At 46.9% G+C, this 57,671-nt stretch carries 47 protein-coding genes (2 of these 47 only partly in view); 27 read left to right on the forward strand and 20 right to left on the reverse strand.

All coding sequences use genetic code 11. The annotated features are described in order from the left end of the window. The 6 genes from H6H02_RS01485 to lysS form a co-directional block, all read left to right on the forward strand. A protein-coding gene (locus H6H02_RS01485) for a PAS domain S-box protein (protein WP_190814223.1) crosses the window boundary here: on the forward strand, positions 1 to 1,680 show its 3' portion. Its footprint begins 228 nt before the window's first position; only the last 1,680 of its 1,908 coding nucleotides appear in the window; its start codon lies beyond the left edge, outside the window; its stop codon occupies positions 1,678 to 1,680. 353 nt (positions 1,681 to 2,033) lie between these two features. Further along, positions 2,034 to 5,348 carry an EAL domain-containing protein gene (locus H6H02_RS01490; protein WP_190813932.1) on the forward strand — a complete coding sequence of 1,105 codons (3,315 nt, stop codon included), beginning with the start codon at positions 2,034 to 2,036 and terminating at the stop codon, positions 5,346 to 5,348. 222 nt (positions 5,349 to 5,570) lie between these two features. Then, the gene (locus H6H02_RS01495) at positions 5,571 to 6,191 is read left to right on the forward strand and encodes a cytochrome b N-terminal domain-containing protein (protein WP_190813934.1); all 621 of its coding nucleotides are present in this window, start codon (positions 5,571 to 5,573) and stop codon (positions 6,189 to 6,191) included. 36 nt (positions 6,192 to 6,227) lie between these two features. Further along, on the forward strand, positions 6,228 to 7,709 hold the full coding sequence (locus tag H6H02_RS01500; protein WP_190813936.1) for an FAD-dependent monooxygenase: 1,482 nt from the start codon (positions 6,228 to 6,230) through the stop codon (positions 7,707 to 7,709). 61 nt (positions 7,710 to 7,770) lie between these two features. Continuing rightward, positions 7,771 to 8,643 carry an alpha/beta hydrolase gene (locus H6H02_RS01505; RefSeq protein ID WP_190813938.1) on the forward strand — a complete coding sequence of 291 codons (873 nt, stop codon included), beginning with the start codon at positions 7,771 to 7,773 and terminating at the stop codon, positions 8,641 to 8,643. 304 nt (positions 8,644 to 8,947) lie between these two features. Then, the gene (lysS, locus tag H6H02_RS01510) at positions 8,948 to 10,468 is read left to right on the forward strand and encodes a lysine--tRNA ligase (RefSeq protein ID WP_190813940.1); all 1,521 of its coding nucleotides are present in this window, start codon (positions 8,948 to 8,950) and stop codon (positions 10,466 to 10,468) included. Positions 10,469 to 10,600: 132 nt separating this feature from the next. Here lysS and H6H02_RS01515 read toward each other — a convergent pair whose 3' ends face one another. Continuing rightward, entirely contained in the window at positions 10,601 to 11,203 is a 603-nt protein-coding gene (locus H6H02_RS01515) for a glyoxalase-like domain protein (RefSeq protein ID WP_190413462.1), read from the reverse strand. Positions 11,204 to 11,715: 512 nt separating this feature from the next. On the opposite strand from H6H02_RS01515, the gene H6H02_RS01520 reads away from it, so the two are divergent. After that, positions 11,716 to 12,390 (forward strand): sigma-70 family RNA polymerase sigma factor, encoded by a 675-nt coding sequence (locus H6H02_RS01520; protein WP_347342554.1) that lies wholly within the window; start codon positions 11,716 to 11,718, stop codon positions 12,388 to 12,390. Continuing rightward, on the forward strand, positions 12,380 to 13,480 hold the full coding sequence (locus H6H02_RS01525) for a tetratricopeptide repeat protein (RefSeq protein ID WP_190813942.1): 1,101 nt from the start codon (positions 12,380 to 12,382) through the stop codon (positions 13,478 to 13,480). Before H6H02_RS01520 ends, H6H02_RS01525 begins: the two co-directional genes overlap by 11 nt. A 78-nt stretch (positions 13,481 to 13,558) precedes the next feature. Here the strand turns inward: H6H02_RS01525 and H6H02_RS01530 are convergent, their stop codons facing one another. The 5 genes from H6H02_RS01530 to H6H02_RS01550 all read right to left on the reverse strand — a co-directional run bounded on the left by H6H02_RS01530 (position 13,559) and on the right by H6H02_RS01550 (position 21,258). Continuing rightward, the gene (locus H6H02_RS01530; protein WP_190813944.1) at positions 13,559 to 14,389 is read right to left on the reverse strand and encodes a hypothetical protein; all 831 of its coding nucleotides are present in this window, start codon (positions 14,387 to 14,389) and stop codon (positions 13,559 to 13,561) included. Positions 14,390 to 14,546: 157 nt separating this feature from the next. Next, positions 14,547 to 15,401: a DUF2267 domain-containing protein gene (locus H6H02_RS01535; RefSeq protein WP_190813946.1), complete on the reverse strand. Its 855-nt coding sequence runs from the start codon at positions 15,399 to 15,401 to the stop codon at positions 14,547 to 14,549. Between the two features lie 280 nt (positions 15,402 to 15,681). Then, entirely contained in the window at positions 15,682 to 17,160 is a 1,479-nt protein-coding gene (locus H6H02_RS01540; RefSeq protein WP_190813948.1) for a HAMP domain-containing sensor histidine kinase, read from the reverse strand. Positions 17,161 to 17,185: 25 nt separating this feature from the next. Continuing rightward, positions 17,186 to 17,845 (reverse strand): Uma2 family endonuclease, encoded by a 660-nt coding sequence (locus H6H02_RS01545; RefSeq protein WP_190813949.1) that lies wholly within the window; start codon positions 17,843 to 17,845, stop codon positions 17,186 to 17,188. A 185-nt stretch (positions 17,846 to 18,030) separates the two neighbouring features. Then, a complete protein-coding gene (locus H6H02_RS01550; RefSeq protein ID WP_190813951.1) occupies positions 18,031 to 21,258 on the reverse strand; it encodes a glycoside hydrolase family 15 protein in 3,228 nt (1,075 codons plus the stop codon). 160 nt (positions 21,259 to 21,418) lie between these two features. Here H6H02_RS01550 and H6H02_RS01555 point away from each other — a divergent pair, with 160 nt between their 5' ends. After that, positions 21,419 to 21,574 (forward strand): chlorophyll a/b-binding protein, encoded by a 156-nt coding sequence (locus tag H6H02_RS01555; RefSeq protein ID WP_190814225.1) that lies wholly within the window; start codon positions 21,419 to 21,421, stop codon positions 21,572 to 21,574. Between the two features lie 147 nt (positions 21,575 to 21,721). Here the strand turns inward: H6H02_RS01555 and rpoD are convergent, their stop codons facing one another. After that, the gene (gene rpoD, locus H6H02_RS01560) at positions 21,722 to 22,924 is read right to left on the reverse strand and encodes an RNA polymerase sigma factor RpoD (RefSeq protein WP_190413446.1); all 1,203 of its coding nucleotides are present in this window, start codon (positions 22,922 to 22,924) and stop codon (positions 21,722 to 21,724) included. A 658-nt stretch (positions 22,925 to 23,582) separates the two neighbouring features. After that, on the reverse strand, positions 23,583 to 24,269 hold the full coding sequence (locus tag H6H02_RS01565) for a polysaccharide deacetylase family protein (RefSeq protein ID WP_190813953.1): 687 nt from the start codon (positions 24,267 to 24,269) through the stop codon (positions 23,583 to 23,585). A gap of 86 nt (positions 24,270 to 24,355) precedes the next feature. Here H6H02_RS01565 and H6H02_RS01570 point away from each other — a divergent pair, with 86 nt between their 5' ends. After that, on the forward strand, positions 24,356 to 24,847 hold the full coding sequence (locus tag H6H02_RS01570) for a hypothetical protein (RefSeq protein WP_190814227.1): 492 nt from the start codon (positions 24,356 to 24,358) through the stop codon (positions 24,845 to 24,847). 71 nt (positions 24,848 to 24,918) lie between these two features. Here the strand turns inward: H6H02_RS01570 and H6H02_RS01575 are convergent, their stop codons facing one another. Together H6H02_RS01575 and H6H02_RS01580 are read right to left on the reverse strand one after the other, a co-directional pair. After that, the gene (locus H6H02_RS01575; RefSeq protein ID WP_190813955.1) at positions 24,919 to 25,698 is read right to left on the reverse strand and encodes a hypothetical protein; all 780 of its coding nucleotides are present in this window, start codon (positions 25,696 to 25,698) and stop codon (positions 24,919 to 24,921) included. A gap of 145 nt (positions 25,699 to 25,843) precedes the next feature. Next, positions 25,844 to 26,551 (reverse strand): hypothetical protein, encoded by a 708-nt coding sequence (locus H6H02_RS01580; RefSeq protein WP_242040499.1) that lies wholly within the window; start codon positions 26,549 to 26,551, stop codon positions 25,844 to 25,846. Between the two features lie 680 nt (positions 26,552 to 27,231). On the opposite strand from H6H02_RS01580, the gene H6H02_RS01585 reads away from it, so the two are divergent. Next, positions 27,232 to 28,131 carry an alpha/beta hydrolase gene (locus H6H02_RS01585; RefSeq protein WP_190813957.1) on the forward strand — a complete coding sequence of 300 codons (900 nt, stop codon included), beginning with the start codon at positions 27,232 to 27,234 and terminating at the stop codon, positions 28,129 to 28,131. Between the two features lie 65 nt (positions 28,132 to 28,196). Here the strand turns inward: H6H02_RS01585 and H6H02_RS01590 are convergent, their stop codons facing one another. Beyond that, complete coding sequence (locus H6H02_RS01590) at positions 28,197 to 28,724, reverse strand: DUF4330 domain-containing protein (RefSeq protein WP_190813959.1); 528 nt, start codon at positions 28,722 to 28,724, stop codon at positions 28,197 to 28,199. A gap of 175 nt (positions 28,725 to 28,899) precedes the next feature. Next, the gene (locus H6H02_RS01595; protein ID WP_190413431.1) at positions 28,900 to 29,097 is read right to left on the reverse strand and encodes a hypothetical protein; all 198 of its coding nucleotides are present in this window, start codon (positions 29,095 to 29,097) and stop codon (positions 28,900 to 28,902) included. A gap of 455 nt (positions 29,098 to 29,552) precedes the next feature. Here H6H02_RS01595 and H6H02_RS01600 point away from each other — a divergent pair, with 455 nt between their 5' ends. After that, positions 29,553 to 30,404 carry a M48 family metallopeptidase gene (locus H6H02_RS01600; protein WP_190813961.1) on the forward strand — a complete coding sequence of 284 codons (852 nt, stop codon included), beginning with the start codon at positions 29,553 to 29,555 and terminating at the stop codon, positions 30,402 to 30,404. On the opposite strand, the gene H6H02_RS01605 is transcribed toward H6H02_RS01600, so the two are convergent. After that, positions 30,401 to 31,162 (reverse strand): metallophosphoesterase, encoded by a 762-nt coding sequence (locus H6H02_RS01605; protein ID WP_190813963.1) that lies wholly within the window; start codon positions 31,160 to 31,162, stop codon positions 30,401 to 30,403. The genes H6H02_RS01600 and H6H02_RS01605 overlap by 4 nt on opposite strands. A 681-nt stretch (positions 31,163 to 31,843) precedes the next feature. Between H6H02_RS01605 and miaE the strand changes: the two genes are divergently transcribed. The 3 genes from miaE to H6H02_RS01620 all read left to right on the forward strand — a co-directional run bounded on the left by miaE (position 31,844) and on the right by H6H02_RS01620 (position 36,487). Beyond that, positions 31,844 to 32,443: a tRNA isopentenyl-2-thiomethyl-A-37 hydroxylase MiaE gene (miaE, locus tag H6H02_RS01610; RefSeq protein WP_190814231.1), complete on the forward strand. Its 600-nt coding sequence runs from the start codon at positions 31,844 to 31,846 to the stop codon at positions 32,441 to 32,443. 13 nt (positions 32,444 to 32,456) lie between these two features. Beyond that, the gene (locus tag H6H02_RS01615; RefSeq protein WP_190813965.1) at positions 32,457 to 32,936 is read left to right on the forward strand and encodes a GNAT family N-acetyltransferase; all 480 of its coding nucleotides are present in this window, start codon (positions 32,457 to 32,459) and stop codon (positions 32,934 to 32,936) included. 1,040 nt (positions 32,937 to 33,976) lie between these two features. Further along, complete coding sequence (locus tag H6H02_RS01620; RefSeq protein ID WP_190813967.1) at positions 33,977 to 36,487, forward strand: diguanylate cyclase; 2,511 nt, start codon at positions 33,977 to 33,979, stop codon at positions 36,485 to 36,487. Here the strand turns inward: H6H02_RS01620 and H6H02_RS01625 are convergent. The 3 genes from H6H02_RS01625 to H6H02_RS01635 all read right to left on the reverse strand — a co-directional run bounded on the left by H6H02_RS01625 (position 36,484) and on the right by H6H02_RS01635 (position 39,101). Continuing rightward, positions 36,484 to 37,224: a DUF1995 family protein gene (locus H6H02_RS01625; RefSeq protein ID WP_190813969.1), complete on the reverse strand. Its 741-nt coding sequence runs from the start codon at positions 37,222 to 37,224 to the stop codon at positions 36,484 to 36,486. The genes H6H02_RS01620 and H6H02_RS01625 overlap by 4 nt on opposite strands. Positions 37,225 to 37,466: 242 nt before the next feature. Then, the gene (locus H6H02_RS01630) at positions 37,467 to 38,657 is read right to left on the reverse strand and encodes a cysteine desulfurase family protein (protein ID WP_190813971.1); all 1,191 of its coding nucleotides are present in this window, start codon (positions 38,655 to 38,657) and stop codon (positions 37,467 to 37,469) included. 66 nt (positions 38,658 to 38,723) lie between these two features. After that, complete coding sequence (locus H6H02_RS01635) at positions 38,724 to 39,101, reverse strand: hypothetical protein (protein ID WP_190813974.1); 378 nt, start codon at positions 39,099 to 39,101, stop codon at positions 38,724 to 38,726. A 342-nt stretch (positions 39,102 to 39,443) separates the two neighbouring features. Between H6H02_RS01635 and H6H02_RS01640 the strand changes: the two genes are divergently transcribed. Further along, the gene (locus H6H02_RS01640; protein ID WP_347342555.1) at positions 39,444 to 41,138 is read left to right on the forward strand and encodes a DUF655 domain-containing protein; all 1,695 of its coding nucleotides are present in this window, start codon (positions 39,444 to 39,446) and stop codon (positions 41,136 to 41,138) included. Positions 41,139 to 41,244: 106 nt separating this feature from the next. Further along, positions 41,245 to 42,876, forward strand: coding sequence for a cyclic peptide export ABC transporter (locus H6H02_RS01645; protein WP_190813976.1), 1,632 nt, complete (start codon positions 41,245 to 41,247; stop codon positions 42,874 to 42,876). 183 nt (positions 42,877 to 43,059) lie between these two features. Here H6H02_RS01645 and H6H02_RS01650 read toward each other — a convergent pair whose 3' ends face one another. Together H6H02_RS01650 and H6H02_RS26565 are read right to left on the reverse strand one after the other, a co-directional pair. Then, a complete protein-coding gene (locus H6H02_RS01650) occupies positions 43,060 to 44,103 on the reverse strand; it encodes a hypothetical protein (RefSeq protein WP_199328915.1) in 1,044 nt (347 codons plus the stop codon). A gap of 65 nt (positions 44,104 to 44,168) precedes the next feature. Next, positions 44,169 to 44,471 (reverse strand): hypothetical protein, encoded by a 303-nt coding sequence (locus tag H6H02_RS26565; protein ID WP_199328916.1) that lies wholly within the window; start codon positions 44,469 to 44,471, stop codon positions 44,169 to 44,171. Between the two features lie 449 nt (positions 44,472 to 44,920). Here H6H02_RS26565 and H6H02_RS01655 point away from each other — a divergent pair, with 449 nt between their 5' ends. From H6H02_RS01655 to H6H02_RS01700, 10 genes are all read left to right on the forward strand, one after another. Further along, positions 44,921 to 46,060 carry an aromatic ring-hydroxylating dioxygenase subunit alpha gene (locus H6H02_RS01655; RefSeq protein WP_190813978.1) on the forward strand — a complete coding sequence of 380 codons (1,140 nt, stop codon included), beginning with the start codon at positions 44,921 to 44,923 and terminating at the stop codon, positions 46,058 to 46,060. Beyond that, entirely contained in the window at positions 46,057 to 46,905 is an 849-nt protein-coding gene (locus H6H02_RS01660) for an SDR family oxidoreductase (RefSeq protein WP_190813980.1), read from the forward strand. Before H6H02_RS01655 ends, H6H02_RS01660 begins: the two co-directional genes overlap by 4 nt. Further along, positions 46,902 to 47,819 (forward strand): ferritin-like domain-containing protein, encoded by a 918-nt coding sequence (locus tag H6H02_RS01665; RefSeq protein WP_190813982.1) that lies wholly within the window; start codon positions 46,902 to 46,904, stop codon positions 47,817 to 47,819. Before H6H02_RS01660 ends, H6H02_RS01665 begins: the two co-directional genes overlap by 4 nt. Further along, positions 47,816 to 49,051 (forward strand): P-aminobenzoate N-oxygenase AurF, encoded by a 1,236-nt coding sequence (locus tag H6H02_RS01670; RefSeq protein WP_199328917.1) that lies wholly within the window; start codon positions 47,816 to 47,818, stop codon positions 49,049 to 49,051. The genes H6H02_RS01665 and H6H02_RS01670 overlap by 4 nt, the downstream gene beginning before the upstream one ends. Before the next feature lie 114 nt (positions 49,052 to 49,165). Next, on the forward strand, positions 49,166 to 50,164 hold the full coding sequence (locus tag H6H02_RS01675) for an aromatic ring-hydroxylating dioxygenase subunit alpha (protein ID WP_190814237.1): 999 nt from the start codon (positions 49,166 to 49,168) through the stop codon (positions 50,162 to 50,164). A gap of 169 nt (positions 50,165 to 50,333) precedes the next feature. Next, positions 50,334 to 50,633, forward strand: a complete 300-nt coding sequence (locus H6H02_RS01680) for a 2Fe-2S iron-sulfur cluster-binding protein (protein ID WP_190813984.1) — start codon at positions 50,334 to 50,336, stop codon at positions 50,631 to 50,633. 48 nt (positions 50,634 to 50,681) lie between these two features. After that, on the forward strand, positions 50,682 to 51,704 hold the full coding sequence (locus tag H6H02_RS27830) for a Rieske 2Fe-2S domain-containing protein (protein WP_190813986.1): 1,023 nt from the start codon (positions 50,682 to 50,684) through the stop codon (positions 51,702 to 51,704). Between the two features lie 334 nt (positions 51,705 to 52,038). After that, entirely contained in the window at positions 52,039 to 52,770 is a 732-nt protein-coding gene (locus tag H6H02_RS01690) for a sterol desaturase family protein (RefSeq protein ID WP_190813988.1), read from the forward strand. Positions 52,771 to 52,829: 59 nt separating this feature from the next. After that, positions 52,830 to 53,438 (forward strand): acyl transferase, encoded by a 609-nt coding sequence (locus H6H02_RS01695; RefSeq protein WP_190813990.1) that lies wholly within the window; start codon positions 52,830 to 52,832, stop codon positions 53,436 to 53,438. A 106-nt stretch (positions 53,439 to 53,544) separates the two neighbouring features. After that, positions 53,545 to 55,089 (forward strand): GH3 auxin-responsive promoter family protein, encoded by a 1,545-nt coding sequence (locus tag H6H02_RS01700; RefSeq protein ID WP_190814239.1) that lies wholly within the window; start codon positions 53,545 to 53,547, stop codon positions 55,087 to 55,089. Positions 55,090 to 55,148: 59 nt separating this feature from the next. Here H6H02_RS01700 and H6H02_RS01705 read toward each other — a convergent pair whose 3' ends face one another. Next, positions 55,149 to 57,131, reverse strand: coding sequence for a diguanylate cyclase (locus H6H02_RS01705; protein ID WP_190813993.1), 1,983 nt, complete (start codon positions 57,129 to 57,131; stop codon positions 55,149 to 55,151). A gap of 15 nt (positions 57,132 to 57,146) precedes the next feature. Further along, a protein-coding gene (locus H6H02_RS01710; RefSeq protein ID WP_190813995.1) for an adenylate/guanylate cyclase domain-containing protein crosses the window boundary here: on the reverse strand, positions 57,147 to 57,671 show its end. Its footprint extends 1,464 nt past the window's final position; the window shows 525 of its 1,989 coding nt (coding positions 1,465-1,989); its start codon lies beyond the right edge, outside the window — the gene reads right to left on this strand; it ends in the stop codon at positions 57,147 to 57,149.

Here is a 57,671-nt window from a genome sequence, read left to right on the forward strand (position 1 = left end):
ACGCATCTAGCAGAGGTGGTGACGCTGTGGCATCCGTATTATTGGCTATCAGGATTCTTGAAAGCTTTTACGGCTGGGGTTTCTGTGTATACAGCGTTGGTACTAATGCCCTTGATTCCTCAAGCACTTGCATTTCCTAGTCCAGCGCTATTAGAAATTGCCAACAATACACTAGAAAAGGAAGTTGCCGAGCGCCAAGCCACTGAAGAAAAACTACGAAAACTCACATTAGAGTTAGAAAGACGAGTTGAAGAAAGGACTGCGGCGCTACAATCTGCCAACATCTTGTTACAACAGGAAATTGTCGAACGCCAGCAGACAGAAGCGGCGTTACGGGAAAGCGAGGCGCAATATCGTCGCATTGTTGAAACCACGACTGAGGGAATCTGGGTTCTCGACACCGCAGGTAATACATCTTTTGCGAACAATCAGATGGCCCAAATGCTAGGCTATACCGTCCCTGAGATGCTAGGTCAGACTTTATTTGCATTCATGGATGAGGAAGCTCAGGCGATCGCGATCGCTCACATGGAACGTCGCCGCCAAGGAATTAAAGAACAGCACGACTTTAAATTCAGCCGTAAAGATGGCGCTAACTTGTGGGCGATTGTTGCGACCAATCCTATCTTCGATCAATCAGGGCAATACATCGGTGTCTTAGGAATGATTACCGACATTACCGAACGTAAAACCGCCGAGGAAGCCTTACGACAATCAGAAGCGCAATTGAGACAACAAACAAACCAGCTAGAACAAGCTTTTCGAGAACTTCAACAAACCCAAGCAAAGCTCGTTCAGAGCGAAAAAATGTCCAGTTTGGGGCAGTTAGTCGCTGGAATTGCTCACGAAATTAATAACCCAGTTAACTTCATCTACGGCAATCTCACCCACACCAACGACTATACTCAGGAACTGCTCAATCTCCTCTCCCTCTACGAGAAACACTATCCTAATCCGGTTCCTGAAATTCAAGCCCTTCTAGAGATGAGCGATTTCCAATTTATGAAGAACGACCTCCCAAAGCTGCTGGCATCGATCAAGGTGGGGGCAGAACGCATCCGTCAAATTGTATTGTCGCTGCGAAACTTCTCTCGACTGGATGAAGCGGAAATGAAAAGCGTTGATATTCATGAGGGAATTGAAAACACTTTGCTGATTTTGCAGCATCGCTTGAAGCAAGTTGGAGGCACTTCAGGCGTTCAGCTGCTTAAAGAGTATGGCGAGTTGCCACAAATCGAGTGCTATCCAGGTCAGCTCAACCAAGTATTTATGAATATTCTCACTAATGCAATTGATGCCCTTGAAGAGGCAATTGGGAATGGGTCATGGGTCATGAATGATGAGAAACAAAGGACTCATGAACAATTACCGACTATTCGGATTCGCACTCAAATGCTAAACAGTAATCAGCTCGCAATATACATTGCAGATAACGGTTCTGGCATCAGCAAAGAGGTACAGCAACGAGTGTTCGATCCGTTCTTCACCACAAAAAGCATCGGCAAAGGCACAGGGTTGGGCTTATCAATCAGTTATCAGATTGTGGAAAAACACGGTGGTCAATTAAAATGTATTTCTTCAGCCGGACTCGGGGCAGAGTTTGCAATCGAAATTCCTATCCATCAGACCCGTCGGCAGCCTACTTTAGTGAAGGAATCTACCCTGTTTTTGGCTCCTTAAAAAAATTGATGAATTGAGAAAATAGCCGGTAACGATCTCCTGGAAGCTAGAAAATACAGTATTTACAGAATTGATAAATTTTATAGCTTATCCAGATATAAAAAAATAAATAATGACTATTGTTTTGTTAGTTAAAGCTCTAATTTAGTTGGGTCTATAAATAATCTTTCTAACCCTGTATAAAGAACTATTTACTATGTCTGCAAACTAATAATATTAAAAATTTATTAAGGTGATTTGTGACCAAAAAAGTAAATTTTTGTGACTTAGATCCCTAAAGAATCAATATAAATTAAGGTAAAAGTAAAATTACCCATATAAATATAGCTAGCCTAGATGCGGAAAAACAGAATATGGTAAATCTGAACCGGATAGGTATATTTGAAGCTATATCTCAAAGAATAACTAAAGCTGGTGCCAGAAAAAATGTCGCTAGCATCCAATCTGGAGAAGTACCTTGGGTGAAAGCGCCTATGCCTAGCCATGAAGCAGCAAGGCTAAAAGCCCTCCAGCAGTATGAGATTCTTGATACTGCTCCCGAACAGGCTTTCGACGATCTAGTCTCTGTGGCGGCACATATTTGCGGAACACCAATTGCGCTGATTAGCCTCGTCGATCAGCATCGGCAGTGGTTCAAGTCGAAAATCGGTGTGGAAGTATCAGAAACACCGCGAGATATTGCCTTTTGCTCCCATGCGATTCTGCAAACCGATCTGTTTGTCGTCTCAGATGCAACAGCCGACGAACGGTTTGCAACGAACCCTCTAGTCACGACTGACCCTAATATCCGCTTTTATGCAGGTGCGCCTCTAATTACACCTGCGGGTTATGCCTTAGGAACGCTGTGCACGATTGACTTTGTGCCGCGTCAACTCACGCCTGAGCAGCAAGAAGCCCTTTTAGCACTGGGTCGTCAGGTCGTCGCGCAACTTGAACTCAGACGTAATTTAGTCAATATGCAACAAGCGATCGCTGAGCGCTTGCAAGCAGAAAGCCTCTTAGGTAGTCAGAAGTGTGTACTGGAAATGATTGCCAGAGGAGACGGTCTTACTAGTGTCCTCAACGTTATATGTTGCAATATTGAGAAGCATTCTAGTAATATGCTCTGTTCAATTCTTTTGGTGGATGAGAACAGAAAAAATCTGCGCTACGGTGCCGCGCCTAGCCTTCCTGAAAGCTATAATCGTGCTCTTGATGGAATACCAATTGCACCGAGTGTTGGCTCTTGCGGGACAGCTGCCTATTGGAAGGAACCCGTAATTGTCTCAGATATTGCCATCGATCCGTTATGGAAAGATTACCGCGAGTTAGCGTTGAGCAACGAATTGCGAGCTTGTTGGTCTACACCGATTTTGAATTCGGATGGCAAGGTGTTGGGTACTTTTGCCATGTACGACTCCCAGCCCTGCACCCCTAATTCTTATGATTACCAACTAGTTGAAATAGCAACAAACTTGGCAGGAATTGCCATCGAGCGCCTACAGACAGAAACCGCACTTCAGAAAGCACACGAAGAGCTAGAATTCCGGGTTTGGGAACGAACGCAAGAGCTACAAAAGGCGAATCAGACATTGCAAGCCGAAATCGAGGAGCGCCAGCAAGCAGAAGCAGCGCGGCGGATTTCCGAGGAAAGGTTCTTTAAAGCCTTCCGTTCCAGTCCGGATGCAATCACGATCAGTACGGTGGCAGAGGGACGCCTTGTCGAGGTCAACGATACTTTGCTCTACATTACTGGTTATACCCGCGAAGAACTCATCGGTCGCACCACAGTTGAGCTGAAGATTTGGCCAAATGTAGAAGAGCGCAATCGCATGAAGCAGATATTGCTGGAGGAAGGATCTGTTCGCAACATAGAATTTACCTTCCGCATCAAGTCAGGTGAGGCGCGGGTGGGATTGCTATCAGCAGAAATTATTGACTTTGACAATCAGCCGTGTCTTCTCGCTGTGAGCCGAGATATTAACGATCGCAAGCAGGCAGAAGAAGCGCTTAACGTACAACAAAAGTTTCTTCGCCATGTAATTGACGCCACCCCAAATTTGATTTTTGTCAAAGACTGGGATGGAAAATATACTCTGGTTAACAAAGCCTTAGCAAATATTTATGGAACAACTGTTGAAAATTTACTTGGCAAAACTGATGCTGATTTCAATCGGAATGCTGAGGAAGTAGAACAGTTTCTCCGTGATGACAGAGAAGTGATGACACTATCATCGGAAAAAATTATCTCTGAGGAAACCCTCACCGACTCTACAGGGAAGGTGCGATGGTTTCAAACAACTAAGAAGTCTCTAGTCTCGCCAGATGGAAAAGCCCAACAAGTGCTGGGTGTTTCCACAGATATTAGCGATCGCAAACGGGTAGAGGATCTATTAATCTACGATGCCTTTCACGATAAGCTGACAGGCTTAGCAAACCGTGCCTTGTTCATGGATCGACTCGGACATTTGGTTGAGCTAACGAAACGGCGTCAGGATTACTTGTTTGCTGTACTGTTTCTCGATCTCGATCGCTTTAAGGTGATCAATGACAGCCTTGGGCATACAATCGGAGATCAACTACTTGTCGAAATCGCTCGCAAGCTCCAGACGTGTCTGCGTCCTGGAGATACGGTTGCCCGTCTTGGGGGAGACGAGTTCACTATTCTTCTAGAAGATATTCAAGATGTGAGTGACGCCACCCGCGTTGCGAACCAAATTCAAAATGAACTCGCTTTACCTTTTAATCTAAACGGGCAGGAAGTCTTCACCAGTGCTAGTATTGGCATTGCCTTCAATACCACAGATTATCACCAGCCGGAAGACCTCTTACGCGATGCCGACATTGCCATGTATCGTGCTAAGGCATTGGGTAGAGCGCGTCATGAGGTCTTCGACATGACAATGCACACTCGCGCTGTGGCACTTTTGCAGTTAGTAACTGACTTGAGGCAGGCTGTTAATCGCCAAGAGTTTCTACTTCACTACCAGCCCATTGTGTCGCTCTCTACAGGTCAAATTACCGGATTTGAAGCCCTAGTGCGCTGGCAACATCCAGAACGCGGTTTGATTTCCCCAGCCGAGTTTATTCCAGTGGCAGAAGAAACGGGACTAATCGTTCCCATCGGTTGGTGGGTATTAAGGGAAGCTTGCCGTCAGATGCGTGTATGGCAAACACAACAATTAACAATCAGCGTAAATCTATCTAGCAAACAGTTTACGCAGCCTCATCTCGCTCCAGCAATCCATCAGATTTTAGAGGAAACAGGTTTAGATCCTGGCTGTTTGCGGTTAGAAATCACTGAAAGCGCCGTGATGGAGAATGCTGAATCTGCGATCGCGACCCTCTTAGAATTGAAAAAACTAGGCGTCCAGATATATATTGATGACTTCGGCACGGGTTATTCATCTTTAAGCTATCTGCACCGATTTCCGATTGATACGTTGAAAATTGACCGCTCTTTCGTCGGGAGAATGAGCAGTGATAGCGAGAATTGGGAGATTGTCCGTACCATTATCACACTGGCTCACAACTTGGGTTTGGATGTGATTGCAGAAGGAGTAGAAACGGCAGAGCAACTTGCTCAACTCAGAACTCTGCAATGCGAATATGGGCAAGGTTACTTTTTCTCCCGACCCCTGGATGTTGTCGCAGTGGAGACATTAATGGCAGCAGAGCGTCAGTGGTGAGGGAAATTGGCTGTTTTGTTCTGATAATGCGGATTTTCCTAATACCCATACAGAGAGAATAACGGAAGCATCCCCTGAACTGCGCTTTTCCGGCTCTTGGGGTAGGCGTTCTCTTTGCTGCTCGTTTTTCCCATAAATTTAATAATTCCTTGGGTTCAAATTAGAAAAAATAAATACAATAAGTATAAATACATATTCAACCGAAAAAGGTTGGAGTTAGCCATGAACAATGTGCAGTACGCTTTTGTACTTCGACGACTGGCTACTATTTTGGCTGTAGCGATTTTGTCTTTGAGCCTGACAGCAGCCGTCACCGGAATTCTTCTATCTTTCTACTACGAACCGACCGCAGGTGGAGCTTATAATTCCTTGAGGGAAATCAAATCAGAGATTCCCAATGGTTGGCTAATTCAGCGTCTCCATGAGATTGCTGGAAATGGATTAATTGGGACTTCTCTGATAGCGATCGTTGTGATGTTTCTCGGTGAAAAATTTCGCCGAAGCTGGCTGACCGCTTGGATAAGCGGAATTTTACTTACTTTGGTAGCGATCGCGCTTGGTTGGACTGCCATGCTTCTCGATTGGACACAGTTAGGGTACTGGCGTTTCACCATCGAATTAGGCACAGTAGAAGCCGTCCCTGGAATTGGTTCCCTACTCCGAGAAATCCTCACGGGGGGTGGAGCCATCAATACGGTAACAGTTGCCCATTTGTACACGTTGCATAGTTACATTCTTTCAATTGGGGCGCTGATTCTGGCAGTGATTCATCTCGGAGGACTATTGCTACAAGAAAAAGAAGAGAAGCAGACGCTGATAGAATCAGAAGCAAAATTCAGCTGACATACATCTAAATCACCCAAAAAAACTCAAACGTCTATGTCCGTCCCTCACCAACTGGCGGTTGGCAGCAATAGACAAGCCATTGTCATCGGTGGCAGTATGGCTGGGCTACTGGCAGCGCGAGTGCTTGCCGAACGCTTTGATCAAGTGACGATGATTGAACGCGATCGCATCCCAGACAAATCAGAGACGCGCCGAGGTGTACTCCAAGCCCACCAAGCTCACGTTCTGCTGTTGCGGGGTCAGCAGATTTTGGAGCAAATGTTTCCTGGATTGGCTGCTGAATTATCGGCTGCTGGCGCTACTGCTTTGGACTGGACGTTAGACTGTCCCATGCTAGATTTTGGCGGTTGGGCACCCCGCTTTTCCTCCGGACTGGTGACTCGTGCTTGTAGCCGGAACCTCTTGGAGTGGACGATTCGCCGCCGACTGGCTGCTTACAGCAATGTACGCTTTCTGGAAGAATGCCAAGCAACCGAGTTGTTGTCCGACACCAGCAAAACTAAGGTGACGGGCGTACAGGTGCAATTTCACAACCACGGGCAAAACACTAGCGCCGCAGATGTAGAGACGCAAAATTCCGCGTCTCTAGCAGCCGATCTGGTCGTGGATGCAACTGGACGGAATTCCAAAACCCCTGAGTGGTTAAAGGCATTAGGTTACACACCGCCTCAAGAGACAGTCATTAACTCATTTTTAGGCTACGCCAGCCGTTGGTATCAGCGCCCAGCTGATTTCCAAAGCGATTGGAAATCAATCGTGGTGTGGTCTAAACCTGGGGAAAACTCTCGCGGTGGGCTGCTTTATCCCTGTGAGGGTGACGCTTTTGTGATTACCCTGGCTGGTTTGGGTCGAGACTATCCACCCAGCGACGAAGCTGGCTTTTTGGAATTTGCCCGCAGCTTGCGATCGCCGATTCTCTACGAAGTCGTCAAACAAGCCCAACCGATTTCACCCATCTACTGTCATCGCGGCACAGAAAACTGCCTGCGCCACTACGAACAATCGAGATTGCCAGAAAACTTTGTCGTCTTAGGCGATGCCGTCTGTTCCTTCAATCCTATCTACGGTCAAGGTATGACCGCCGCGGCGATGGCTGCATTAACCCTGGAGGAGTGCTTGAAAGAGCAATTTCAGCGTCACTCTCAAGACGATTTAACGGGTTTAACGCGGCGTTTTCAAAAGCAACTGGCTAAAGTGAATCATATCCCTTGGCTGATGGCGACCGGCGAGGATTTCCGCTGGCCTACGACCGAGGGCGGTCAAGCCGATCTGAAGACCCGATTTATGCAACGGTATCTGGATCGTGTGAGGTTAATCACGGTTGAGAGTCCCGTAGCGTTCAAAGTTTTCATAGAAGTGCTGCATCTGCTGAAACCACCCACCGCCTTTTTTCAGCCTCGTATCTTAATGCAAGTGCTAAGGCAGGTAATCACTCGGCGTCAGCAAGATCAACCGAATGCTAATGAACTATCTCTTCCGAAGCTGCCGTCTTCTGCTGTTGATTCGTTAACCTGAAGAGTGTTCGCATCGGCGATGAATCGCCGATGCCATGACTACAACAGCAAAGGAGGTATCTATGTCTGTGCTAGAGGGTTCTTGGAAGCACGAATATATCACCAGCAACGGAATTAAGCTGCACTACGTCACCCAGGGAGAAGGCCCTTTGATGTTGATGCTGCATGGGTTCCCAGAATTTTGGTACTCCTGGCGGCATCTAATCCCCGAATTTGCTAAAGATTATAAAGTCGTCGCCCTTGACTTGCGCGGTTATAACGACAGCGATAAGCCAGCAGACCAATCGGCTTATGTGATGGATGAATTTATTAAAGATGTTGAAGGGGTAATTCAGGGGCTGGGATACTCTAGCTGCGTGCTGGTGGGTCATGACTGGGGGGGCGCGATCGCTTGGAATTTTGCCTACGCATTCCCCACGATGGTAGACAAGTTGATTGTCCTAAATCTGCCTCACCCTGCCAAATTTGCCGAAAATATGCGTAATCCTCAACAACTATTACGCAGTTCCTATATCTTCTTTTTTCAGCTACCGTGGCTACCAGAATTTCTCTTACAATCCTTCGATTACCAATCGATTGAAACGGCTATCACGGGTATGGCTGTTAATAAGAATGCCTTCACCAAAGCCGATCTGGATGCCTATAAACAAGCTGCTGCAAAACCCGGTGCCCTGACAGCCAGCCTGAACTATTATCGCAATCTTTTTCAGCAGAGAATGCTCAGTCAAGATTGGAGTATTCTCCAGGTTCCTACGCTAATGATTTGGGGAGAGCAAGATACTGCACTTGGTAAAGAACTGACTTACGGAACTGAAGCGTATGTCAAAGACTTTACGATTAAATACATTCCCGACTCTAGTCATTGGGTGCAGCAAGAGAAACCGCAACTGGTCACTCAATATATGCGAGAGTTCCTTTCAGCTACCAACAGCTAATCGATTGCTGATTCTGCAACTTTTTAAATTAGCTCACTTTGCTGCTGAGATTAACTTTCAAGGTGCCAATCAAGAGGCTGAAGCTGCTTTTTAAATTCTAAGCAGCTCCAGCCTTAAAGCGACAGATTGCCAATCTATCAACAATATTACCTTAGTCTCATCTAATAGCGATCGCGCTTTCCTGGCGATGTGGGGAAAATGCGATCGCGCTCCTCCATCCTCCACCGCAAAAACCAGACACAATAGTTAACATACTGACAAAAGAGCATTTACAATCAAAGACTGCCCCTAAAAGTTCCTTACCATGTCCTCAGATGATATCCGCGCCACGCGGTTAGAGAAAGTCGAACAGCTAAAGCAACTGGGAATGAATCCCTACGCTTACCAGTGGGAATCCAGCCACCATGCGGCGCAATTGCAGGAAAAATACGCAGATTTGCCCAGCGGTGAAGAAGTTGAGGTAGAAGTCGCCATTGCTGGACGCATTATGGCGCGTCGCGTCTTCGGCAAACTTGCCTTCTTTACCTTGCAAGACGAAACTGGCTCGATTCAGCTGTATCTGGAGAAGAAAAGAATCGATGAAGGGATGGCAGATGTCCCGGATGCCTTTAAACACCTAAAGGATCTAACGGATGCCGGGGACATTTTGGGAGCCAAGGGGACAGTTAAACGCACGGAAAAGGGTGAGCTATCGGTTTACGTGAAACAGTACGCGATTCTCACCAAGTCGCTGCTGCCTTTACCGGATAAGTGGCATGGATTGACGGATGTCGCCAAGCGCTACCGTCAGCGTTACGTGGATTTGATTGTCAATCCGGAAGTGCGAGAAACTTTCCGACGCCGCGCTCTGATTACCGCCGGAATTCGCCGCTATTTGGATAAACTTGGGTTTATTGAAATTGAAACGCCGGTGTTACAAGGAGAAGCTGGTGGTGCGGATGCGCGTCCCTTCGTCACCTATCACAACACGCTGGATATGGAGTTGTATCTGCGGATTGCAACAGAACTCCATCTGAAGCGGTTGATTGTCGGCGGATTTGAGAAGGTTTTTGAATTGGGGCGGATTTTCCGGAATGAGGGGATTTCTACGCGCCACAATCCCGAATTCACCACGATTGAGGTTTATCAAGCCTACGCCGACTATCAGGACATGATGGCGCTGACGGAGGGAATTATTACCACTGTGGCGCAAAAGGTGCTGGGGACGCTGGAAATTACTTATCAAGGCGAACCGATTAACTTAACACCGCCTTGGCGTCGCGTGACCATGCACGACTTAGTCAAGGAGCAAACTGGCTTAGATTTTGCCGCTTTCCCAACGCTGGAAGCTGCGATCGCAGCAGCAAGTGAGGCAGGGATCGGAGGCGCACAAGAATGCAAATCGATTGGCAAAATTCTTAACGAAGCCTTTGAGCAAAAATGCGAACCGAATCTGATTCAGCCGACGTTTGTGCTGGATTATCCGGTGGAAATTTCTCCCCTGGCGAAGCCGCACCGCTCGAAACCGGGGTTGGTAGAGCGATTTGAGTTATTTATCGTCGGACGGGAGACGGCGAATAGTTTCTCAGAATTAACCGATCCTATCGATCAGCGGCAACGACTGGAAGCGCAAGCGGCGCGGAAGGCAGCGGGAGATTTGGAAGCGCAAGGCGTGGATGAAGATTTCCTGACAGCGCTGGAGTATGGAATGCCGCCGACAGGTGGTTTAGGGATTGGGATTGACCGCTTAGTGATGCTGCTAACTGATTGTGCCAGCATTCGGGATGCGATCGCTTTCCCCCTCCTCAAACCCGAAAAATCCGACGCTCCCCCAGAATCAACCTAACCCCAGCCCCTTCCCGATGACGAAAGGGGAGAATTAAAAAGAACCAAACAACCCAAAAATTTCTCTCTAACCCTCTCTTAGTAGGGGAGAGTTAGGGAGAAATAGGGAGAGGTTAAGGAAAGGTCAATATCGCTAATTCGACACTTCTGCCATTTCAATCACGCGACCATCCAAATCTTTTACCAAGAAATTCAATGGTTTGTCCCGACGAATTTTGTGCTTGACGCCCCGCATTTGCACCCGCATCAGCACCATTTCTAAACAATCGTGGTCAAAACAAACGTGCCGTTGCTGGTTTTTCTTCCCCAAACTGGCTCCAGAAATTACGTGCAGTTGGGTGTTCTTCTTGAGCTGATACCATAAACCTTCCGTACCATTCAGCTTTTGGGTAGCGGTGCTTCCTCCCAACGTGGGTGAGAGATAAAGCGGATCGATGGCGGTAGCTCCCAATGTTTGCTCATAGTTGTAATAGTAGTGCAACGGCACTTCTGCAACTGGCAAATCTAGCAAGCCTTCATAGAACTGTCGCGCTGTGTCTAAATCGGACACCATGACGGTATGGACTTTTGGGGCGCTGGTGAGAAACATCCACATAGCACCGGCGTAGGCTGCCAAGAGCATCACCATGATGCCTTGAGTAGACAAGAGACCATCTAGAGGTAATTCAGGGAAAAAAGCACCTAAATGAACGAGCTGAGGCAGAAGAGAAATCGTATCAATTGCTGCTAGAACCATGAACCTACAAGGCTTGAAGAACTCTATTGAAAACTAAACTTACGGTTGCACATAACACTTTGACTCTAAACGAGTCAAGAGTGCTATTTAATTCTATCAAGCTTAAACGAGTCTCTAAAATACTCCGCAAGTCGGCCGAAGTTGAATCAAACTAGCGCTACAAGTTATCCAGCTCGATATTGAGATAAGCGATGGTGGCTATAGGAATCCCATTTGAGTAGTAAATTAGCGGTTTAGACACTCGATTTCTCTAAAGTCGGCGGTGTTGTCTTCACGAAATGAGAAGGATAATCAGAAGGATACAAGTTTGTTGAGCGCGAACCGACAGGTCGGCGCTTTGCGATCGCAACGGAATCTATCGCAACGAAGCGATCAAATTAGCTAAAAAAATAAAGTGCGATTGGCACTCTTGTCACCGACTAAAAAGACAAGTATCATTTCCATTCGTCAAAACACTAGATATATTAGGGATCGTTCCTGGATAGAATGACTCCAGTAAGTGATTCAAAATCGTGCAAATTCCTCATTTCCCTGAAAGCAATCATCCGATTGTCAAATCGCTGTTTCATTACAGCGATCAGGAATTACTGACTTTGTTTCAGCGCCATCCGGAGCAGGGGCGCTTCTTCATAGCGCTTTTCAGTCGCTATAGTCCGATTGTTTATACCCTGATTCAGCATTTGGCGCGATCGCCTGTACAAGCAGACTACCTCTTCGCCCTCACCTGGCGGCACATCTACTTCGAGCTAGGCGGACTGGATTTGCGCGATGTTAGCGGGACTGGGATGCTAACTTTCCAGAACTGGCTGATTAACATTACCGCTGTATGTATCAACCAGGCAGAATTGCCACCCGTGGAGTCAATTCATTACAACCTACAAGCGGCTTCCCCGCCCCTGTGGTGTTATGTCGAGCAAGCGCTGGAGCGATTCCCGCCGATGCTGCGATTGATGGTGCTGATGGCGCAGACCTTCAACTGGAGTCATACGCGGATTGCCGCTTATCTCCAAGCAGAGGGAGAAACAATTTCTCCCGCACAGGTTCAAGTTAAGCTCCAGGAAGGGTATCAACTGTTAGAAGCTTCTTTACCAGAGGATATTCGCACAATTTATCTGGTAGGAGGAGCTAAACAATCGAGCAAAGCTGAGAAGCAAGAGGCAAGTGGAGCGATTAGCTATGAGTTATGAGGAGCGAGTCTTGTTTTTCGCAGCATTCGCCAAACCAGGCAAAAATCGGGCACAAAAAAACAGTGCTAATAAATTGAGACTTTTTTCTGTTTCTTTTATCTTTTTACTGTTTACTTTTTACTTGCCGAGCGGTGCCAAAGCCGTTAGTATTGACCAACAACTCAATATCCCCTTGAACAATGGCACCCAAGGATATGCGAGGGAAGATGCTGACCGACTGCTGCGATTGGGCGCACAGGAGGAACTGAGAGGGAACCTGGCGAAAGCAATTCCCTACTGGATACAAGCACTGGATATTTATCAACAACTAGGCGATAGGCAGGCAATCGGTCTTACCTATGATTATCTAGGTCTTACTTACGCCCGGTTGGGACGCTACTTTGAGGCGGAAGATGCCCTGCGACGCCGTTTGGCGGTTGCCCGCGACCAACCAGACTTCCAGGGGCAGATTTATGGCTTAAATAACGTCGGCACCGTTTTGCTGCAACGAGGTGCCGTGCAGGCGGCTTCAGTAAGCTTTTCTGAGGCACTCAGAATTGCCCAAAGTATCAGCAGCCAAGCTGGAGAAGGACTGTCGCTGAGTAATCTGGGTTTGGCGGCGGCGAATAGCGGCGATTATTTGCAAGCGATTAAACGTTACGAAGAAGCCTTGATTTTTCGGCGTCGCGGGAAAGACCCGCTGGGCGAGGCGAATACAGTGAATAATTTGGGAGATGCTTATCTGGCACTCAATCAATATCGGGATGCCCAGATTTCCTACCGTGGGGCGCTGAGATTGGGGCGGCAAACACGCGATCGCTCAACTCAATACCGAGCCATTGATGGTCTGGTAGTCATCTACAGCAAGCTTAGGCAGTATCAGGAGGGTTTTGAACTGCTCGATCGCCGCTTAACCTTGGCTCAGGAATCGCAAAACTTGCGGCAAGAACTAGAATCGCTCCGATTATTTGCTCAACTTTATCAGGTGAGCGGCAACCCTGTAACGGCGCGGACTTTCTACCAACGAGCGATTACTTTGGCGCGTACCCTTGGGGATGAGCAGGAAGAAGCACTTTTGCTCAACAATTTGGCTCAAATTCGGATTAGATAAAGCGTTGGAATCAAAATACCAGTGTAGGGATGCAAAGCTTTGCATCCCTACACTCTGGGTTAGGAAAGATTGAAACGGTTAGTTCAGCAAGACATTCCCGTTTTCCTGAATGGTCATGGCATTTTTATCAACACTGAGATCCGTTGTTTCTTCCAAAACCACCTCTAACATTCCCTGTTCGCTTGATGTTTGGGGAACGACTCTCAGCAATGCACCATTCGGACGTTGGAAGGTCAGATTTACAGGGGTTTTCAAGCCTTGGAGCGTAATATTATCTCTACCCGGTAGTCTTCGCTGATTGGTATCGCCCAGCACCTGGTAAGTAATGGGATCGCCGGTTTGGTTGATCAGCCTGACATTCACCATCCCGTTCATGGGTATCACGCTAGAAGCGGGAGATTGTAGCTGTTCCGGGGCTGGTGCTTGAATCACAGCACCCGGTTGTGTCGGCGGTGCCGTCTCAGCGCCCGGTCTTGGCGGTGCTGGGGATGTTGTCTCAGTTGCGGAACCTGGCTGGAGTGGCGGAGCGGCTGGGCAACCTGCGGGAGGACGAATGCCCGCTTGAATGTATCTAGATTCGTAGAAAATGCTAGGACAAGGATTTAGCGGCGAAGCACCCTGAGCGTTATTCTGCAATTGGTTGACATTGCTAGGAGTGGAGTTATTTTGCATCATGCCCTCTCCACTTGCAGGTGGTTGCATCATGCCCTCTCCACTTGCCGGTGGTTGCATCATGCGATCGCCACTGGCGGGTGGTTGCATCAGGCGATCGCGAGTATCGCGCGGTTGGTCGATCTCCCCTGGAGCCGAGTTCATCTGAGCCAGCGCTGGTAAGCCAAAGAGCAAACTCCCACAAATCGCGCCTGCTAACGCTAGTGTTTTTTTGATTGGCTGATGTTTGTGAATCATGATTGATTCTCCTTTAATTCAGTTTTTTTAAAAGCGTTTATACTGCCCGACTTCAGTAATTTGATACTCGTCGGGCAGCAAAAGAAGATTAAATTTTAGTCAACAAAAGGCAAAAGCAAAGAATTTGCTCTTTTAATTTTTGCCTTTTTCAAAAAGCTTAGGCTTGCTCCCAGAGTTCTCTAATTTTGTCGGGTAAGAAGCCAGCAATTTCCTGAACCCGTTCTTCGGACAATTCATCTTTTGTCGCTGAGAACACAGCCTTGATTGCCATTTCTGGTTCTACCCCTTGCGGCAAACCTGCTTCTTGGCGAATCCGGAATAGAAAAGTATCAGCCTTAATGATCAGGGGAGGACGAATCCGGCTAAGGAAATGGACAATTGGATTGGTATCCTGCCACAAGTCAGCAATTTCGTTTTGCAGCGCCTTATCTTCTGTCGGTTCTACTGGTTCATGCAGTTCAGAAGTCACCCGATCGGCGGCTTCATTCGTCATCATATCCCGCATGGTACGGAACACAACCTCACTGATATCTCTAGCATCAAAGATATCTTCCAGTTCGCCCCTGAACATCACTTTCTCTAGGAAGGGCATATCTTTTGTGGCAATGGGAACCACAGGACCTTCCTTAAGGGCTGCTGGCGGGTTTTCCTCCATTTTTTCCAACAGGCGTTGCCCTTTTTCCGTCAGTCTGGCACTTTTAAATTTAATTAGATGAGGTGCTAAACCATCAGAGGGATCGTAGGAATTGGCAATGCGGAAGTCGAACTCTTTTGGATTAACGAGATTCGTGGTATCTTCCTGATTGGCGTAGGCATTGCCAGTAAATTCAGCATCGATATACTGCTTTTGATTTAAATAATCTAGATGCCCCATCAGGTCGGTTTCTGTGACTTGTCTACCAGCGAAGTCTGCTGCCGTGAAGGCTACTTCATGCTTACCCGGCTGGTTGTCACCTTCGTGGATTTTTTTGAGTAAAATGTAGGCAACATCTTCTCTTAAGGGTATTGTCATCAGAATCTCCTTATATTTTGAATGTCGAATTTAGTAAACGCGGCGCTTTACCCTAAACTTTCCATAAGAAAGCGCTCGTATATAACGAGTAGAGAAATTGAAACTCAAAGAGAGTTTCAAAACCACTTTTGGGTCTAAATTTGGCTAAATTGCCTTAGCCGCTATTCAAGAAATTAGTAGGTCAAGCTTGATCCCTGCATCTGCCAGGGGAAGCATTTCTAAAGTAGAGTCTTCGGAAGGATGCACGAAGAGGGATGAAAGATGAATAGATTTGTCCTGCCTAATATTCTTCTGTGTCTGCCGGTAAAGTGACGGTAACGGTTGTACCTTGATGGAGAATGCTTTCAATCTGGATATGACCTTGGTGAGTTTCAATAATTGCCTGCGCGATCGCTAACCCTAATCCAGATCCCGTTACCGTTGTATTTCCCGCGATATGAGTTCTGGCTGGATCGACTCGATAGAATCGGTCGAAAATGTGGGGCAGTGCCGACTCTGGAATGCCGATGCCAGTATCGCTGACTCTGACTTGCAGATGGGGCATCCCGTGGCGTTTCGTCGGGAGACGATTCATGGCATCGACCCATTGCAATTTCACATCAACTTTACCCCCCGCTGGGGTGTATTGCAGGGCGTTACTGACCAAATTGGTGAATAGACGCGCTAGCTGATCCCAGTCACCTTCAATAGCAAAGACATCCTCTTCAAATTTGGGATTTTGAATTTGGGAAGGGAGATATTCTTCCTCAATCATGCCCATATTTAAAATCGGCAATCCAAAATCGAGAGATAGCTTGATGCCTTTCTCAGAAGCGACTAGCTGTTGTTCTTCAATCACTTCCATCAACAAGGCATCAAGGTGAACTTGAACCCAAGTGCGTTGTTTCATGCCACTATCCTGCCGCGCCAGAAATAGCAGATCGTCCACTAAACGCCCTAAACGTCTGGTGAGCCGTTCTACAACCTTCATCTGTTGTCGGTAATGGATAGGTGCCGCTCCAGATGCCTCTAGTAGGTCGGGATCGTCCAGCGCCACCTGCACATTCGTTTGAATCATCGCAATCGGGTTCCGCAGTTCGTGGGAGGCGTCAGCGGTGAATTGTTTAAGCCGTTGGTAAGACTCTCTCACGGGTTCCATTGCCAACCCAGAAAGCCACCAGCCGCTAGTCGCCACAGAAATCAACATAAATCCGGTGCCAAAAATCAAATCGACCATCAACAAGCGAGTCGGTTTGGCAACCTCAAACCAGGGATGGCTCACGCGCAGATATCCCAGCACCTGACGCCCCATTTGCACTCGTTGTGTCACCTGTCGCAAAAGCAGCTTGGAGTCCTTCGTTGCTTCCCTGGTCGGAGACCAAAATTCCGAGTCTAAAATCCCTTGCCAGGAAGCCCGAACGACCGGCACGGTTTCACCAGTGCGGTTGAGATGAATGGGAATATCTAAAGGTTCCGAGAGAGTTGACCAGAGTAATTCTCCTGTAGGGCTAAACCACTCTAGGTCGATGTGGTCGTCTTCAGCGGCTTCTGCATTGTTGCGAAAACTTGCTTCAACGTTGACGGAGGAATTGCCATTCGGGGCGGTTTCAATCACGAGCGATCGCTGCACCACTTCCACTACATGATTGAGGGTGTCATCCACGCGCTCAATCAGCGTGTTGCGGACATACAAATAGACCCCAGTGGCAAATAGCAGTAACAGTACCGCTGTGACAGCCGTATACCAAATAGCCAGACGCCGACGAGTGGCTTGAAACATAAATTAACTCAATCTTTTGCCAATGCTATTCTGGCAACTCACCAAAACGTTCCTGATAACGCGCTAATTGTTCCTCTGGAGTTAAAAACCGATTTCTCCTTTCGTCATACCAATACAACCACTCGCGTTGCACGCCTTGATGATTGCCCATACTGCGACCAATTCCTAAACCAATTTCTGGCATCCAAAAAGGCTCTCCAATTTGCTGCTGATAGGTTCCATCTATCAAGCGATAAACTTCAAATGGTTCCTGTTGGTCTCTGCGCCAATGATTGGGGTTATAAATTACGTAATACAATACTCCTAATCCGGCATAAATTGCCATTTTATCGTCATATTCTTCTCCCGGAGTTTGGGAAACAATTTCTAAAACAAAAATAGGAACTATCTGGTTTTCTTCCCAAACTACATAGCTTTTCCGTAACTGATTTCCCTTAACGCGCTCAACTCCCAAACTGAGAAAAGCATCCGGGACAATAGGAACTCTAGGATTTAAACCTGTGGTATGGTAAATCCCCATATTTACTCCAAAAAACCAGTCATATCGATTCGCCCAAATAAACCCTAAAATAGATTTGAGCAAGTTAGGAACTAAGTTGTGCAGTTCATTATCCACTGGAAGACCATCGGATTCAGGTAGTTCATCGCTAGTCGGTAAGCGTAGCTGGGGGTCAAATTTCACCATAATAGCTATCCTCTCAATCGCGTGCGTTTCCCAACTTCGAGAATATTAAATTAGCGAAAAAATGAAGCATATAACTTAACCCTAATATCTACTTCTTACACAAAGGTACACAGAGAAATTAAGCTAACTTCGCGTACCTTTGCGTACTAAGAGCGTTTCAAATCTTTTCTACAATCTAAGCAACTTTAAGCAGCACTGCGTTGCCCAAATTGGGTCAAGAAGCGGAACGCCTTGACAATGGAACTTGCACAATCTCTAGGGGAAGTGCCGTAAAAAGCACGCCACGCGGCAGCTTTATACTCGTCATAACGATCTACTCGTTCTGGAAATTTATCCAACCAAGCCAAGCGCACGGCATGACCAATTAGCACATCTAGCACAATATATTCTTCTACTTGTAACTCTGGATTTGCTTGAGCGATCGCTGCCAATTCCATCAACGCCTCAATATTCACCTTCCGGTATTCCGGTGCCTGTATCTTATTGAGCAAATGCTCGATCCGCAGGGCAAAATTCTTTTCCCCTGGCGTCATTTCCGACAAAATCAAATGGCTATCCAAACGATTGCGCCGCTCTAGCTTATCCCCAATTACCAAACCTTTGCAGTGTTTCAGCAGTCTCCAGACGCTGGGATAAAAGTCTTTCGGGACTCGATTGAGCGCCCCGTCCAGTTGTCGCTGTCGCAACCAACCCCCAGCAGTGGGTGCCTCTGCCTCATCGGGTTCCACCGGCACCACCCACTCAATCTCCTGTTCCTGCTGTTTGACGTGTAAGGATTCTTGCTGACGCAGCACTTGGTTCATCCCCTCATACCCAGCTAATACTTGGCGCAGCCGCATTCTCACTTCAAACGGACTTAACTGCATCAAGTGTTCGTAAGCTTCATCCTGAGTCAGGCGTAACTCGTGCGCCAATTCGCTAGTCAACAGCAGAATCAAATATCCTACCCGCAGCGTCAGCAAACCGTCAAATAGCTGAGGTTCCCCCTTGATCAGCAGTCCGAGATAAATGAGGATTTCTTGAGTGAAGACGCGATCGCGAATATCCTCCCCACAGAACTCGCGGATCTTGTCCATAATTTCTGTATAAGACATCGGGCGTGCTATCAGCGACGCCTCAGTATACGCCTTGCCCACCGTAATCTGCTTGCCCCGCACCAGGATATCCGTTACCGCATCCGACAAGCCAATATCAACCTTATTCAGTAACCCAGCAGCATGACGCACCACCGTCCAATAGGGGGACGCTCCGCTGGTGCCTGCCTTGGTGTAAACTTCATCCAGCAAATCCGCCACCGTCACTCGCTGTCCGGGTCCCCCAAAGCCGGTATCAAAATCCAATCCCTGCAACCGCACCAAGGTATGCAACAACTCGATTTGTTCATAGATGTTTTCCGACTCCCGAAGGCTAGAGAGCAATAACCCCAAGTTGGTTTCGCACTCCAGCATAAATTCTTGAGTATTACCCAACGGCCCATTCTTATCGGGATGGCTAGTCAGGTAGTACCGCCGCGTCGCCGCATCTTGAACTGGCGACTGGGTAAACTCAAAGTCGTGTAGAAAATCAATTCGTTGTGTCCCAGATGTCAGCATCAGCTGATTGAGCCGCCCCAATTTCACCCGAACCCCATTACATAAACCATCTTTTAGCTCCTGCATCAGTTCCAGAAGCGCCTCTGAGCCGGTTTCCAACATCGCGTGGGTCAGCAACAACGTCATGGTAGGACGCCCTAGCTCAAACCAATTGCGCTGAATATAAGCCAGTTCGCTCTGAATTTCAGCAACTAAGAAATGGTAGTCAAGGGTCAGGTAAAACTGCTGTTGATCCAAAAATGACGGTAAGAAAACAATCGTCTCGCTGCGGATGCGAAAAATCCTTGATGTCGTTAAAGTCCGCAACCGACGCACGGGTCTACCCGTGAGTCCCAGCTTGTCGTTCCGCCCAATTTGGGTATAAACCGCTGAGAGTTCTGTTGCTTGACGCACCTGAATCGGCTCTAGTTGTTGCGGCGTCTGGGTTGCAATGCCGTGGACTGCTAATTCAGCCTGCAACTTTTCATCTTCTGCCAGCAGCGCAATTTGTACCATCGGGTTTCCTTCCCGACCCACACTCAGGTGCCGTCCCAGCGGGTCAATATCTCCCACCGCGATTAACTTTTCACTCAGCATTTCTCCTAGCAGGTACAAGCTTTGCGCCCACACCAAGGGGATATTTTCATTCGGCAGGCGCGGTTGGGTGTGGGGGTTCTGTCTCTCCGCCTCAATCTTTTCCGCCGGGACATAATAAAGCTCCGGTAGCAGCCGCAAACCGTCCTGCTCAATCAGCAGAAACTCCAGACACTCTTGGTAATCCTTAACCTGTTCCATATCTCCTCGAAACAAGCCATCCAGCACCAGGTAGGTGAAAAATAAAGGCCATTCGCACTCAATATGCTCAAATTGTTGCAATTCCCAAGGTTCGTAGTGCAAGCGGCTAGTATCTTCCAAAACAGTTTGGTGTCCATCTCGCAAAAAGCGTTTGCAGCCGTAGCGTCCCTCCAGTTTGTCGATGATTTTCTGTCGGGTACGTTCCATCAGCTCCATATTTTCCACCGCAAAGGCTGGGAAACTAATGACGCTCAAGCTAGCCGCATCTACTTCTTTGGAGCTTGATTCCCTTGGCAGCAGTGATTTCAGGGTCATGCGGGCGCGGGCAATTTCATCCGGCAGCACATGAATTACAGAAGCCTGAGAACCACGCACTCCGAATAAATCCAGTCCGCTAATTGCTTCTAAGGCGGCTTTTGCCATCCCGACCGAACTGGCATTTAGCTCTGGATTCCCCCGGTTTATCTTATTTCCCCGCTCCCAAATCCCATAATCGGGGGTTCGGTAAGTTCTGCCAATGTAATAGACCAGATTTTGGACAAAGTTTACTTCGTCAATGGCGTAGATGATATGTAACCCCGATGCCGTCATCTGAGCCAGCATCAGCAGAAATAGCGAGGTGGCATCTAACTGCAAGTGTCCCCAAGCGTCATCGCCAACTACGACATCACCGCTGCTGGTGTTGTATTTGGCATGCAGACAGTCTAGGAGGGATTGGCTTTGTTTGAATTGCTCGACTTTGTGGCTCTGTCGCATCATACAGAACAACAGCCCCCGCATCAGCTTGACGACGCTTTGTTCTAGCTCGTAGGTGCGCCCCTTATCTTCATCGACTTTGCGGTAAGCCAGCGCCAATCCCCAAACGGCGAGAATGCTGTAAACGTTGTCGCGTACCCAGGCATCGGTGTAGTCGCCGTGGGCGTTAATTGCAGTACTAGCGGGCAACAGACCCGTAATCGGATTTTGACGATTGAGAATGACAGCCTTGATCTGGTGGTAGTAATTATCGAGGCGATCGCTTAGCGGTTGTGAGGCGTTTAGCAACATATCATTCTCCAGCAGTATGGGGAATCCAGCCTAAGTGCTTTTTATTTTCGCACCAAAGCCAAAATTCATCTGACCAATGGAACAGATTGTTGCGCGTTTACAAATATTTGGTTACATTAATTTAAAGATTGTAACAAAACGTCATTATCGAGTTAAAACTATGCAAAATCAAGACCGCAACGATGCAACCAAGATTGGCTTTACGCCGCAAGCTGAAAATTGGAATGGGCGTTTCGCCATGATCGGCTTCCTCGCTGCCATGATGATTGAACTCACCACGGGTCAAGGCGTGCTTCATTTTTGGGGTCTCATGTAATTATTTCAGTTTTATAAATTTGGTCAATCTCAAAAGCTCGCTGGGAGTTTCTCTAGGAATTCCCGGTTTTTTGGTTTTCCAAATAATAGTAGGGGCAGGTCAAGAAACCCGCCCCTACTATTTAGTTATCTCGCTAAAAAGGATTGTTTAGCGAATGTATTCTTTGAGAATACTGTTGCGATTAGGATGGCGCAACTTGCGGAGAGCTTTCGCTTCAATTTGACGAATCCGTTCGCGGGTAACGTTGAAGATTTGACCGATTTCTTCAAGAGTTTTCATGCGTCCATCATCCAAACCGTAGCGCAGACGCAGCACATCCCGTTCGCGGGGGCTGAGGGTGTCGAGGACGCTTTCTAGGTCTTCCCGGAGGAGATTTTTAGAAACTTGATCTTCGGGGGTTTCACCATCTGCTTCGATGAAGTCTCCTAGGCGAGAGTCTTCTTCTTTACCGATGGGAGTTTCTAGAGAAATGGGTAACTGAGCTGATTTGGCGATGAATCGCAATTTCTCGATGGTCATTTCCATGCGAGTTGCGATTTCTTCTTCAGTGGGTTTGCGACCCATTTCTTGGGATAGAAGCTTGGTGGTTTTCTTAATGCGGGAGATAGTTTCGTACAGGTGGACGGGTAGTCGAATGGTGCGAGATTGATCCGCGATCGCTCTCGTGATTGCCTGCCGAATCCACCACGTCGCATAGGTGGAGAACTTGTAACCTTTTTCGTGGTCAAATTTTTCAGCGGCTCGAATCAAGCCTAGACTGCCTTCCTGAATCAAGTCTTGGAAAGATAAGCCGCGATTCATATATTTTTTGGCAATCGAAACCACCAAACGCAGGTTTGACTGCACCATTTTGTCCTTAGCGCGGCGACCTACATAAAGGCGATGTCGGAACGCTGGTAGGCGCTTCTTCACCTCTTTAGACCACTCTTCTTGTTGCGGTTCGCGCCCTAGCTGAGTAGCGAGTTGTTCCCAAACCCGTTCAGATTTCAGGACTCCTTCAGCCCACTCTATATCCTGCGGTTCCCGCTCCAGATTTTCGATCAGTTGCTCGCGCAAACGCTCTAATTCTAGTAAGTCGGCTATTTTGCGTGCAAGTTCAATTTCTTCATCGGCTCGTAAGAGACGAATCCGACCAATTTCTTGTAAATAGAGACGAATCGAATCCTCAGTGTAGTGTTTCTTTTTGGTTTGCACCCGACGACGGGATCTACTGACCTTACCAGGCTTACCTTCGTCTTCATCGGGCGTTACGTCTACAAAGTCGTCTTGATCCGCGTCTTCATCAATTAAGAGATCCAACTCGCTCTCAGGCGGAGTGATGATTTCGAGTACGTCGTTGGCCTGGGTCATGCCGAATTCCTCATGCTCCTTCAGTTAAAGACCAGAAGATGGTGTTAGTTAATCTACAAAACAAGTGAGCCAGTCATTTATCTTGCCAGCTTTCAACGCTTGCTGACTGGCTAAATGAGAGAAAAGGGAGAATGCGCTCGCGTGAAACGCCAGCGTTCGATAACCGCGTTGAAATAGGTGTTAATGCTGGTAGTGTTCAAAACCTTTCCGATTGTAGCCTTTCTCACAAAACTTGCACGCTTTTGGTTTATTTAAACCTTCAAATATGAAGTTAATGTCAAAGTGGCTTTTCCAAATGGATAATCTGATTGGAATTGATACACCCATTCCGATCCCATCTCCTTCAAGTAGCTTTTGCAGGATTTACCAGCAACACTTGCTGGTTGATTTGGTGATGCCTCCAGCCAGTTGATCGCTGTATTTCTATAAATAGCCTATAGTTAAGCGTCAAAGGTTTGGGGAGAGTAGCACTAAGCAGTAATGAACGTTTAGGCAAAACTAGAGAAAATGTTGCTTTATCTCGCATTTTGCTTCAATGCAACTCTATCCTACTGACGCTTTATGGGCGATGGGTTGCGACAAATGGCTGAATTCTATTCCGTCATTCTAATCAACAAGAGCCAAAATGTGACAGAGAGAACATCAATATATTTCCTATTTAGGTTAAAGAGGTCAACTGACTTTGCTGCCACAGCGCATCGATGGTAACAAATTGATATCCTTGCTGCAAGAGTTGGGGCACTAGCTGGGCGGTTGTTTCAGCCACATCTTGACCTCCATAATAGCCATCATGCAAAACAATGACCGAACCATTTTGGACTTGCCGCAAAACTCGCTGTACGACAACGCTAACCCCAGGCTGCACCCAGTCTTCTGGCACCACGCTCCACATGACAGGTCGATAGTTCCACTGCTGCAATAAATCTAAGGTCTGGGGTGTAAACAAACCGTTGGGGGGTCGAACGTCACGAATAAATTGTGGATCGAGTTGACAGGCTTGTTGAATCGCCTGCTGTGTCTTTTCCATACTTTGTTTGAGGTCAGCTGGACTCAGCTTAGGAAAAGCGCGATGATCGTACCCATGCAGCCCAAGCCAGTGACCCCGCCGGTAGACTTCCTTGGCAGTTGCTGGTGCGCGGTTAACGCAAACACCCAGCCAAAAAAAACTGGCGGGTATGCCATAGTGGTCTAGCACTTTCAATAGTTCGGGAGTGTATTGGGGATGGGGGCCATCATCAAACGTGAGAGCGATCGCTCGTGAATTTCCAGTACCCGACCATAGACAACGGGGAAAGGCAGGCTGAAGAATTCGGTACACAATAGGAAATAGCGGAGCTAGCTGCATTTGCTCTTTGATGTCGTTTTTCTAATGGGTGTCAACAGACGGTGAGTCTCAAAGGTCAATTTAAACAACAAAGCCCATTTCTTGCCATACTAGCGGGAGCTTCTCTGTTATTTGCTCTCTCTGGGTGCAGCACTGTAACCACTAATCAGTATGAAGCAACCGCCCGGACAACTTTAACTTGGAAGGTCGGTTACTCGACCAATCCCGGTCGCAATCAAGAGCGAATCGAAACTTTTGGCTCTACTTCCTTACTCAACCGCAATGGGGAGAAGCCAGAAGGCGCGGTAATTGGTCCCGACGAACGGGAACTCTGGTGGTCTGCACTGCCACCACGCCCTACGCTTGATGAAATTGAACAGCGGCTGCAACCTGCCGAAAAGGCAAGCCAGCCAGAGATTTTGCGAGATGTGAATTACCAGATTACTTATCGCAGCAATGGGCAGAGTGTTACATTGCCAACGAATTACGATGTCTATAGAGAAGTTGTTAAGGCATATCCCTCCCAAACGCCTTTAGAGCTGACGCTGGGAGTTAACGATTCCTCTGTGGAAAAAGCAGAACCCAAGTTTGAGAATTAAAAGAGAATTAAAACGCAAAAATTAAGACTCTTGCGATCGCTTCCCTGTCTCTTGGCTCCTTTTCCTTCTGCTTAATTCTTCCTGCGGACTTTAGCCACAGACCGTTTCAAAACAACGGGCGTCTTTAATGGTTGACTACCCTTAATTAACGGCTGGTTACTCTCCAATGCTTGCAGACCATCGAGAACCGCATCTCGGATCGCCGCTTCCGGTTCTTGATTCAGCATCAGCCGAAAGTATTCGGCAACACTACGTCGATGCTCCCGCTCTAACCGAGCCTCTGTAACTAAGGCACAAAGTCGGCGAACCGCAATCAGACGCTTCAGAGGGTCTACCTGCGTCAGCTCCGTTAACCAATGGTTCAGGTTAGCTTCATCCCGATTCAATTGACGGCTAATAATTTGCCAGACCAAGAGAATCAGAGTTGCCAGAGTGCCCAGACCTTGAAGAATTGCACCGGCGGCAATCCAGGGACTATCGGAGTCTACCCAGATGGAAACCGCCATGTAAGTGCTAAAGCTGGCAATGCCGCCACTGCCAACGGCGAGAGTTAATTGCCGGTTGGAGCCGCTAAAAAACCGTTGTAGACTCGACCAATGTACTTGCCAGTCCCACTCCTGCATCAGGTAAACCAGCAACATGACCAACACACCAGCGCCGGTTGCCAGTAGGAGCTTCCAGTTCCAGAACAGCATCACCACCACAACGGCGCTCACCCCTAGCCAGCTGCTCGATCCCTGAATTGGGTACCGGGGAAACAGCTTGAGAACTGGCATTTTTAATTGTTTCTGCGACAGAGCCAATTGGATCTGGTTAACGAGTTGTTGTCGCCAAGACGACGCCTGTGCCACGAAAGTTTCCTGCTTAAGTCAGATAGATTATACCTAACGAGTTAACTATCCTAATAACTTTTAGTTTTTAGTCCGTAGCCCGTAGTCATTCGTCCTCCGTTTTAGCGAGTTGACCTATGACTACTAACCAATGAACCCTGACCGCTCACAAACCAAAGCTCAAGTCATCGACGGTCAGACAGCCATCAAAGGCGTAGAAGGTGATCCGATAGATATTTGGGGCTGCTACGCTCAGCTGACTGTTCGGAGGAACATTAGAATTCGTTCCGGCTAGATTTGGCTCTGTCAACTCCGCGCGAGCCAGGAGTTGGTTCTGCTGGTCGTAGGCAGATAAAATTGTTCGCTGAGAACTGGTGACAAAGCCACTGACATAGCGAACCGGAGATTGAAAGGAAATTTCTATTAAGCCATTCTTAGGGGCACCCATGAGGACGGTGGTGCCAGATCGGGGGGGGAAAGCGGGGTTAGACGGATGCAGGGCGATCGCATTTCTAAACGTGAGACCCCATTGCTGAAACTGGCGCTCCACCACGTCAAAGCATTTCAAGTCTTCCATGTTGAGGCGAACGCAGGTCGGCTTATTTACGGGGAAGCCGGAGTCAGCGCTAGGTGGCTCCACGCTAGGAGAAGCGACAACGGTAGACCCATCGACGAACTCCATTGTTGGCGCGGATGCGTTCAAGTCGCTGATTTCATCCCACGGAAGACTGCATTGCTTTGCCATAACATTCTGTGAATGTACTTTTTCCCGAACTGGATCGCCCTTAATTGCTCCGACGCAGATATCTCCAGACTTGACGGAACTATCACTTGGGAGTGACGACCTGAAGCTACTAACCCCCCCTCTGTTCATTCAGCCTCCTTGACTTATGGGGCATCTTTTACGATCTGATTCCGAGTAATGCTTCTTCCCTCAGGCAAAAAATTCCGCATTTTTATTTTCTTTTGAGAGAAGTTTTAGAAGAAATGTTCCAGCCATCCACTTTGGCTGATAATCGATTGCCATCGCGATCGCACACCCTGTTATTTAAATACGCAGAAAGCCGGTGAGGGGTTTCACCCCCTACCGTTTGGATTATCCCTGATTTTTTCTAATTTTGCGGAAAAAACCAGCGGATAGATTGGCATAGCGGGAATCCTATCAACCTAACGATATATTTTTACCTTAATTCACATCTGTCTTTAGGAATAACTATCTATCAAAATCTTTAATTTTAAGACGGTTGTTTTATCGTTCCTTTAAATTGCAAATAAATTCCAAAATTGTTGCTCCAGCGAGGCTGGGCGCATTTGGTGCCATTAGTTGTTTTGATGTTGACCCGGTAAGAATTCCTGAAAAAACCTGAAACTACTTATATGTAAGCGTTTCATCATTCAAAATCTAAAGCAAAAACCTAAAATAGTATCAGTCACCAGCTCAACTCAGCATCGGCAATTGAAACTGGGTGCTAGGAATCAACCACTAGCCAGACGTTCTCACACTTAACAATTCGCGACAATGAGCGCTTGTGGCGATAACAATGAGGTTTATTCATGATTCAGCCACCCGGCTTTGAAATGCAATCGATTGTCACTTCCTTGGGAAGAATGGTGTACTACACCCCCAAAGGGGCACCTTGGCGCTCGACAGATGCAGCCATGTCAGAGGATCTGCCCACGTTAGTTTTCCTGCATGGCTTTGGTGGTGGGTCATCCGCCTACGAATGGTCGAAAGTCTATCCAGCTTTTGCAACCGATTATCGAGTGATTGCACCCGACCTAATTGGTTGGGGTCGGTCTGACCATCCCGCACGCAATTACCAGATAGATGACTACATCAACACAATTATTGAGTTCATCGAGCAGACCTGTAACGAGCCGGTACCCGTTGTGGCATCTTCTCTCACAGCTGCTTTTACAATTAGAGCTGCGATCACTCGCCCCGATCTTTTTAAGTCCCTGATTCTCACCACACCAGCGGGGTTGTCTGACTTTGGGGAAAATTACAGCCGGAGCTTCTTTGCCCAAATCGTTGCCACGCCTATTCTGGATCGCTTGCTCTATAGCACTGGCGTTGCGACGGAGGGTGGCATCCGTAGTTTCTTAGAACAGCGGCAATTTGCTCGTAGCCGTCGCGTATATCAGGAAATCGTAGATGCTTATCTGCAATCTGCCCAGCAACCCAATGGGGAATATGCAGCGCTCTCTTTTGTTCGGGGAGACTTATGCTTCGATCTATCCCTGTACATGACTCAGCTAAACGTGCCTACTGCCATTATGTGGGGAGAAAAGTCCGAGTTTACTGGCCCGGAGATTGGCAGGCGGCTGGCAGCTTTAAATCCGCAAGCTGTCCGAGTTTTTCAGGCGCTCGATGATGTAGGATTGACGCCCCAACTGGAACTACCTGCGGTGACAATCGGCTTGATCCGACGATTTTTAGACTTACTGAAGTAGAACTGAAGTAGAAATGTCAGAGAAACCCATTATTTTAAAAGATAGTGGGTTTCTCTACCGCAAGATTAGTCTGGGAACCTGATATCAATGACTGTGGAATTGAAGTTATAACCTGAGCCGTCTAGTTCTACTGGGATGCCAATTTTGAGTTTGGTACTGCCCACAACTGGGCCATCCTTGGTGATTTGGGCTTTAGTACCGAAAGTCATCAGCATATCGGTGCTAAAAGAATCGGGTCTAGGATCGGGGAGTGCTTTGACAGAACCATCCGGTTGCGGGACAGTCACGCTGCGCGGCAGGATTTTTATGGATTTAATCTCCATTTGTCCAGCGGGTTGATTGCGGATGATAATATTCGTTTTTTTGTCCTTTTGGAACTGGTCGATTAAAGCCTGGGGATCTCGCACATTTAGACCCCGGACAATCAAATCCATTTCTACGGGTTTTGTGGTAACACCGACTTGGGCAACCGAACCGGAGGTGCCGGGAAAAAAGAAGATTCCCACAATAACGGAGAGAATCACTAAGGCAGCACCCACATCTAAGATGCTCACCTTGCCGAATAAGCGACCTTGAGAATCCAAAATCTTCATGCAGAATTGTCCTGGCTCTAGCTAAAAACTGGGGAGATTCAGTAACCTCTAACTCTACAAATCACAAGGTAGATGATACTTAATCCGGCAGTCTTTTGTCAGAGTACCATGAGTGTCGCCTAGAGAGTGCTGGCAGAGGCTGGTTGTAAAGCCTTCCTGAAAAGACTGCCTAATCTTAGTCTACGACACGGATATAGCCTTGTTTCAGGCTGTCAAATACTCGGTTGACTTGGATCTGCTCTTCGGAGCTGAGAGCTGTCTTCGATAACAGCGCCGCCATCAGCCGTTGTTGGTCATGGCGAGTAATTCTGCGAGTGGTTAATAATTGCTCGACTAATTGAGCGATCGTTAGGGAGAGGCTTTGAGCTTGCATCTGGTTATCGGGGCACAGGATTCTATTTAAATTTTCTGTAAACTTGCCCTCCAGTTCATCAGGACATTCACCGAATCTGGTGATGAAAAATGGCTAAATTTTCAGGAGTACCGAATCAGTATTGTACGGGGAATCAATTTCGGTTTGATGCTCTGCCCAGGCTTGGGCGATCGCTAAATATCTTAATTGCGGTTGAAGCTGCAACTTAGAATTCTCAAATAACGTCTGCTAATGCAGGCTGATGAAAGTTGTTGTCACATTTTAGGTGGAGATGCGATCGCATTCTAGTAAGATTCTCTTTCTCTGGGCTGATGCCTGGGAAGAAGAACAAGAACCCGAAATTGTGACTTTAAAAATGTGGTGTTGCCTCGCCCGCTTTCAGGGTAGGGAGTGTTGAAATTGTTAAGACTGGTCGCCGATCGCAACTATCGATTTGATTATCACTCGTATTCGCTATGAAGTTGAACCCCTTGTCATTTTTTTCTCGTCGTTCCTCTCGCCGCTGGTTCTATCCGTTCCTGTCATCTGTAGTGGCGCTATTTATTTGTGTCGGTTTGCCTCAGTCTGGGCAAGCGATCTCGTTGTTTGACTTGATTTTGCGCGGCGTTCAGGTGATTCAGCTATCTACTATTTCTGATAAACAGGAAGTCCAAATTGGTCGGGCAATTAATAACCAGCTAGTCAGTCGGGAGATTCGGCTGTATCGCAATCCGCAAATCGTTCGCTATGTTGAAGAGATTGGTCAGCGGTTGGTGGCGAAGAGCGATCGCCCTGATATTCCTTATACGTTTCAAGTCGTTAACGATAAGGGTCTCAATGCCTTTGCAACAATGGGAGGCTTTGTCTATGTCAACACTGGCTTGCTCACAGCAGCAGAGAATGAAGCTCAGCTAGCGAGTGTCATAAGTCACGAAATCGGTCATATTGCCGGTCGTCATGCAATTGAGCAGATGCGAAAAAGTGCGCTAGCTCGCGGCGTAGCGGCAGCTGCGGGGTTGGATCGCAACCTAGCCGTTCAAATTGGCGTAGATTTGGCTCTACGGCGTCCGAACAGTCGGCAAGATGAATTCGAGGCAGATCAAAAGGGACTGCAAACCATGATTAGGGCGGGCTATGCTCCCTCTGGAATGGTGGCTTTCATGGAAAAGCTGCTCAGGGCAAATTCGGTGCCTACTTTCTTAAGTACCCATCCGGCAACCTCGGATAGAATTAAGGCTTTGGAACGTGCCATTGACCCGGAAGATGCCAATGTCGGCGATGGGTTGGATGAGCAAGCTTATAAAGCGAAAATTCGCCCCCTGATTTAAGGTCTGAGCATCTGGCGGCGCATCCGACTCACCTGAGATGGATCGATTTGCGTCACTGCTTCTTTCAGGGGTAGTTTGCGAACGCGACGCCGCGCCACATTGACTTGATAAACCAAACTGTTGGTGATGTCTAAGCCAGTCAACCAGCCACTTTTTTGGTGATAGGCACCCGTATCGATGTCAAGCCAGCCGTTCCCTTGGGCAAGTTTTCCTGGTGCGACTCCAGGCAGGGTAAAGGTGATGGTGTGACCCGTAATGATCAGTTTATCGAGGAAGTACGGCTGGGGAATGCTGTGAAATTCTTCGCGAATCCAGCAAAATTCCTCAGCGGTTTGCTTCTCCAAGGGAATTTGCGGATGGACGCCTGCATGAACTAACCAGAGATCCCCTAAGTCTAAATAAGTGGGTAGCGATCGCATCCATTCTATATCCTCTGTCGGAATGCCCGCTTCCCCATAACTGTTCACGGTCGCATGACCGCCACTGTAGAGCCATCCTTGCAGCGCTGGGCCGTAAATTTGTCCATCGCCCAACACGTCTAATAACATTTGCTCGTGGTTGCCCAACAAGCAATGATAGGAATTCTCCTTGACAAATTTAACAACCTGAGAGCTGTGAGGCCCTCGATCGATTAAATCCCCCAAAAAATAAACTGAGTCGCTTGAGGAAGGAGCGATCGCTTCCATTAAGGTCATCAGACCTTCGTAGTGGCCATGTACATCACCAATCACAATGCGACGGGGGGTCATTTTGCTCATCCTCAATCCGATTACTCACAACCTTTGATAGCGCCTCAGAGTGAAGCACCGAATAACTGTCGATCAAAACTTATACACTCATGGACATCCCTAGTCATGTTGCCCAGGTTATAGCGCTGGCGGGGGAGTAGCTTTCAAGCGCACCATCAAGATGGTAAATTTCCCATGTCTCGTGGATAAACCATCAGTGCGATGTTTGTCGCGTCTGCTCCGTTACAGCCAGATGAAACTCACAGCTCGTTAAATCTGATAACTCCGCTAAAACTGGGTTAATTAGTGAGTCAATTAAATAGGAAATGAATGTCAAAAAAGGTAATGTCCTTTCTGTGTATTAAGAGTTTCACGGAGCGGATGCACAGCCTGAATAGGAAACACCAAAAAAGCACTGGGAAAATTAGCTAGAAATTGAAAGTCAAGCGTCAAGGGTGTATTTTTAAAGCTGACTTTTTCGTTCTAAATTCTCTTCTAAGTGGCGGGACGTGCCAAATTGTAAGTATGGTAGACTACATTATTAATCATATCTCGCCTAGCCTGAGTCGAACCTTCTGGGATCGGGAATCTCTCTGAAGGCGGTCGAGTGTTGGGTGAAATAGAGCGAGACAATCAACAGAAAAATTCTCTCGCTATCGTTAAATGTCAGGATTTTTTCCTTAAAGTTCCTTGCCTCCTGTGTCTTCCACTGTGTCTTCTACTACGCTGCCGGTTATTATTGCCCTAAAACAAGCTAGTAGTATCGCTTGGGTAAATCAGGCGATCGCTAACACGGATACCCTGCTGCTCGATCATTCCCACTGCGAACGGAAAGCAGCAGGGGTTGCTTTGAATTTGATGTTTCGCTACCCTTCTTATACTCAGTTGGTGCGGCAGCTCACCAAGATCGCCCGCGAAGAACTGGAACACTTTGAGCTGGTTAACCAGTGGCTGGAACGTCGTGACATCCCCCTCGCAGCCCTCTCTGCGCCTCCCTACGGTGCCGGGATGAAGGCACAAATCCGCGCCAAGGAGCCGGATCGGTTATTGGATTCTTTGCTAGTTTCTGGGTTGATTGAGGCTCGAAGTCACGAACGGCTAGGATTACTCGCCACCCACTTACCCGATCCAGAGTTAGCCCAATTTTATGGCAGCTTGATGGCATCCGAGGCACGTCACTACGGCGTTTATTGGCTGCTTGCCGATACTTACTTTGAGCGTGGTGTTGTCAACCAACGGCTGGAGGAATTAGCTGTCGTTGAGAGTCAGTTGCTGGAAATGCTGCACCCAGAACCGAGAATTCACAGCTAAAGGCAAGAAGCGGATGGAAGCTCAATATCGGGATTTTGTGATTCGTGACTGGGAAAAGCGCGATCGCACTTTTGCGGCTGATGTCATCCATTCGGTGTTAACCGAGTATGGCTTGCCTTGGCAACCAAAGGAGGCAGACAGGGATGTTCTAGAGGTAGAAAAATTTTATCAAGATGCTGGGGGTGAGTTTTGGGTAATTGAAAGACAAGGGCAACTGGTGGGGACTGGTGCATATTATCCGGTGAAACGTGGGGACAGAGCGGTAGAAGTACGCAAAATGTATCTGTTGCCATCTGTGAGAGGGCAAGGACTGGGTAAGTATTTGTTACAACAACTCGAAAACGCGATCGCTTCTCGTGGTTTTCAGGAAATTTGGATTGAAACCGCCAGCGTTCTCAAAGAAGCGGTCAAATTGTATGAAAGCAGTGGGTATGAACCAGCAACAGGTGTAGAGACAGCAAGATGCGATCGCGTCTACGTTAAATTTCTGTAAGCCTCACGACTGATTTAGAGCATTTACATTTGGGTTTGCTACTAAGAAAAACAACACATTCTCCAGACCCTTCTGAAATCGCAATGTCTTGGCAAAATCGTGTTGCTTTGAGATACATCTTCATCTACTACCAAAACTTTTTTTGAGGTTCCTTTACCCAGAAGCAATTCGATAGTGTTTATAAGTTCTTCCTGGTTAATCAGCTTTGCTAATACCTGCCCCAAACAATAACCTGTATCTTTGTCTCCTATAATGGATAGCCATGATAATCTGTATAGTTGTGGGTTTAGAGCCATTTTTCAGCACTTCTCCCACATCAAATTTATTCAGAACGGGCAGAATTACATCCAAAATAATCAAATCACAACGTTCTTTTTTAAGAAGTAAAAATACTATTGATTGAGTTTGTTAACTTTTCCTTTAGGCACAATAATGCTCAGTTTTTCTCTAACTCGCTTGATGGATTTCTAACCTTTCTCCTTTAGGTTGAAAACCCTAAAGGAGATGACCTTATCTGTTTAGCATTTTCTTTCTATCGATACATTTTCATCTACTCCTAAATTTTTTTAAGCCACCTTGGGATATAAAAAATCGGAGAGTGTTTCTAATCCTGATTTGTCATCCTAAGCTTAGGATACCTATCAAGCTTTTGAAAATTAAAAAGGGCATTTTTTTACATTCGTGTTAAGAAAAGTGCCACCCTTGACGCATCCGCCATTTGCGCGAACAGTGGAATCACGATCCCATAGGCGATCGCGCTAAAAGAACGCCACGATAAAGGAAGCCAGCAGCACCAAGACAAAAATCTGCATCTAGTGGCTAACCCAAGCGATCGCACCTATCGAATCAGTTTAACTTCAAATTTATGAAGCTGCTGCTCAGCGGAAGATTAATGATTAATAACATTTTATGTTTTCTTTCACGATCCTTGGGACGGATGTGTAAACCTATGGTATGACATCATTCGCTTTGGGGATTGCTTAGCTACTGTTCTTGTGGAAAGGGGGATTTTTGCGCTAATGATAGTAGGAGTGTAGGAAATGAACCCCCATAAATTATTATCCTGGGATGACCATTCGCACCAAATGACTCCTCGTAGACAGTTAGAGCATTTGGAAGAGATGGTTACAGTATTCACAGAGCAACCAATCCAGACGAATGAACAACTGCCAAAGGAGATTCTTGAAGGGAAAAGTTTTAAAACAGCGATCAGCGAAAGTGAGAGACGATTACAGGCTATTTTTAATCAAACATCCCAATTTATCGCGCTACTGCAATCAGATGGGATTGTCATAGAAGCCAATCAGACGGCGCTAGACTTCGGTGGAATCGCTGCAACTGATGTTATTGGTCGTCCTTTTTGGGAAGCGTCGTGGTGGAGCGTTTCGCCAAAGATCCAGGAAGGTTTAAAATGCGCGATCGCGCAAGCAGCATCTGGAGAATTTGTGAATTACGAAGTTGAGGTGCGCGGTGCTGGAGAGACTATCGCCTCCTTTGACTTCTCGCTGAAGCTTTTAAAGCTCGAAACAGAGTTGCTTGAAGCACAGCAAACACCACCTTTGTTGATTGCCCAAGGTCAGAATATTACCGAGTGCAAGCACTCAGAAAATCAGCTCACCCTGTGCAATCTGGAACTGCTAACGCTATACAAAATTTCAGAGATCGCGCAGGAAACTCAATCTCTTCACACTGCATTTCAAGAGATTGTTGAACAAATTAGTATTGATACTGGTTTTCCGATTATCACCATCGAACTTTATGACGAAGCGCGGCAAATGATGGTGTTTGCAGGGCTAAAAGGAGTTCCCTTGCCTGCGGATACAACTGTTCTTGAGGTGCCGGTAGACGCGACGCTTTCGGGGACTGTAGTTCGCACGGGTCAACCTGTCGTGAAGACGGATCTTCCGCAGTCAGCCAAGAATAGTAACTTTAATAAAATATTTTCGCAGGCAGGGATTAAAACTTTCATTTGTATGCCGATGATCGTCAACCAACGGTCGATCGGAGTTTTAAGTTTAGCCCATCTAGAAATCGTTCAATGCAATGATTCATTCCTGAAATGGATCGGAAGTTTGGCTAATTCTATCGCTTCCCTAACCGAGCGCAAGCAGGCAGAGCAAGCACTACGGGAAAACGAAGCGAGGTATCGTCGAATTGTCGAAACCACCGTTGAAGGGGTCTGGGTTCTCGATCCAGAGGGAAATACAGCTTTTGTGAATAACCAGATGGCACAAATGCTTGGAGTAACAGCGGCTCAAATGCTAGGCAAACCTTTGTTTGCTTTTATGGATGACGAAGGTCGCGCGATCGCAGAAGCTTTAATAGAGCGTCGCCGCCAAGGAATTAAAGAACAACATGACTTTAAATTCCGCCGTCAGGATGGGTCCGATCTCTGGGCAATTGTTTCTACCAATCCCATCTTCGATCGAGCGGGAAATTACGCGGGAGTTCTGGGGATGGTAACGGATATCACCCAGCGCAAAGCCACTGAAGAGGCGTTGTTGCAGCAGGCAAAGCGGGAGTTGTTGATTCGGGTCATTACTCACCAAATCCGTCAATCTCTAAAGCTGGAGGAGATTCTTAACACGACGGTGACAGAAGTGCGACAATTTCTTGCCTGCGACCGGGTAGTCATTTTCCGCTTTCATCCAGACTGGAGCGGCGTTATCGCAGTTGAGTCGGTCGATTCTAGGTGGACACCAATTTTGGGATCGACGATGACAGACCATTGCTTTGCACACACTTATGTGGAGCCTTACAAAAACGGTCGGATTCTAGCAATTGAAGATATTTATACCGCCGGGATAAGTCCGTGTCACATTGATTTACTGGCTCAGTTTCAGGTGAGAGCAAACTTGGTAGTTCCCATACTCCAAGGCGAGGATTTGTGGGGTTTATTGATTGCTCATCATTGTTCGCAACCGCGACAATGGCAGCAGATAGAGATTAATTTACTCCAAGAATTAGCAACACAGGCGGGAATCGCGATTAAACAAGCCCAACTTTATCAACAGTTAGAGGAAGCGAATCAGGAGTTGCAGCGCCTTGCCGTTTTAGATGGCTTAACTCAGGTCGCGAATCGCCGTTGCTTTGATCAGTACATGAATAGTGAGTGGCAGCGGCTGCTACGAGAGCAAGTACCCTTATCCTTAATTTTGGGCGATATCGATTTTTTTAAACCCTACAACGATACTTACGGTCATCAAGCGGGAGATGAATGTTTAAAGGCAGTGGCGAGTGCGATTCGGCGTGCAGTCGGTCGTTCGACCGATTTAGTGGCTCGCTATGGGGGGGAAGAATTTGCCATTATTTTGCCAAATACGATGGCTGAGGGAGCAATCCAAGTGGCTGAGAAAATCCGGGCTGAAGTGAAGGCGTTAGCGATCGCTCATGTTAATTCTCAGGCCAGTCAGCAGCTCACGCTCAGTTTGGGCATTGCTAGTGTGGTTCCGACTTCAGAATCCTCACCAGCAATGCTGATTTCCGCAGCAGATACCGCTCTCTACCAGGCAAAAGCCGCAGGGCGCGATCGCTATTACGCACACCATTAACGGCTCAGGGTACGAATAAACCGTTGTAAATTGGTGAATAATCCGGATTTTTTCGGCGTTGGGGCGGGGCTGGGATTGGCGGCGTCCTTAGCCTGAGTTGTTCCTGCCAGGATATTGTCAAGTTCTTCGCCCACAGGTTTTGTAGAAACTTCGGCAATCAGCTGATAGTTGTCGTTTGTTTCCTGCCAAACTTGCCAGGAGGACGGGTAGCAGCGAAGCACCGCAGCACCGTCGAGGGGTCTGAGATAGTAGCTAGATTCCAGGGTAGTTAGGAAGCGATCGCGCAATTGTCGTCCCGCATAACCAATGCCAATAATGGCGACGTCTTCTAGATTAGGGTTGAGGAGAACAACCGGGCGATCGCCTGCTGCTTCGCACAGTTTTTCGACTTGCAAGACTTCTACTGCGGAAGGTTCAACGAACAAGAAAACGCGATCTTCTGGGTGAATTTTCTCATCTACGGACGATCGGCTACTGCCAATATCTGTAATTTTAAAGGGTACTTGTCCCCAGTCGCGGCGGGCAAGGGCAGCTGCCCCAGCATCGGGAAAGAAAACTTTCAACTCCGATGCCATCTCCTCAAAGGCTTCGATAAATTGTAAGGCGACGGGCATCGGTTTGAGTTCTGGGAAGACTAACTCAACTTTGATTCGGGTGTAACCATTGGCGATCGCAGCTTGGGTTGCTTCGCGGGATTGCGCGATCGCTTCTTCTAGTGATTTGGGAAGTTCTGCCATCTCGAAAATTGTTGAATTTAAGTGGATTCAGCCAAAATGTCAAATTCATTAAAAAACCTCTCCCTAACCCTCTCCTAAGAGGAAAGGAGACAAGAGAAAGAATGTTTTAATTCTGTAGGGATTGCTGCTTTCCTCCGTTAGGGAAGCGGCGCGGAACGCGCAGTACGGGAAGGAGGTTGGGGATTCGGTTTAATGTTGTCGTTGATGATTCCCACCTACTAATTACTGTGAGTCGTTAGCATTCAAAATTCTAAACTCAAAACTCGCTCCGGCTGAAAGCTAATTCTGGAAACAGGCATCAATCGTTCTAAAACTTGCTTCAGCACCATTGCCGCCCAGTCTACATCAGCTTCCTCTGTGTCCCGTCCCAGGGTGAAGCGAATGCCTCCCAAGGCAACTGCATCGCTGTATCCCATTGCCAGCAAGATGGGGCTGGGGCTGAGTTTGCCACTGTGACAGGCGGAACCGGCACTGATGGCAATTCCAGCTAGGTTCATCTGCCGCACCAAGGTCTTTCCGGTGATTTTTTCACTCTCACCGATAACGCTGAAACTGACGTGGTGGGGTAGCCGATGCTGCCTGTCGCCGGTGGGGATGAGGTGGGGAACATCCGCTAAATGGGAAAATAAGCGATCGCGCAATTTTATCAATCTCGGTGTCTCTGTTCCCAATTCTTGCGCCGCCAACTCAGCCGCCACGCCAAAACCAGCAATCACCGGAACAGCCTGAGTTCCGGAACGCAGCTTCAATTCTTGCCCTCCCCCGCACAATAAGGGCGCTAACTCCACACCAGGGCGGAGATAAAGGGCACCCGCACCCTGAATGCCATAGATTTTGTGGCTGGAAAGAGAGAGCATATCCACTGGCAGTTGCTGCACGTCAATCGGCAAACGCCCAGCTACTTGGACGGCATCGGTGTGAAACAATACCCCGTGGGAACGGGCAATCTTGCCCAATTCCTCAATCGGTTGCAGCGTGCCGACTTCGCTTTGCCCGTAAATAATCGAAACTAAGACTGTATTCGGTTGCAGCGCCTTTTCTAAATCGGTGGGATTTACCCGTCCTTTGATATCTACAGGCAACCGCGTCACCTGCCAACCCCATAACTCTAATAAACGTGCCGGTTCTGACACGGCTGAATGCTCGACGCTGGAGATAATAATATGCTGGGGCGTCCTGTAGCTGCGGGCAACCCCCATAATCGCCAGATTGTCTGCCTCGGTGCCGCCAGAAGTGAAGATAATCGACTCAGCCGGTGCGTTAATGAGTCCAGCGACTTGAATTCTTGCCTGTTCCAGAACCGTTGCAGCCCGTTGCCCCCACTCGTGCAAACTGGAAGGATTTCCCCACTGCTGGGTGAGGACGGTTTGCATCAGGGCGATCGCTTCTGGGCGAGTGGGCGTAGTAGCACTATAATCCAGATAAATTTGCATGGTTGATTAAGCGACAGGCTGTCTCTTCTTTCAGCATATAGCGCCTCTCGCTAGAGCGTCTCTCGCTTAACCACCCGGTTTGCAGACGTTATATTCTTCGTGAGACATGACTCCTTCTGGCACCAGCTTCGTCCCGCAGTCGCGGCAAATCATCCGGTAGTCGCGGCTCAAGGGGATACTAATAATCAAGCGGTTGTGGCGCATCCGCTTTCCCCGAAATTCTATATAGTTCCGGCTACCTTCCAATCTAGCGATGATGGTTCGCGCCTTCAAGACCAAATGAGCGGGAAGATGTCTTAAATTAATCGGATCGAGTGAAAAAGAGGCTTCCCACTCCTGTTTTTCCTGTTTTTTTTGAATCCAGGTGGCGCATTCTTGAATGCAGCGATGGCAAGTTTGACCATAGCCTTTGTGACCGCACGAAAACGTTTTTTTTCTTGGCATACAAATATAGTGGTGTGGCTTCATGCCTCCCACCCCCACAAAGCTTTTATCCTGTGGAAACTCTCCGCCGTGGGCGGTTGGACAAGATCGAATATTTTGTCCGCTTGCAGTTTATGTTAATGCAATAGGGGCAAGTCTCTGAGACTCCTTTTCGCTTGTTGACGAAAAAGCGGTAATGACACCGCGAATCCGTCAGGTTATCGTGTGGGTGATGAAAGAAATTTATGCTTTGATGACGTAAAAAAGGGATGGCGAGTTCGCCTATCCTCTCTTATCTATCAGCGAATCCAACTTCCCGTGCATCTTCTTTTTTTCCCACTTACAATCCGTCTGGGTTTCACATTGCTGCTGGCGCTAACTCTCGGCGCGTGTCAGCGGGTGCAGTCGCAAAATTCCCGTCTCACGCCTCTGCCTCAAGATCCGTTTGTTCAGGTATATTTCAACCACGCCCAAACGTCAGAATATACTGAGCCGTATCGCCAGCAACGACGGCAGGGAGATGATTTAGAGCAACAGATTGTCGATGCGATCGCTTCTGCTAAATCCAGCGTTGATGTGGCGGTGCAAGAGTTGCGCTTACCGAAGATTGCACAGGCGCTAGTGGATCGCAAGAAAGCTGGGGTAAAAGTTCGGGTAATTTTAGAAAATACTTACAGTCGTCCTCTCAGTGCGATCGCTTCAGCAGAGTTAGCGAAACTGCCGCAACGAGAACAGCAACGCTACCAAGAATTTCTCAAATTAGTAGACCGCAACGGCGATAATCAGCTTAGTCCAGCGGAAATTAACCAAGGGGATGCCTTGGTGATGTTACGGAACGCAGGTATCCCGACAATCGACGATACGGCTGACGGTTCTAAAGGCAGCAGCCTGATGCATCACAAACTTGTGATCGTCGATAACGCAAAACTTATCGTGACTTCCGCTAACTTCACGACATCGGATATTCACGGTGATTTTGCTAAGCCTAACAGTTTGGGCAATGCCAATAACTTGCTGAAAATCGATAGTCCTGAGTTGGCAACCCTTTTCACCCAAGAGTTTAACTCGATGTGGGGCGATGGGCCAGGAGGCAAACCGGATAGTAAATTCGGCATCAAAAAGCCCTATCGATCCGCACAGCAAGTAAAGCTTGTCAATACCACCGTCACCGTCCAATTTTCCCCAACCTCGACCACTCAACCCTGGAATCAAACCAGTAACGGCTTAATTGGCAAAACCTTAAGTACCGCCGCCCAATCTGTTGATATGGCGCTGTTTGTCTTCTCCGATCAGCATTTAGCGAATATTCTAGAAACCGACCATCAAAATGGGGTGCAGGTACGGGCTTTAATCGACCCCGATTTTGTCTATCGTCCCTACAGTGAAGCGTTGGACATGATGGGCGTCGCCTTGAGCAATCAATGCAAGTATGAAGCCGATAACCGTCCTTGGCAAGAACCGATTACCACGGTTGGCGTGCCTCTGCTGCCAAAGGGCGATTTATTACATCACAAATTTGGGGTGGTGGATAAAAAAAACGTCATCACTGGCTCCCACAACTGGTCAGAAGCCGCCAATAGCGGCAATGATGAGACGGTGTTAGTCATTGAAAGTCCGACGGTTGCTGCCCATTATCAGCGCGAATTTGACCGCCTTTATGAGAATGCTGTGTTAGGTGTTCCTGATGGGATTGGGCAAAAAATACAGGCACAGCAGAAACAATGTCTCCAGGTAACAACAGGTTCTCAACCCTCCCAAACCACCGCCGCTGCCAATCTAAAAGCCAAACTTCCGATCCAAAAGGCGCAACCACCTAAAAATCTCTCTACCTCTCCTCAGCCCTCCGTCCCTAGCCCTCAGCCCGATTCCTATCTAGTCAACCTCAACACTGCAAGTAAAGAAGAAATCGAGGCATTACCCGGAGTCGGGCCAAAATTAGCTCAGCGCATTATCGAGGCACGTCAGCAGAAACCCTTTACTTCGCTACAAGACCTTGACAAAGTGCCGGGAGTTGGCCCCAGCTTACTTGAAAAAATAAGCGATCGCGTGACTTGGTAGCAACTGCTTCTTCTTTCCGGATAGGGACAATTTGCTGGTGCTAACGACAATTGGACTAAGCATCTGACAGGATAGTGCTGGTCTTAATGTACTGGGGTGTTGTTACATGAAGCTGATCCGCCTTCTCCTCAAAAATTCTTGGGTAACAGTCATTCTGGCTGCATTGACGGGTCTTCTCAGCGGCGGGAGTAGTGCGGGTCTAATTGCCCTAATTAACCTCACATTAAGAGATATTCAATTACCAACAACGACCCTTGCTTGGAGCTTTGTTGGTTTGTGCTTGCTTCTGTTTGTGACTACGACTGCTTCCCAATTGCTGATTGCCCGATTAGCAGAGGAGGTCATCTTCAATCTGCGAATGCTCTTAAACCAACGCATTTTAGCTTGCCCCTTGCGTCACCTAGAAGAAATTGGCTCCTCCCGCCTTCTAGCTACCCTCACAGAAGATATTGAGGTAATTTCTAGTGCCTCTATTTCCGTTTCCGGACTGTTTGTAAATGTCGCTATTTTAGTAGCGTGCCTGCTCTATTTGAGCTGGCTATCTGTGCCTGTATTCTTTTTTATCCTAGGCTTCATGGCGTTAGGAATCTTTAGCCACACGCTACTGGTGACTAAGGGCAGGGATTCTTTCAAACTTTCCCGTGAAGTGCGAGACAAGTTATACGAGCATTTCCGGACTACCACGGAGGGAACTAAGGAACTCAAGCTGCACAACTCTAGACGCCAAGCGTTTCTCTCTCAAGACCTCCAGTCTACCGCTGCGTCTTCGCGCCATTACCGAGTTGCGGCGATGAGTATTTTTGCTTTGGCGGGAAGTTGGGGGCTGTTATTGTTCTTCGTTCCCATTGGTTTGCTGATTTTTGGTTTACCTCTGCTGAGAAATATTCCTGTTTCTGTTCTATCCGGCTATGCCTTAACGATCATCTTTATGATTACTCCGTTGCGGGGTATTTTAAACACTCTTCCCGATTTAAGTAGAGCGAATGTTGCTTTAGATAAGATTGAATCGCTTGGCTTATCGTTGGTAGCCCAGAGAACTGAGGAGCATCTGACGACGACTCTAGATTCGCAGCTTGAGTGGAATTCTTTAAAATTAGTGGGAGTGACTCATGCTTACCGTGGGGAACGGGAAGAACATCGCTTCATTCTAGGGCCACTCGACGTAACTTTTCATCGTGGAGAATTAGTGTTTGTTGTCGGTGGTAATGGGAGCGGCAAATCTACTCTTGTGAAGCTGCTAGTTGGACTCTATATTCCAGAATCAGGAGAAATTCAGTTTGACGGTAAACCGATTACAGATAAAAATCGCGAGTGGTATCGTCAGCAGTTTTCAGTTGTTTTCTCTGACTTCTATCTTTTTACCCGTCTTCTAGGATTAGACACTCCATCACTAACTAACCAAACCCAAAAGTATTTAGAAAAGCTGGAATTAGATCATAAAGTGCAGGTAAAAGACGGTATTCTTTCCACTACTACCTTATCCCAAGGACAACGCAAGCGTCTTGCTTTATTAACGGCGTATTTGGAAGATCGTCCTATTTATATATTTGACGAATGGGCGTCAGACCAAGACCCAGTATTCAAGGAAGTTTTTTACACGCAACTGTTGCCAGAGTTAAAAAGTAGAGGGAAGACGGTTCTGGTTGTTACTCACGATGACCGCTATTTTGAAGTTGCCGATCGGATTGTGAAGTTGGATTATGGGAAAGTGCAATATGATAAAAGCTTACATGGTTGATGGGATTTTTTCTTAAATTATTACTTTTAATTCGGAACCCCACCCCAGCCCTCCCCGTTAACGGGGAGGGGGAAATATGTCTCTTTCTTTTTTATGGGAGGATTGCAAGATTTTGGGTTAAGAAATGTGATAAAAAGTTGCTTGTTTATTCTTTGGAATCATCAATTACCATTATCCATTCATTTACAAATTAACAATACCTCTTTGTTTGATAGTTTTCTCTGTGTTCTGAGATAAATCAGGCCAAGATAAGAAATTAAGCCGCAAAATACGTTTAGTAGGAACGTTGTCCCAAGCGCTAAAAACGCGCTTCCAATCATCAATAAATTCGGGTTGAACTTGCCCTATTTTTTTTACTAAAGAGTAATAGACGCGATCGCTTACTGCTTCATCGGATGTGACGCCTTGCCGAAGTTCCAAATCGAACTCTAGATACTGTTGGTCTTCTTCGTAAAGAATTCGGGCGCGGTATAGTCCAGTGAGAATATCGTTTAGTTCTTCGCATTTTACCGCTGCATCCAACATATATTCGGTAAGATTAGTCCCTAAAAGAATTAAACAACTATCTGAGCGACCCGTGACTGCTAAAATATCTGGAAGCCAAGGGCTAGATTTTGCAATAATCTTGACTAAAGCTTCATCCTGAGAATCTAGCTTATCCGAAGTAAGAATTGCTTTTCTTAATTTCCGCCAACTATATAACGCAACACGGTCGTAGAGAATGTAGCGCACTAGCGGAATTCCTTGCCAACGGGTCACGCAAAAGTGACTATCAACAAGTTCCACAAAAGTGTCGGAAGCAATGAAATGAAAGAAGTGAGGAATGGGAGATTCTATACCTAGCGAATTAGCAAGTTCTTGGTTGCGATACAGTAGTTTTCGTAAGGCAACTGAAGCGAGAGATTCGGTTCCAAGTCCCCCAGTATCGGCGCTGGCATACATGGAAAACATAAATGGAATGTCTTCTGGTATTCCCGCCCGATTTTGCAAAGAAGTGCGAATACTTTCTGGAAAAGGTTCACCAATTACGATGTATCTTAATTTTTCTAATGGAAGCGATCGCTTTCCCTCACTTGCCTTTAGATGAAGATGCGCGATCGCAGATGGTACAATAAATAAAATAATCTGATCTACGAATGGGTTCATCTTGCAGATCATCTCAATAATATCATCTTGCTGGATGCCTGGACAGAATACCCAGAAAGGATAAGGCGTATTCGTTGCCATATTATTTAACGCCCAGGAAAAAGACACTCCTCCTAGAGAACTTCCTAAACTAAGTCCGACAATTGCTAATGTTTTTTTTTGTGTACGGCAAAGGTTCGTTCCAGAAATATTCGAGTTTTAAGACCAATCAAATAGCTAGTTGACTTTAAAATAGGCCAATAAAATGAGTTTCCGGATGAGCCGGAAGAACGCGCAATCGCATAAATTTTATCAGCATCATCTGCTAGTAGTTCCTCAAATGGATAAGCTAAGGCATAGGACTTCTTATCTGGCAAAGGTAGCTGGTCAAATGGAACTCGTGCTTTAATTCCTTGGGTTTCTAAAAACTGTTTGTAAGCGGGTACGCCTTGTTGGGCACGTTGATACACTCTTTCCGCTAATCTTTTCGACCCTAAAGAGTTTTTTGTGAATGATAGAAATTTCATAAGGTAGTGCTAAAGAGGTTGTAAATTTCTCTTTTTTTACGAACCACGAAGGCGCAAAGGACACGAAGGAAAGAGAGGGAGGAGAAGAAGAGTCTATAAATAAGTCTTAAATTTCTAACGCTAAACGCAGACTACTATAAGACAAACTAAAGTTGAAGAGATTCTAGATATTGCTTAATGAAATATCGAATAAATTAAATTAAATTGAAACAAAAATTTACTAACTTAAGTCATAGATTTCAGAGCTTCGCAAATTCTTAGCGTAATAAAGAAATAGGAGCGCCAAACTGATTTTAGGGGTGGATGGAGGGGGGAAACTTCCCTATGTCAAGCTTTCTAGATCGGCACATTCACGCAGGCGTGAAGTTTTGAACGTTATTACTATATAAATTATGGTGAATTTTAATTTGCAAGCGTCTAATTCTCTTCGCAAAACCCAAACTTTTAACAATCCCGCTCGCTTTATTGAAGGATGGTATTGGGCTATTCCCTCTCACAATCTCAAGGTGGGTGAAGTGAAGCCTGTAACCCTTTTGGGAAGGGAACTGGCGATTTATCGGGGCAAGGATGGGAAAGCGATCGCTCTCGATGCATATTGCCCGCACATGGGCGCACACCTTGCCGAAGGAAAAGTCGAAGGCAACGGGATTCGCTGTTTTTTCCACAACTGGAAGTATGACCAAGCGGGAAAGTGTATCGATATTCCGTGTTTGGAAAAGCCGCTTCCAGCGAAGGTACGAAGTTGGCCTACGGCTGAGAAGTACGGAATGGTGTGGGTTTGGACTGGGGAAACGCCACGACAGCCTTTGCCTTGCCCTCCAGAACTCAAAGACGAAGAATGCGACGCTGTGATCGCGTCTTGCTTTGTCAAGAACTGTCACCCCAATGTGGTGATGATCAACGCCATCGACGCCCAACACTTCAATACCGTTCATAACCTGCCACTGAAAATTGTGTTCGAGAAGCAGGAAGACGAAAACGCGATCGCCTTCAGCAATACCACGCGGGGAGGGGAAGATTCTCTGTTTGTAAAACTAATCCGCCCCTTATATAAAAATGAAGTCACTTATAGTATGTGCTACTGGTACGGCAGCACCGGCACGGTGACACTTGGGCCAGACTTTCTCCACTTCTACATCATGTTTGCCCTTCGCCTTACCGAAACAGGAAAAACTGAAGGACAGACTTTATTAATTACTAAGAAGCGTCCGGGTGTACTCGGCTGGATCTTTAATCGGATCGTACTTTGGCTGACGAAAATGGTGGGCAATTACTTTGCCAAAGGAGACACCCAAGTTTTCCAAACGATTAAGTTTGACTTTCAGACTCCGACGAAAGAGGACAAGTCGATTATCCAGTTCATCCAGCACGTCGAGAAACAGAGAGCGATCGCTTGGGGAACTTGGGAGGCGGCTTTACCGAAGGAGCAGCAGCGGCACTATGATTTGGATAAGGCAGACCTAACTCCCCAACCCCTTTCCCTGCAAGGGAACGGAGTGCATCCTCCCTCCCTAACCACGGAGGCGAGATGAGTTCTGTATTAATTACAGGCTGTTCCTCCGGCTTCGGTCGGGGTATGGTTGATGAGTTTCTCCGGCGAGGTTGGCACGTCATCGGTACGATGCGGAACGCACCACAGCGGCGGGAGATCCTCGCAGAATCGCTAGAAAAATATAGCGATCGCTTGACGATTCTCAGTCTGGAAATTACCGAACCCAGCCAACGAGATGCCGTAGTTGAAGCAGTTCGCCAAAGAGGGCGGCTGGATTGTTTAGTAAATAATGCAGGCTACAGGTTCTACGGTGCTTTGGAGGATCTGGGCGAGGAGCAAATCCGCCGTCAGTTTGAGGTAAATTTCTTCGGTGGGGTGTTCCTGACTCGCGCTTTGCTTCCGTTGATTCGGGAAGCGCAGGGAACCCTGATTTTTATCTCCTCTACCTTCGGCTTTACCGGCTTTCCCTTAACCTCGGCGCATTGCGCCAGCAAGTATGCTCTGGAAGGCTTGGCAGAGAGTCTTTATTACGAGCTTGAGTCCCACGGCGTTCGTGTCGCCTTGGTAGAGCCTGGAGCCAGCAAGACGACGAACAATGGCAAGAATATGAGCTGGGGGGAAGGAAACGCTGAAACGTATCGAATTCAGACGGAAAACTACCGGAGGCTGAATCAGCGAATTGTATCAACGGCTCCGGATAATACGCCTCTGGTCGCTAAACGGGTTGCTGATATTGCCGAAGGAAGCGATCGCCAACTCCGCCGTCGAGTCGGCTGGGATGCCAATTTTACCCATATTTATCAACAAATCTTGCCAGACAAGTTGCGCCTACCCTTATCAAAAATGATTTATCGACGGTTATTTATGGGGAGACAAAGCCGATGAATCAATACCAAAAAACAGCAGGCTTCGACTTACCCCACCTCCAATCTGACGACAGGCTGCGTCGCGTACTCTCCTCAGCCTTGAAGAGTCGGCTGGGTAACGATCCGGTTTCCCCAAAATTTATGAGCAATTCCTACTGGGATGCCGCTCATTTTAATCTTGAGAAGGTGCAGGTTTTCCAAGATTCTAGCCAACAAGAGCAAGCAGAAATCCTGCGCCTATGCAGTGACGGACTCATAGAAGAAGCTTATTTCATCGAAAAAGCCGGAGTCGGTTACATGGCAAAAATGGTGCTGCTGGCAGAAACCACTGAGGAGCGAATGCTCTACGCACTCTTCAGCTCCGACGAAGTGACTCACCTTGCCCAGATTAGTCGCTTTTTGCCGGAAAAAGACCTCGTGGGGACAGACGACCCCTTCTTGCGCTTCCTGGCAGATTTAGTGGAAACCCAGGATAAAACAGTCCTGCTATTTGTGCTTCAGGTAGTGCTAGAGGGGTGGGGTTTGAGCCATTACAGAAGCCTCGCCAAAAACTGTGTAAATCCTCAAATGGCTGCGATATTCGAGGGATTTTTGCAAGACGAGAGCCGTCACCACGGCACTGGAGTCACTTTGTTTAACCAGATATACGTCTCCCAAGCGAGTCGAGCCACCATCATCGAAACCCTAGCCCTATTTTTACAGATGGTTCAGGTAGGACCTCGGAGCGTCGTCACCGCCATCGAGCAAGTGAAGGGTCATTTGTCCCGCCAACAGAGGCTGAGGATTTTCCAGGAACTGGACACAGAGACTCATAGCGGAATCCGTCTCAATCTCCTGCGTTCCCTGATGCGGGGAGAAGCGGCGGGAATTATCGTTCAAGAACTAGAGGAGCAGGGGAGGTTTCAGCCTTTCCCCGTAGAACAATGCTTATGAATGAAACACTAAACGAACCCAAAGACAACACGCTTTTAGAAAACCCGAAGGTTTATCAGCAACTTCAGATTAACGAACCCAAAGGGAACACCCTTCTAGAAAACCCAAAAGTCTATCGCAAGCTTCAAATCAACCACACGCGCAATAAACAGCAGGATCATACCCAACTGCTCGACGAAGCCGCAGCCTCTTTCCGATATGAAGACTGCAAAGATGAGTATTGGAACCCGGAAGAATTTTCCTTACTCTACGGAACTCCACTATGGGAACAAGCGAGCGTAAGCCAAAGAGTAATCTTAAACCAACTTTACTGGGTAGCTTACTATTCGCAGATCGTTTCCGCAGAAATTGCCACAATTTACTTTAATCAGACTAGCGCCGCCGGACTTTACGCCCAGGAGGACTTCCGCCTAGTTTGCGATACCCTCGACTTAGAATCTGCTCAGGAAAGGGCACATATCAGCGCCTTCAGAAAAATCTCTAGCGAGGTAGAAGCACAGCTTTTTGGCAAGCGCGTCTTCAGCTATCCTATGCGCGGGCCGTTTGCAGAGACAATGATTTTTGCTGACACCAACGCTCTCAAGACGTGGTGGAAAAAACTCCAGCTGCAAAGCTTTGGAATGCTGTCAGCAGGCAATACTTTTCTGGCTTGCCAATACTTTACCGTTCGGGGTATCCGGACGCTAAACGGTAAGCTGGTGCAGCATAAGCTTAGCAACTACTACCAAAAACATCCCAACTCGGAAAACGCTCCTATTCCCTCGAAAATTTCCTTTTATCACTTCATGGATGAGAGCTTTCACTTTAATAGCTCTACGATTCTTTCCCATGACGTGGTGAAGTGCCTCAAGCCACCAACCGCTTTTGAGAAGCTAGTGGCAAACTTGGGGATACGCGGCTGTCAGAGAGATCACTATCATTTTTCTGTTGCAATTAACGGTATCTTTTGGTACGATCCCGCCCTCTATTCGGCAATTTACGAGGTATTGCGATCGCCTATTTTTGGAATGAGCGACTCGGAAGCTAAAGAAATGATGCGACTGTGCTTCACCGAGGAATCTGAAGGACTGCACCTCAGCTACCAAACCCGTACAGAGGCGATGGAGTCCTACAAAGTTTACCTCGAAAAAGTTGACTACGCTTGGGCAAGTAACCGAGAAATGTCCATCATGGCTGCTAATTCTATTCCCCAGTACCTCGCTACTCAAAAGAAGGCAATTGGTAATTGGTAATTATTGGGGCTAGGAAAACTCTTACCCATTACCGACTTGAAAAATAACTGTGCATCTTTACCCAATTTTAATATGAACCAATCTCAAAATCAAAACACGCAACCCCTTTTGAAAATGAAAATATTCAACAATTGGGATGTTGTTGCCAAAGGCTGGTACATTGCTTGCCCTAGCCGAGAACTTCATCCAGGCAAAGCAAAATCCTTGGAAATCTGCGGACAAAAAATTGTTGTCTTTCGCGGACAAGATGGAAAAGTTCGCGCTTTAGATGCTTATTGTCCCCACCTAGGAACCGATTTAGGAATTGGGCGCGTTGATGGAAATCTCATGCGCTGTTTCTTTCATCATTGGGCGTTCGATGGAGAAGGCAATTGCCAAGATATTCCCTGTCAATCGTCAATCCCCGAAAAAGCTCGCCTTCAATCTTATGCTACTGATGAAAAATACGGTTTGATTTGGGTGTATCCAGATTCAAAAGCATCAGAAGGTGTGGCAGAATTTGATGAACTAAAAGGCAAATCAATTGTGACAGTACATGACAAAGCATTTGAACGAAGTTGTCATCATCACATTTGTATGATGAATGGCATTGATGCTCAACATTTACAAACTGTTCACAAAGTAGATATCAATATGAATCTATCCTTGCATCAGAATCAATCTGGCAATGTGATAGATTTTACCCTTCAAGGGGAGTTTCCTAAAACTACTCGGAGAGAACGCTTGGGACGAAAAATTCTCGGCGATACTTATGAGTATTCTATGAGGTATGCGGATGGCTGTATCGGACTTTTAACGATGATGAAGAATGTTCGGCTTTTTCCTTCACTGCACATGATTTACGCCTATACTCCAGTTGCACCTGGAAGAACCCGCATTCAACCGATTTATGTGGCAGAGAAAAGAAAAGGGATGTTTGGGTGGTTGGTGACACAACTATTACTCTTATTCACACGTCTAGCATACTATGCCTTGAAAGGGGAAGATGGGCAAATTTATGACAATATTCGATATAATCCCAACGCACTTCTGGGTATTGATACGTCATTAGTTAAGTATATGCATTATGTAAATCAACTTGAAGTTTCTATATGGTCTAAAGAATTTGAATAATACAAAGTAAGAAATTTTAGATGCAGCAATTTTGTTAGCTAATGTGAATTTATTTACGAACCGCGAAGGACGCGAAGGACGCGAAGGAAGAGAAAGAATAGGAAGAAGAGGCTAGTTAATATTTCTATTGTTATCAGATTAACTTTTGATTAGAAATTTTTACTTAAGTATGAATGAGCAATGCTGTATCATCCGCTTTCCAGAAACAGATTATTCCCCCCTAACTCTGGAGAAGCACTCTAATCTTTCGGAGCATCTGACGGTGCAAAATTCCCCGGTACTCTTTGGATGTCGTACTGGAATTTGTGGAACCTGTCTTGTAGTTGTAAAAGGTAATATTCCTCCTCCCAGTAAAGACGAAAAGGAAGTATTGGAAACTCTAGCGCCAGGAAATAGTCAAGTGAGATTAGCTTGTCAATTGGCTCTCAGCAGTGACATTGAAATTGCTGCTTTTGATGATGAAGAATGAAGCCAAAAAATCTTCTATTTCTTATTTTTAATTTATTGCGGAGGATTAGTGAAATTTGAAGATTTCTGGTATGTTGTGGCACTCAGCGAACAGTTAAAGCCGAATACTGTGCTGGAACGCACGGTTTTGGGGGAATGGCTGGTAGTGTTTCGAGGAGAGGACAGAAAGCCGGTGGCGTTGCGCGATCGCTGTATGCACAGAAATAGCCGTCTCTCTAAAGGAAAAGTCTGTCAGGGAACGCTTCAGTGTCCCTACCACGGCTGGGTTTACGACAAGACGGGGAAGGTAGTCGCTGTCCCCGCCGAGGGAGAAGACTTTAAGGCGACTCATGCTCGTCGCACCCAGCATTATGACACCAGAGAGCAGGATGGATACGTCTATGTAAGGCTGGAACAAAAGCCGAGTGAAGAGTTTGAGCCTTTTCAAATGCCTTACTACGGAAAGCCGGGATGGGAGACGGTACGAGTCATTAACCGTTTTCGGAACAGTGTAACTAACTGTGCGGAGAACTTTATTGACATTCCTCACACCGCCTCGGTTCACCCTGGGGTATTTCGCACTTCTCGCAAGCAAAAGCTGGAGATGACGGTAGAGAGGCGAAGTGGCTCAGTTTTCGCAGAATACCGCAACGAAACGACAAACCTCGGCTGGTATACGCGCTTTCTAAATCGGAAAGGTTACGAGATCCGCCACACAGATAGCTTTCACATGCCAAACGTTACCAGCGTGGAATACGATATGGCACCGAAAAGAAGGCTTTTTATTACTAGCCAATCGATTCCGGAAGCGGAGGACTCTACTCTCGTCTATACGGACGTCACTTTTAACTACGGCATTTGGAACAAGATTGCGCGTCCGTTTGTTCGCTGGACTGCCCAATATATTATCCGTCAGGATGTGGAAGCGCTTGGTATTCAGCAAGAGGTAATCGAAAAGTACGGTACCCAGTTTGCCAATACACCAGCTGACACAATCCACGTCCTAGTTGAATCTATTCGGAGCAAGATTGAAGCAGGAGAAGATCCTAGAACTCTCTTGGATAAGTCTGTTCAAGTAACCTTCTGGGTTTAATCGGTGGGAGTCTATCAATGCTTATCAATCACTGGGAATCTGGAACCCCACCCCAGCCCTCCCCGTTAACGGGGAGGGAGAAATCCTACTTTCCCTCGTTAACCAGGGAAATGCAGCGGGTTCTATAACCCCACCCCAACCCTCCCAGTTAACGAGGAGGGAGAAATCCTAATTCCCCTTTGTTAACGAGGGAAATGACGCAGGAATAGACAAACTCCCCACACTCCGGCACCCCTCTCCGTGAACGGAGAGGGGTTGGGGGTGAGGTTCTAAATGATGACGATTCAAACGAATTCAATATCAGGCAACATTCCCTAAATTGAGCTGATTAGCGATGGGAGTATTCTTTACTTTTGCGATTTTAATGACGCTGACTGTGGCGAATCAGCGCAGTTTTACTGCCTTGCGAACGAGAACCTACGAGGACTGGATTTTAGATGCTGTTGGTCTGTTTTTTCAGGGTGTTCTCATCCCGATTCTTCAGCTCACAGTAGTTTACCAGATGTACCACTATCTTCTACCCAGCGATCGCGCCTTGCTTGCTCTGCCTCCAGTCGCGGCATTCTTGCTGAGTTTCGTGTTTGTGGATTACATCTACTACTGGAACCATCGCTTGCTCCATAGTCGGTGGCTCTGGTCTCTCCACGCCGTTCATCATACCAGCACCGAAATGAATGTCTTGTCTACCTCCAGAAATACCCTGTGGACGAGCTTTTTGATCGTCTACTTATGGGTTCACGCTCTATTTATTTATCTGCTGCAAGATCCCACTTGGTACATCACTGGTGTCAGTCTTAGCTCGGCTTTAGATTTGTGGCGTCACAGCACCATCACTCCCATACCAAACTCTTGGCTATATCGCTGGCTATCGGCTTTGCTGATAGTACCCCAAGATCATGCTTGGCACCACGCCAGCAGCTCAGTTTGTGGGAACTACGGAGCCAACTTTAAGCTTTGGGATCGGATGCACGGAACGTATTATAAAAGCGATCGCGTACCGGATTCTTTGGGGGTCAAAATCAACCTCACCTTAACTCAGAAGCTACTGTGGCCTTGGAAGAATTAGCAACTAAAAATTAAAAAATTGGCTTCTTCATTTTTAATGCAAGCATTTTTAATTTCACTATGACTTTCCTCGGCACAATCCTCTCCTGTTTTCCCTCCTTAGTTATCCTGATTGCGATCGCATCTTTTCTGGAGATCTGCTTCTTTCCAGGAATCTTCAGTATCTCGGCTCTTTTCCTTTCTCTGTATGGGTTTCCCCTGTTGGTGTATCGCCTCCACGAGCGTTTTTACCCCGTCAAGGAAGGGATCAGCTATCTAGGCAGCAAAGAGTATTCACCCTGGTGGGGAAGTCATCAGATTCAACTTATCTACATTGCGTTTCCAGCGTTGGAAACGTTGCTACGCCTGATTCCCGGTGCTTTTTCCTTATGGCTGAGACTGTGGGGAGCCAAGATTGGTAAAAGCGTTTACTGGACGCCACAGTTAGAAATTTCCGATCGCGGACTGATTGAGGTAGGCGATCGCGCAGTTTTCGGTCACGGAGTAGGCATCTACCCCCACATCATTAAACCCAGAAAACAGGACTTGATGCTGTATGTCAAGAAGGTGAAAATCGGCAGCAATGTCTTTCTAGGAGCCTGGAATCACATTGGCCCCGGAGTTGTCGTTGAGGAAGGAACCTACGTTCCGGTTGCTACCCACATCTATCCCAACAAGAAATTCAAATAATCTTCAATCGAAGACAGTTAATCCCCTGCTTCCGGCTCCCCTCTCTGTCAACGGAGAGGGGCTGGGGGTGAGGTTCCAAATTAATCCTCCAAACAAATTTGATATGATGCGCCCTATTGTCAAGCTTTTCGGACAACTTCTTTCCCCCTACGCCAAGGGCTTCTTGCAAGCACTAGAAAATCCCCAAAGAACCCAGCAATCCGTTCAAGAGGAAATTGTAGACAATCTTGCCAAGAGTGAATATGGCAAATTTTTAGGTATCCGATCGGTTGCAGATTGGCATCGTATTCCGATTGTTAACTACGACGATCTCAAAGAGTGGATCGAGCGGCAAAAAACAACCCAGCAGCCAATCTTGACACCAGAATCGATTCTCTTTTACGAAAAGACTTCTGGAAGTAGTGGCTCGGCAAAATCCATTCCTTACACCAAATCTCTTCGAGCTACCTTTAACCAGATGTTCTGTGTTTGGGCGCATGACCTAATTCAGCATGGCCCAGGCTTTTCTACGGGTAAGATATACTTCTGCGTCTCTCCCCGGCTTGATTCGGCAAGCCCAAATAGTATTCCCGCTGGATTGGAGGATGATTCGGAGTATCTGGACGAATGGTTAATGTTATTTCTTCGTCCCTTTCTGGTTTCTCCTCCCGGATTGAATCGCCTTCGCAATGCAGAGGAATTCAAGGAGAAACTTGCCCACGCGCTTCTACTCGAAGAAAATCTGGAAGTTATCTCGATTTGGAGTCCAAGTTTCCTTCGCGTACAACTCGACTACATCCAGACGCATCGAGTACGACTGTGGAAAGAACTTAAAAACAAAATGTCAGCGAAACGCTCTAAACTCCTCTTGGAGCCGGAGATTCCGTGGAAGCTGCTTTGGCAAGAATTGAAACTTATTTCCTGCTGGGATAGCGCGAATGCGGCAGATGGTGCAGGGTTTTTGCGATCGCGCTTTCCCGGTGTCATGGTGCAGGGAAAAGGACTCCTCGCCACCGAGGCACCGATGACAATTCCCCTGATTCAGGCAAAGGGATGCGTCCCTTTGCTCGATCAGGTGTTTTTTGAGTTTGAGGATGGAGAGGGGAAAATCCACCGACTTCACGAGATTGTGGCGGGGACTGACTACGAAATAATTATTTCTCAGAAAGGGGGATTATACCGCTACCGAATTGGCGATCGCGTGCGCGTCAGCCACTTTTATCAAGGAACGCCGTGCCTGGAATTTTTGGGGAGAAATCAGGCGACGAGCGATCTCGTGGGTGAGAAGCTGCATTCTGAATTCGTGCGCTCTGTCCTTGAGGATTTGGCGCTAGAAAGAACGTTTTTTAAGAGCTTGGTGCCTTCTAGAAAGCCGGTGGATCGTTATATTCTTTTGCTCGACACCGCCAAAGAGCCGCCCGAAGCGATCGCTCAACGGTTAGATGATGCTTTGATGCGATCGCACCACTATCGACAAGCTCGACTCTTAGGACAGCTGGCTCCGGCGCGGGTGCTGGTATCAAGACAAATACCGGAAATCCTCACCCTGTATGGGATGCGAGCTGGCAAGAAATGGGGAGACTTGAAACACCCGCTGTTAGCGATCGCACCCCTTGAGGAAGAATTGCTTGTCGATCTAGAAAAAGTCTCTCAGAACAGTTGTTTCCGCTGACATCTTCTCTAGAGATTTTGAGTCAGGAGTTGCATACAAAAAAAGGAAAAACCGAGTGCTTACACTCGCGCTACGCGATCGCGCCCCTCTTTTTTGGCTGCATAAAGTGCCGCATCAGCCGCATTAATCAGATGTTGCGGCAACAAGTCTAAGTTAGGTACACTACCCGCCACACCTAAACTGACGGTTACATAACTGCACACTTTAGAGCCGCTGTGGGGAATCGCCAAGTTACTGATTGCCTGCCGAATCGTCTCTGCTACGAAAACCGCTCCTTCAATATCAGTATTGGGAAGAATTACGGCAAATTCTTCCCCACCATATCGCGCCACTAAATCCGCTGGACGCCGGACAACACTTTTAATCGCGCTAGCCACCTGCCGTAAACAATCATCCCCTTCCAGATGACCGTAAGCATCGTTGTAGCGTTTGAAAAAATCTACATCTAATAAAATCAAAGACAGCGGTGCTTGTTCGCGTCTTAAGCGCTTCCAACTAGCATCCAGACACTCATCAAATCGGCGACGATTCGCAATCTGAGTTAAGCCGTCTAGGTTAGCGAGTTGCCGGAGTTCCCGATTGGCAGACTGCACATATTGGTAGAGTTGGGATTGATGAATCGCGATCGCTACCTGATTTGCCAACTGAGACAACAAATCCACTTCAAATGCCTGCCAGTCACGAGGAGCAGCACACTGGTGAGCAATCAGTAACCCCCATAGACGCTCTTCTTTCAAAACCGGCATTGCGACAACAGCTTTCACCTGATAGCGTTGGAAAAACTTAATTCCATCGTCTGTAAAATTAAACTTTTCAACATCAGACAAGACGATTGGGAATCCCTGAGAAAAGGTGCTAAAACATTCTTGAATCCAGGATGGATTCACAGTCTTCCCTAACATTTGAGGGTATTTTTTACCGACTGATTCTGCTACAAAGGTGCCGTTGTTGTTAGCTCCCAACTGGTAGATAGCCACTCGATCTGAAAGCAAACAGCGTCGAATACTGTTGACTGTTGCATCCAGAATCTCTTCTAAATTCAGCGATTGGCGAATTTGTTGAGTCACTTCAGCAATTAGCCGTTCCCGTGCTGCTTGTTGTCGCAGCACTTCCTCTGCTTTCTTGCGCTGAATCATTGAGCCTAATTGGGTCGCGACTGCATTAACGAGTTGGAGCGATCGCTCATCTGGTGTCATTTCCTGTTTATGGAAAAATATCAAAATTGCCAGCACTTGATGGTCGAAAGCGATCGGAATTCCTAAGACCCCTTTCAGTCCCGCTTGTGTGGCAATTTGAGTTCGCAGAAAAACGGTCGAGTTCTCCTGCGTCATATCTGCGATCCATTCCACTTGTTGGGACACCCACACTCGTCCTGGCAATCCCTCGCCAAGAGAAAAACGAAACGCCTCACTCTGGCGTCGAAATTCATCAAAACGGACATCCCCGTACCAACATCGACGGTATTCAAGTACGGTTCCCTCCGAGGACGGCATCCACGCTTCCCCAAACTCCCAACCGAGGTTTTGACAAAGAGCGATCAAAATGACTTCTAATGCTTCTTCTACATCAGCAGCAGAACTAATTGCTTGAGTTGTACTTAGTAAGAGTTGTAACTGTGTATTCTGAGTTTGCAGTTGTAACTGAAACTGACGCAGCGCCAATTGATGTTCAATTCGTACTAAAACCTCAAGTGGCTCAATCGGTTTGGTGATGTAATCTACTGCTCCTAATGTAAAAGCATTCACCTTATCAAAAGTTGCATCTAAAGCACTGATAAAAATAACCGGGATGTTACAGATTTTCTCTAAGGATTTCAACTGTCGGCAAACTTCATACCCATCCATATCCGGCATTTTGATGTCAAGCAAAATTAAATCGACAGGATTTGCCTGAACCGATTGCAGCGCTAGCTTACCACTCAGGGCAACCCGCACTTTATATCCATGATTTGATAAAATTTTAGTTAACAAACTAACATTTTCTGGGGTATCGTCAACTACCAGTATTTTCTCTTTTGATTTTAAATCTTGACCCTGAGGCATAAAGTGTTTGTATCGTTATTTTTGACCAATTAAGAGATAAGTCATCATCTCCCCCTTCCCTTTTACTGAAATAGTCCCTCGTTCTTGGAAAACAAACTGTTCTTTTAAGCGTTCGTAAACGGCAGCCGTTACCTGAGTTTGACCAGGAATCCCACTTGATTCCATTCGGGAAGCCACATTCACGGTATCTCCCCATAAGTCATAGCTGAATTTTGTTAAACCAATTACTCCAGCGACTACAGGTCCAATATTAATGCCGATCCGGAGACTAAAGTTCTCATTAATTTCAATATTGAATCTAGCGATAAAACTTTGCATCTCTAAGGCTAGTTTGGCAATTGATGAAGCATGATCTGCTCCTGGTATTGGTAGTCCTCCTACTACCATATATGCATCCCCAATGGTTTTTATTTTTTCTAACCCATGTTTGTTAGACAACATATCAAATTCAATAAAAATTCGATTAAGTATTTCTACAAGTTTCGTTGGAGTTTTTGTAGCTGCAAAGTTAGTAAAACCTACTAAATCAGCAAATAAAAC

The organism is Coleofasciculus sp. FACHB-1120, from assembly GCF_014698845.1.
Classification (GTDB): Bacteria; Cyanobacteriota; Cyanobacteriia; order Cyanobacteriales; family FACHB-T130; genus FACHB-T130.

Excerpts from the sequence above, each read along its gene's own strand:
- H6H02_RS01695 (WP_190813990.1), top strand. The coding sequence starts at position 52,830 with ATGACTTTCCTCGGCACAATCCTCTCCTGTTTTCCCTCCTTAGTTATC.
- H6H02_RS01495 (WP_190813934.1), top strand. The coding sequence starts at position 5,571 with ATGAACAATGTGCAGTACGCTTTTGTACTTCGACGACTGGCTACTATT.
- H6H02_RS01490 (WP_190813932.1), top strand. The coding sequence starts at position 2,034 with ATGGTAAATCTGAACCGGATAGGTATATTTGAAGCTATATCTCAAAGA.
- H6H02_RS01515 (WP_190413462.1), bottom strand. The coding sequence starts at position 11,203 with ATGGTTCTAGCAGCAATTGATACGATTTCTCTTCTGCCTCAGCTCGTT.
- H6H02_RS01670 (WP_199328917.1), top strand. The coding sequence starts at position 47,816 with ATGAATGAAACACTAAACGAACCCAAAGACAACACGCTTTTAGAAAAC.
- H6H02_RS01550 (WP_190813951.1), bottom strand. The coding sequence starts at position 21,258 with ATGTTGCTAAACGCCTCACAACCGCTAAGCGATCGCCTCGATAATTAC.
- H6H02_RS01690 (WP_190813988.1), top strand. The coding sequence starts at position 52,039 with ATGGGAGTATTCTTTACTTTTGCGATTTTAATGACGCTGACTGTGGCG.
- H6H02_RS01645 (WP_190813976.1), top strand. The coding sequence starts at position 41,245 with ATGAAGCTGATCCGCCTTCTCCTCAAAAATTCTTGGGTAACAGTCATT.
- H6H02_RS01540 (WP_190813948.1), bottom strand. The coding sequence starts at position 17,160 with ATGTTTCAAGCCACTCGTCGGCGTCTGGCTATTTGGTATACGGCTGTC.
- H6H02_RS01680 (WP_190813984.1), top strand. The coding sequence starts at position 50,334 with ATGAATGAGCAATGCTGTATCATCCGCTTTCCAGAAACAGATTATTCC.
- rpoD (WP_190413446.1), bottom strand. The coding sequence starts at position 22,924 with ATGACCCAGGCCAACGACGTACTCGAAATCATCACTCCGCCTGAGAGC.
- H6H02_RS01630 (WP_190813971.1), bottom strand. The coding sequence starts at position 38,657 with ATGCAAATTTATCTGGATTATAGTGCTACTACGCCCACTCGCCCAGAA.
- H6H02_RS01555 (WP_190814225.1), top strand. The coding sequence starts at position 21,419 with ATGCAAAATCAAGACCGCAACGATGCAACCAAGATTGGCTTTACGCCG.
- H6H02_RS01535 (WP_190813946.1), bottom strand. The coding sequence starts at position 15,401 with ATGACAATACCCTTAAGAGAAGATGTTGCCTACATTTTACTCAAAAAA.
- H6H02_RS01615 (WP_190813965.1), top strand. The coding sequence starts at position 32,457 with ATGGAAGCTCAATATCGGGATTTTGTGATTCGTGACTGGGAAAAGCGC.
- H6H02_RS01595 (WP_190413431.1), bottom strand. The coding sequence starts at position 29,097 with ATGCAAGCTCAAAGCCTCTCCCTAACGATCGCTCAATTAGTCGAGCAA.
- lysS (WP_190813940.1), top strand. The coding sequence starts at position 8,948 with ATGTCCTCAGATGATATCCGCGCCACGCGGTTAGAGAAAGTCGAACAG.
- H6H02_RS01590 (WP_190813959.1), bottom strand. The coding sequence starts at position 28,724 with ATGAAGATTTTGGATTCTCAAGGTCGCTTATTCGGCAAGGTGAGCATC.
- H6H02_RS01655 (WP_190813978.1), top strand. The coding sequence starts at position 44,921 with ATGGTGAATTTTAATTTGCAAGCGTCTAATTCTCTTCGCAAAACCCAA.
- H6H02_RS01585 (WP_190813957.1), top strand. The coding sequence starts at position 27,232 with ATGATTCAGCCACCCGGCTTTGAAATGCAATCGATTGTCACTTCCTTG.
- H6H02_RS01700 (WP_190814239.1), top strand. The coding sequence starts at position 53,545 with ATGCGCCCTATTGTCAAGCTTTTCGGACAACTTCTTTCCCCCTACGCC.
- H6H02_RS01605 (WP_190813963.1), bottom strand. The coding sequence starts at position 31,162 with ATGAGCAAAATGACCCCCCGTCGCATTGTGATTGGTGATGTACATGGC.
- H6H02_RS01600 (WP_190813961.1), top strand. The coding sequence starts at position 29,553 with ATGAAGTTGAACCCCTTGTCATTTTTTTCTCGTCGTTCCTCTCGCCGC.
- H6H02_RS01580 (WP_242040499.1), bottom strand. The coding sequence starts at position 26,551 with ATGAACAGAGGGGGGGTTAGTAGCTTCAGGTCGTCACTCCCAAGTGAT.
- H6H02_RS01545 (WP_190813949.1), bottom strand. The coding sequence starts at position 17,845 with ATGGTGAAATTTGACCCCCAGCTACGCTTACCGACTAGCGATGAACTA.
- H6H02_RS01530 (WP_190813944.1), bottom strand. The coding sequence starts at position 14,389 with ATGATTCACAAACATCAGCCAATCAAAAAAACACTAGCGTTAGCAGGC.
- H6H02_RS01635 (WP_190813974.1), bottom strand. The coding sequence starts at position 39,101 with ATGCCAAGAAAAAAAACGTTTTCGTGCGGTCACAAAGGCTATGGTCAA.
- H6H02_RS01625 (WP_190813969.1), bottom strand. The coding sequence starts at position 37,224 with ATGGCAGAACTTCCCAAATCACTAGAAGAAGCGATCGCGCAATCCCGC.
- H6H02_RS01665 (WP_190813982.1), top strand. The coding sequence starts at position 46,902 with ATGAATCAATACCAAAAAACAGCAGGCTTCGACTTACCCCACCTCCAA.
- H6H02_RS01505 (WP_190813938.1), top strand. The coding sequence starts at position 7,771 with ATGTCTGTGCTAGAGGGTTCTTGGAAGCACGAATATATCACCAGCAAC.
- H6H02_RS01705 (WP_190813993.1), bottom strand. The coding sequence starts at position 57,131 with ATGCCTCAGGGTCAAGATTTAAAATCAAAAGAGAAAATACTGGTAGTT.
- H6H02_RS01650 (WP_199328915.1), bottom strand. The coding sequence starts at position 44,103 with ATGGCAACGAATACGCCTTATCCTTTCTGGGTATTCTGTCCAGGCATC.
- H6H02_RS01565 (WP_190813953.1), bottom strand. The coding sequence starts at position 24,269 with ATGCAGCTAGCTCCGCTATTTCCTATTGTGTACCGAATTCTTCAGCCT.
- H6H02_RS01620 (WP_190813967.1), top strand. The coding sequence starts at position 33,977 with ATGAACCCCCATAAATTATTATCCTGGGATGACCATTCGCACCAAATG.
- H6H02_RS01500 (WP_190813936.1), top strand. The coding sequence starts at position 6,228 with ATGTCCGTCCCTCACCAACTGGCGGTTGGCAGCAATAGACAAGCCATT.
- H6H02_RS01675 (WP_190814237.1), top strand. The coding sequence starts at position 49,166 with ATGAAAATATTCAACAATTGGGATGTTGTTGCCAAAGGCTGGTACATT.
- H6H02_RS01660 (WP_190813980.1), top strand. The coding sequence starts at position 46,057 with ATGAGTTCTGTATTAATTACAGGCTGTTCCTCCGGCTTCGGTCGGGGT.
- H6H02_RS01525 (WP_190813942.1), top strand. The coding sequence starts at position 12,380 with ATGAGTTATGAGGAGCGAGTCTTGTTTTTCGCAGCATTCGCCAAACCA.